At 59.7% G+C, this 57,671-nt stretch carries 37 protein-coding genes (2 of these 37 only partly in view); 14 read left to right on the forward strand and 23 right to left on the reverse strand.

Features of this window, described 5'->3' with window-relative positions; all coding sequences use genetic code 11:
* From ACW9HX_RS00435 to ACW9HX_RS00445, 3 genes are all read left to right on the forward strand, one after another.
* On the forward strand, positions 1-12,462 hold the 3' portion of the coding sequence (locus ACW9HX_RS00435) for an amino acid adenylation domain-containing protein (RefSeq protein ID WP_457379018.1). It extends 2,190 nt beyond the left edge of the window; the window shows 12,462 of its 14,652 coding nt (coding positions 2,191-14,652); the start codon falls outside the window, past its left edge; the stop codon is at positions 12,460-12,462.
* Positions 12,463-12,528: 66 nt separating this feature from the next.
* Positions 12,529-13,677, forward strand: a complete 1,149-nt coding sequence (macA, locus tag ACW9HX_RS00440; protein ID WP_457379019.1) for a macrolide transporter subunit MacA — start codon at positions 12,529-12,531, stop codon at positions 13,675-13,677.
* 2 nt (positions 13,678-13,679) lie between these two features.
* A complete protein-coding gene (locus tag ACW9HX_RS00445; RefSeq protein ID WP_457379020.1) occupies positions 13,680-15,638 on the forward strand; it encodes a MacB family efflux pump subunit in 1,959 nt (652 codons plus the stop codon).
* 63 nt (positions 15,639-15,701) lie between these two features.
* Here ACW9HX_RS00445 and ACW9HX_RS00450 read toward each other — a convergent pair whose 3' ends face one another.
* The 10 genes from ACW9HX_RS00450 to ACW9HX_RS00495 all read right to left on the reverse strand — a co-directional run bounded on the left by ACW9HX_RS00450 (position 15,702) and on the right by ACW9HX_RS00495 (position 27,892).
* On the reverse strand, positions 15,702-16,475 hold the full coding sequence (locus ACW9HX_RS00450; protein ID WP_457379021.1) for a helix-turn-helix transcriptional regulator: 774 nt from the start codon (positions 16,473-16,475) through the stop codon (positions 15,702-15,704).
* Between the two features lie 924 nt (positions 16,476-17,399).
* On the reverse strand, positions 17,400-18,632 hold the full coding sequence (glcF, locus tag ACW9HX_RS00455) for a glycolate oxidase subunit GlcF (RefSeq protein WP_457379022.1): 1,233 nt from the start codon (positions 18,630-18,632) through the stop codon (positions 17,400-17,402).
* A 3-nt stretch (positions 18,633-18,635) separates the two neighbouring features.
* Positions 18,636-19,700: a glycolate oxidase subunit GlcE gene (gene glcE, locus ACW9HX_RS00460; RefSeq protein ID WP_457379023.1), complete on the reverse strand. Its 1,065-nt coding sequence runs from the start codon at positions 19,698-19,700 to the stop codon at positions 18,636-18,638.
* Positions 19,700-21,199 carry a glycolate oxidase subunit GlcD gene (glcD, locus tag ACW9HX_RS00465; RefSeq protein ID WP_457379024.1) on the reverse strand — a complete coding sequence of 500 codons (1,500 nt, stop codon included), beginning with the start codon at positions 21,197-21,199 and terminating at the stop codon, positions 19,700-19,702. The genes glcE and glcD overlap by 1 nt, the downstream gene beginning before the upstream one ends.
* Positions 21,200-21,252: 53 nt before the next feature.
* A complete protein-coding gene (yghU, locus tag ACW9HX_RS00470) occupies positions 21,253-22,092 on the reverse strand; it encodes a glutathione-dependent disulfide-bond oxidoreductase (protein ID WP_457379025.1) in 840 nt (279 codons plus the stop codon).
* Between the two features lie 128 nt (positions 22,093-22,220).
* Positions 22,221-23,720: a glycine betaine/L-proline transporter ProP gene (proP, locus tag ACW9HX_RS00475; protein ID WP_457379026.1), complete on the reverse strand. Its 1,500-nt coding sequence runs from the start codon at positions 23,718-23,720 to the stop codon at positions 22,221-22,223.
* Between the two features lie 180 nt (positions 23,721-23,900).
* Entirely contained in the window at positions 23,901-25,283 is a 1,383-nt protein-coding gene (locus ACW9HX_RS00480; RefSeq protein ID WP_457379027.1) for an LLM class flavin-dependent oxidoreductase, read from the reverse strand.
* 35 nt (positions 25,284-25,318) lie between these two features.
* Positions 25,319-26,164 (reverse strand): amino acid ABC transporter permease, encoded by an 846-nt coding sequence (locus tag ACW9HX_RS00485; protein ID WP_457379028.1) that lies wholly within the window; start codon positions 26,162-26,164, stop codon positions 25,319-25,321.
* Positions 26,161-26,982: an ABC transporter substrate-binding protein gene (locus ACW9HX_RS00490; protein ID WP_457379029.1), complete on the reverse strand. Its 822-nt coding sequence runs from the start codon at positions 26,980-26,982 to the stop codon at positions 26,161-26,163. Before ACW9HX_RS00490 ends, ACW9HX_RS00485 begins: the two co-directional genes overlap by 4 nt.
* 109 nt (positions 26,983-27,091) lie before the next feature.
* Positions 27,092-27,892 (reverse strand): helix-turn-helix transcriptional regulator, encoded by an 801-nt coding sequence (locus tag ACW9HX_RS00495; protein WP_457379030.1) that lies wholly within the window; start codon positions 27,890-27,892, stop codon positions 27,092-27,094.
* Positions 27,893-27,987: 95 nt separating this feature from the next.
* Here ACW9HX_RS00495 and ACW9HX_RS00500 point away from each other — a divergent pair, with 95 nt between their 5' ends.
* Together ACW9HX_RS00500 and ACW9HX_RS00505 are read left to right on the forward strand one after the other, a co-directional pair.
* Positions 27,988-28,944 carry a threonine dehydratase gene (locus tag ACW9HX_RS00500; RefSeq protein WP_457379031.1) on the forward strand — a complete coding sequence of 319 codons (957 nt, stop codon included), beginning with the start codon at positions 27,988-27,990 and terminating at the stop codon, positions 28,942-28,944.
* A gap of 103 nt (positions 28,945-29,047) precedes the next feature.
* Positions 29,048-30,592: a class I SAM-dependent methyltransferase gene (locus ACW9HX_RS00505; protein WP_457379032.1), complete on the forward strand. Its 1,545-nt coding sequence runs from the start codon at positions 29,048-29,050 to the stop codon at positions 30,590-30,592.
* Positions 30,593-30,642: 50 nt separating this feature from the next.
* Here the strand turns inward: ACW9HX_RS00505 and ACW9HX_RS00510 are convergent, their stop codons facing one another.
* Together ACW9HX_RS00510 and ACW9HX_RS00515 are read right to left on the reverse strand one after the other, a co-directional pair.
* Positions 30,643-31,764: an alkene reductase gene (locus ACW9HX_RS00510; protein WP_457379033.1), complete on the reverse strand. Its 1,122-nt coding sequence runs from the start codon at positions 31,762-31,764 to the stop codon at positions 30,643-30,645.
* A gap of 106 nt (positions 31,765-31,870) precedes the next feature.
* Positions 31,871-32,548, reverse strand: a complete 678-nt coding sequence (locus ACW9HX_RS00515) for a type 1 glutamine amidotransferase domain-containing protein (protein ID WP_457379034.1) — start codon at positions 32,546-32,548, stop codon at positions 31,871-31,873.
* Between the two features lie 211 nt (positions 32,549-32,759).
* Here ACW9HX_RS00515 and ACW9HX_RS00520 point away from each other — a divergent pair, with 211 nt between their 5' ends.
* On the forward strand, positions 32,760-33,344 hold the full coding sequence (locus ACW9HX_RS00520) for a TetR/AcrR family transcriptional regulator (protein WP_457379035.1): 585 nt from the start codon (positions 32,760-32,762) through the stop codon (positions 33,342-33,344).
* 127 nt (positions 33,345-33,471) lie between these two features.
* Here the strand turns inward: ACW9HX_RS00520 and ACW9HX_RS00525 are convergent, their stop codons facing one another.
* The gene (locus ACW9HX_RS00525; protein WP_457379036.1) at positions 33,472-34,410 is read right to left on the reverse strand and encodes an AraC family transcriptional regulator N-terminal domain-containing protein; all 939 of its coding nucleotides are present in this window, start codon (positions 34,408-34,410) and stop codon (positions 33,472-33,474) included.
* 21 nt (positions 34,411-34,431) lie between these two features.
* On the reverse strand, positions 34,432-35,265 hold the full coding sequence (locus ACW9HX_RS00530; protein WP_457379037.1) for an oxidoreductase: 834 nt from the start codon (positions 35,263-35,265) through the stop codon (positions 34,432-34,434).
* Between the two features lie 188 nt (positions 35,266-35,453).
* On the opposite strand from ACW9HX_RS00530, the gene tspO reads away from it, so the two are divergent.
* From tspO to ACW9HX_RS00545, 3 genes are all read left to right on the forward strand, one after another.
* Complete coding sequence (gene tspO / locus ACW9HX_RS00535; protein ID WP_457379038.1) at positions 35,454-35,897, forward strand: tryptophan-rich sensory protein TspO; 444 nt, start codon at positions 35,454-35,456, stop codon at positions 35,895-35,897.
* A gap of 10 nt (positions 35,898-35,907) precedes the next feature.
* Positions 35,908-36,891, forward strand: coding sequence for an alpha/beta hydrolase (locus ACW9HX_RS00540; RefSeq protein ID WP_457379039.1), 984 nt, complete (start codon positions 35,908-35,910; stop codon positions 36,889-36,891).
* Positions 36,892-37,126: 235 nt separating this feature from the next.
* Positions 37,127-37,702, forward strand: a complete 576-nt coding sequence (locus tag ACW9HX_RS00545; RefSeq protein ID WP_457379040.1) for a hypothetical protein — start codon at positions 37,127-37,129, stop codon at positions 37,700-37,702.
* Positions 37,703-38,095: 393 nt separating this feature from the next.
* On the opposite strand, the gene ACW9HX_RS00550 is transcribed toward ACW9HX_RS00545, so the two are convergent.
* On the reverse strand, positions 38,096-38,638 hold the full coding sequence (locus tag ACW9HX_RS00550; RefSeq protein WP_457379041.1) for an SLATT domain-containing protein: 543 nt from the start codon (positions 38,636-38,638) through the stop codon (positions 38,096-38,098).
* Between the two features lie 350 nt (positions 38,639-38,988).
* Here ACW9HX_RS00550 and ACW9HX_RS00555 point away from each other — a divergent pair, with 350 nt between their 5' ends.
* Entirely contained in the window at positions 38,989-39,744 is a 756-nt protein-coding gene (locus tag ACW9HX_RS00555; protein WP_457379042.1) for a hypothetical protein, read from the forward strand.
* Between the two features lie 123 nt (positions 39,745-39,867).
* Here the strand turns inward: ACW9HX_RS00555 and ACW9HX_RS00560 are convergent, their stop codons facing one another.
* The 4 genes from ACW9HX_RS00560 to ACW9HX_RS00575 all read right to left on the reverse strand — a co-directional run bounded on the left by ACW9HX_RS00560 (position 39,868) and on the right by ACW9HX_RS00575 (position 43,165).
* The gene (locus ACW9HX_RS00560) at positions 39,868-40,887 is read right to left on the reverse strand and encodes a hypothetical protein (protein WP_457379043.1); all 1,020 of its coding nucleotides are present in this window, start codon (positions 40,885-40,887) and stop codon (positions 39,868-39,870) included.
* 310 nt (positions 40,888-41,197) lie between these two features.
* The gene (locus ACW9HX_RS00565; RefSeq protein WP_457379044.1) at positions 41,198-41,848 is read right to left on the reverse strand and encodes a hypothetical protein; all 651 of its coding nucleotides are present in this window, start codon (positions 41,846-41,848) and stop codon (positions 41,198-41,200) included.
* A 97-nt stretch (positions 41,849-41,945) separates the two neighbouring features.
* A complete protein-coding gene (locus tag ACW9HX_RS00570) occupies positions 41,946-42,350 on the reverse strand; it encodes a hypothetical protein (protein WP_457379045.1) in 405 nt (134 codons plus the stop codon).
* Positions 42,351-42,514: 164 nt separating this feature from the next.
* Positions 42,515-43,165 (reverse strand): hypothetical protein, encoded by a 651-nt coding sequence (locus tag ACW9HX_RS00575; RefSeq protein ID WP_457379046.1) that lies wholly within the window; start codon positions 43,163-43,165, stop codon positions 42,515-42,517.
* A 477-nt stretch (positions 43,166-43,642) separates the two neighbouring features.
* On the opposite strand from ACW9HX_RS00575, the gene ACW9HX_RS00580 reads away from it, so the two are divergent.
* The gene (locus ACW9HX_RS00580) at positions 43,643-44,005 is read left to right on the forward strand and encodes a DUF6124 family protein (RefSeq protein ID WP_065260569.1); all 363 of its coding nucleotides are present in this window, start codon (positions 43,643-43,645) and stop codon (positions 44,003-44,005) included.
* Between the two features lie 199 nt (positions 44,006-44,204).
* Here ACW9HX_RS00580 and ACW9HX_RS00585 read toward each other — a convergent pair whose 3' ends face one another.
* The 4 genes from ACW9HX_RS00585 to ACW9HX_RS00600 form a co-directional block, all read right to left on the reverse strand.
* Complete coding sequence (locus ACW9HX_RS00585; protein WP_457379047.1) at positions 44,205-45,317, reverse strand: alkene reductase; 1,113 nt, start codon at positions 45,315-45,317, stop codon at positions 44,205-44,207.
* Positions 45,318-45,465: 148 nt separating this feature from the next.
* Positions 45,466-47,703 (reverse strand): molybdopterin cofactor-binding domain-containing protein, encoded by a 2,238-nt coding sequence (locus ACW9HX_RS00590; protein ID WP_457379048.1) that lies wholly within the window; start codon positions 47,701-47,703, stop codon positions 45,466-45,468.
* A complete protein-coding gene (locus tag ACW9HX_RS00595; protein ID WP_457379049.1) occupies positions 47,700-48,173 on the reverse strand; it encodes a (2Fe-2S)-binding protein in 474 nt (157 codons plus the stop codon). The genes ACW9HX_RS00590 and ACW9HX_RS00595 overlap by 4 nt, the downstream gene beginning before the upstream one ends.
* Positions 48,170-49,435, reverse strand: coding sequence for a c-type cytochrome (locus ACW9HX_RS00600; RefSeq protein WP_457379050.1), 1,266 nt, complete (start codon positions 49,433-49,435; stop codon positions 48,170-48,172). The genes ACW9HX_RS00595 and ACW9HX_RS00600 overlap by 4 nt, the downstream gene beginning before the upstream one ends.
* Before the next feature lie 311 nt (positions 49,436-49,746).
* On the opposite strand from ACW9HX_RS00600, the gene ACW9HX_RS00605 reads away from it, so the two are divergent.
* From ACW9HX_RS00605 to ACW9HX_RS00615, 3 genes are all read left to right on the forward strand, one after another.
* Positions 49,747-50,946, forward strand: a complete 1,200-nt coding sequence (locus tag ACW9HX_RS00605; RefSeq protein WP_457379051.1) for an MFS transporter — start codon at positions 49,747-49,749, stop codon at positions 50,944-50,946.
* Between the two features lie 100 nt (positions 50,947-51,046).
* Positions 51,047-51,952, forward strand: a complete 906-nt coding sequence (locus ACW9HX_RS00610; RefSeq protein ID WP_457379052.1) for a LysR family transcriptional regulator — start codon at positions 51,047-51,049, stop codon at positions 51,950-51,952.
* A gap of 570 nt (positions 51,953-52,522) precedes the next feature.
* Positions 52,523-57,671 carry the 5' portion of an amino acid adenylation domain-containing protein gene (locus ACW9HX_RS00615; protein ID WP_457379053.1) on the forward strand. The gene runs 3,860 nt beyond the window's last position, so 5,149 of the gene's 9,009 nt are visible here — the first part of the coding sequence; the start codon lies at positions 52,523-52,525; its stop codon lies off the right edge, out of view.

Raw genomic sequence — 57,671 nt, forward strand, 5'->3', positions numbered from 1 at the left:
AACCTCGTCGACTGGCACTGTGGTGCGTTCGATCTGTGCGCCGGTCGCCACACGTCAAGCCTTGCCGGGTTCGGCTTCGACGCCATGGCCTGGGAAGTCTGGCCGGCCCTGTGTGCCGGCGCGACCTTGCACCTGGCCCCGGCCCGTGACGGCAACGAAGACATCGACGCCTTGCTCGACTGGTGGCGCGCGCAACCGCTGGATGTGAGCTTCTTGCCAACGCCGGTGGCCGAATACGCCTTTGGCCAGAACCTCGAACACCCGACCTTGCGCACGCTGCTGATCGGTGGCGATCGCTTGCGGCAGTTCAGCCGTCACCAGCATTTTGATGTGATCAACAACTACGGTCCGACCGAAGCCACAGTGGTGGCGACCTCGGGCAAGATCGACGCAGGACAGACGCTGCACATCGGTCGGCCAGTGAGCAATGCCACGATCTATCTGCTGGATGAGCAGCAACGTCCTGTGCCCATCGGGGTGGCGGGGGAGTTGTATGTCGGTGGCGCCGGGGTTGCCCGGGGTTATCTGAATCGTCCGGAGCTGACGGCCGAACGCTTTCTCGACGATCCGTTCAACAGTGGGCGCATGTACCGCACCGGTGACCTGGCGCGCTGGCAGGACGACGGCACCCTCGAATACCTGGGACGCAACGACGATCAGGTGAAAATCCGGGGTGTGCGCATCGAGCTGGGCGAGATTGAAACCCGTCTCAACCAGCTCCCCGGTATCCAGGAAGCGGTATTGCTGGCCCGTGAAGACGAACCCGGCCAGCCGCGCCTCGTCGCCTATTACACCGAGCAGGCTCAGGTCGAACCGCAACCGGTGGCTGAGCTGCGCGCCTGTCTGCTGGCGCAGTTGCCCGAGTACATGGTGCCAGCGGCCTTCGTGCGGCTGGACGCGTTGCCACTGACCGCCAACGGCAAGGTCGACCGCAAGGCCTTGCCGGCACCGGATCGCGCGGCGTTGTTCACCCGCGAGTACGAAGCACCGCAAGGCGAACTGGAAACCGCGTTGGCGCGGATCTGGGGGGAGGTGCTGCAAGTCGAGCGGGTCGGGCGACATGACCACTTTTTCGAACTGGGTGGCCACTCGCTGCTGGCGATGCGCATGGTGTCTCAGGTTCGCCAACGCCTGGGGGTCGAGTTGGTCCTGAGCGAGCTGTTTGCCAATGCCGAGCTGTCAGCGGTCGCAGAAGTGCTGGCCCAGGCCGGACGCAGCTCGCAACCGGCGATTGTCCCAGTGCCTCGTGACGGCGCGCTGCCGCTGTCGTTTGCCCAGCAACGGCTGTGGTTTCTGGCGCGGATGGAGGGGGTCAACACGGCCTACAACATCCCGCTGGGTCTGCGCCTGCGCGGTCATCTCGATGAGGCGGCGTTGCAACGGGCGTTGGCACGGATCATTGATCGTCACGAAACCCTGCGCAGTCGTTTTGTCCCGCGCGACGATGACGTGCAGGTGATGATTGCCCCGGTCGACAGCGACGCGTTGCTGCGGGTCGAAGATCTGCGTCAGCAGCCACGCGCCGCCGAAGCCTTGCAGGCTTTGCTCCGTGAACAGGCCTCAACCCCATTCGATTTGCAGCACGATCCGTTGATTCGCGGGCGTTTGGTCTGGCTGGCCGACGATCACCATGTGCTGCTGTTGACCTTGCACCACATCATCTCCGACGGCTGGTCGATGGGCGTGCTGACCCGTGAATTGATGGCGCTGTATCAGGCGTTCAGCCAGGGTGAGGCCGACCCGCTGCCGCCACTGGCGCTGCAATACGCTGACTACGCGATCTGGCAGCGCCGCTGGTTGAGTGGTGAAGTGCTGCAACGTCAGAGCGATTACTGGCAGCAAAATCTGGCCGGGGCCCCGAGCTTGCTGGTGCTGCCGACCGACCGCCCGCGTCCGGCGCAACAGGATTACACCGGCAGCAGCGTCGAGTTCCGGCTCGACGAATCGCTGAGCGCCGGGCTCAAGGCGCTGAGCCAGCGGCACGGCGTGACGATGTACATGACGATGGTGAGCGCCTGGGCGCTGCTGCTCAGCCGCTTGTCCGGCCAGTCGGACGTGGTGATCGGCTCGCCGATTGCCAACCGTGGCCGGGCGGAAATCGAAGGGCTGATCGGGTTGTTCATCAATACCCTGGCCCTGCGCATCGACACATCCGGCGGGCTCAGCGTCGAAGCGCTGCTGGGTCGGGTCAAAATGCTTACATTGCAGGCTCAGGCTCATCAGGATTTGCCGTTCGAGCAAGTGGTGGAAGTCACCCGGCCGGCGCGCAGCCTGTCACACAGTCCGTTGTTCCAGACCACGTTGAGCTGGGAAAACAGCGTTGGGCCGGCGCTGGAACTGGGTGAGCTGGCACTGGAAAGCGTGGCCGGTCCGACCCGTTTCGCCAAGTTCGACCTGTCACTGACCCTCGGCGAAACCCGCGAGGGAATTCGCGGAGCGCTGGAGTACGCCACGGCGTTGTTCGATGAGTCGACGATCCAGCGTTATGCCGGTTACTTCGAGCAACTGCTGCACGCGATGGTTGCCAACGATCAGGCGTCTCTGGAACAGCTCGAGATGGTTCAGGCCCACGAGCGTGAACAGTTGCTGGTTGCGTTCAACGACACGCACGCGGATTTTGTGTCGGGGCTGACCATTGCGCAGCGATTCGAAGCACAAGTGATCGAACGGCCCGAGGCGGTTGCGGCAATTTGTCAGGGACAGGTGTTGACCTTTGCCGAGCTGAACCGACAGGCCAATACGTTGGCTCATCACCTGATCGGGCTGGGCGTTCGCCCTGACGATCGCGTGGCCATCGTCGCCCGGCGCGGGCTCGACACACTGGTCGGGCTGATGGCCATTCTCAAGGCCGGGGCCGGTTATGTGCCGGTGGATCCGGCGCACCCGGCGGAGCGTTTGCACTATCTGCTGAGCGACAGTGCGCCCGTAGCGGTGCTGTGCCTGAGTGATTTGCGTGAACGCTTGCCGGCGCTCGATGTGCCGGTGATCGATCTTGATTTGCGTACCTGGCCGGACACCGAAACCGGCAATCCACAAGTGCCAGGTCTGACCTGCGAACACCTGGCCTACGTCATCTACACCTCGGGCTCCACCGGTTTGCCCAAGGGTGTGATGGTCGAACACCACACCTTGAGCAACCTCGTCGACTGGCATTGCAAGGCGTTCGATCTGTGCGCCGGGCGCCACACCTCGAGCCTCGCCGGATTCGGCTTCGACGCCATGGCCTGGGAGGTCTGGCCGGCCCTGTGCGCCGGCGCGACCCTGCACCTGGCGCCGGTCCGCGATGGCAGCGAAGACGTGGACGCGCTGCTCGACTGGTGGCGTGCGCAGCCGCTGGACGTGAGCTTCCTGCCGACACCGGTGGCCGAATACGCCTTCAGCCAGAATCTCGAACACCCGACCCTGCGAACACTGCTGATCGGCGGCGACCGTCTGCGTCAGTTCAACCGTCAGCAGTCGTTCGATGTGGTCAACAACTACGGCCCGACCGAGGCGACGGTGGTTGCCACCTCGGGCATTGTCGAGGCAGGGCAGGCGCTGCACATCGGCAAACCGATCGCCAACGCGACGGTGTACCTGCTCGACGGACAGCAGCGCCCGGTGCCGATTGGCGTGGCCGGGGAACTGTATGTGGGTGGCGCCGGTGTGGCCCGGGGTTACCTGAATCGTGCGGATCTGACTGAAGAGCGCTTCCTGCGCGACCCGTTCAACCACGGCCGGATGTACCGCACGGGTGACCTGGCGCGCTGGCGCGCCGACGGTTCCATCGAGTACCTGGGGCGCAACGACGATCAGGTGAAAATCCGTGGCGTGCGCGTCGAGTTGGGGGAAATCGAAACCCGCTTGAACCAGTTGCCCGGCATCCAGGAAGCGGTGCTGGTAGCCCGTGAAGACGAACCCGGGCAGGTGCGACTGGTAGCGTATTTCACTGAACAGACGCAGGGCGAAGCGCTGGCTGTGTCCGACCTGAGGGCGCATCTGCTTAGTCAACTGCCGGAATACATGGTGCCGGTGGCCTTCGTCAGGCTCGACGCGCTGCCGCTGACCGCCAACGGCAAGGTCGACCGCAAGGCCTTGCCAGCGCCGGATCGCAGCGCCTTGTTCACCCGCGACTATCAAGCACCACAAGGTGAACTGGAAACCACCCTGGCGCAGATCTGGGCCGAAGTGCTGCAGGTCGAACAGGTTGGACGTCATGATCACTTTTTTGAGCTGGGCGGCCACTCGCTGCTGGCCATGCGCATGCTGTCTCAGGTGCGCCAGCGGTTGGGGGTGGAACTGACGCTCGCCGAGCTGTTCGCCAATGCCGAACTGGCAGCGGTCGCCGAGGTGCTGGCCCAGGCCGGGCGCTGTACGCAACCGGCGATCATGCCGGTGCCGCGTGATGGCGCGCTGCCGTTGTCGTTCGCCCAGCAACGGTTGTGGTTCATGGCGCAGCTGGAAGGTGCGAACACCGCCTACAACATTCCCCTCGGCCTGCGCCTGCGCGGTCGCCTCGACGAAGCGGCCCTGCAACGGGCATTGGCGCGGATCGTCGAGCGTCACGAAACCCTGCGCAGCCGCTTCGCCCAGTTCAACGATGAAGCCCAGGTGCTGATCGCGCCGCTCGACAGCGGTGTGCTGCTGCGGGTCGAGGACTTGCGCCAGCACCCGCAGGCCGACGAAGCCTTGCTCGCGCTGGTTCAGGGTGAAGCCTCGGGGCCGTTCGATTTGCAGGACGATCCGTTGATTCGCGGACGTCTGGTGCGACTGGCCGATGATCATCATGTGCTGCTGCTGACCCTGCACCACATCATCTCCGATGGCTGGTCGATGGGCGTGCTGACCCGCGAACTGATGGCGCTGTACCAGGCGTTCAGCCATGGTGAGGCCGATCCGCTGCCGCCACTGGCATTGCAGTACACCGATTACGCCATGTGGCAGCGCCGCTGGCTGAGCGGCGAAGTCTTGCAGCGTCAGAGCGAATACTGGCAGCAGACCCTGGCCGGTGCGCCGGCCTTGCTGATGCTGCCGACCGATCGTCCACGCCCGGCCCAGCAGGACTACGCCGGCAGCAGTGTCGACATTCGGCTGGATGAGCGTTTGAGCGCAGGGCTCAAGGCGCTGTGTCAGCGGCATGGTGTGACGCCTTACATGGCGGTGATGAGTGCGTGGGCAATGTTGCTCGGTCGCTTGTCCGGGCAGTCGGACGTGGTGATCGGCTCGCCGGTCGCCAATCGCAACCGGGCGGAAATCGAAGGGTTGATCGGGCTGTTCGTCAATACGCTTGCAGTACGCATCGACACTTCGGGCGCGCTCAGCGTCGAAGCGTTGCTGGCGCGGGTCAAGGCGTCCACGCTGGAGGCTCAGGCCCATCAGGATCTGCCGTTCGAACAGGTGGTGGAAATCACCCGGCCGGTGCGCAGCCTGTCCCACAGCCCGTTGTTCCAGACGCTGCTGAGCTGGGACAGCGGCAGTGGTGCGACGCTGGCCCTCGGTGATCTGACGCTGGAAGGCGTGGCCGAGCCGAGCCACTTCGCCAAGTTCGATCTGTCGCTGACATTGGGCGAGGCGCAAGGCGTGATCCGGGGTTCGCTGGAATACGCCACGGCGCTGTTCGATGAATCGACGATCCAGCGTTATGCCGGTTACTTGCAGCAGTTGTTGCAGGCCATGGTCAGCAACGATCAGGTACTGCTGGAGCAGGTTGATGTGCTGGCGGAGGATGAACGTCGGCATTTGCTGCGTGGCTTCAATGCCACTGACGTTGACTACGACCTTCAGCAGAGCATTCACGGTCTGTTCGAGGCGCAGGTCTTGCGGTCGCCGCAGGCTGTGGCAGTACTCTCCGGTGAACAGCAACTGAGTTATTTCGAACTGAACCGGCAGGCCAATCGCTTGGCGCATCACTTGCGCGACCTGGGCGTCGGCCCGGATGCGCGGGTGGCGATCTGCGTCGAGCGGGGGCTGGAGATGGTGGTCGGGCTGCTGGCGATTCTGAAAGCTGGCGGCGGTTATGTGCCGCTGGATCCGGCGTATCCGCTGGAGCGTCTGGCTTACATGCTGGAAGACAGCGCGCCGTCGGCGGTGCTGGTACAGGGTTCGACTCGCGGGTTGTTGGGCGAGGTGGTGGTGCCGGTGGTCGATCTGGATCACGACACCTGGCAAGCGTTGTCGGCGGATAACCCTTCGGTCGATGGACTGACTCCGCAACACACGGCTTACGTGATTTACACCTCCGGCTCCACCGGTCAGCCGAAAGGCGTGATCAACGAGCATTCCGGGGTGGTCAACCGTCTGCTGTGGATGCAGGACGCCTATCGCCTGAGCGCGGAAGATTCAGTGCTGCAAAAGACGCCATTCAGTTTTGACGTGTCAGTCTGGGAATTCTTCTGGCCACTGATGACCGGTGCGCGACTGGTGATGGCCCGTCCTGGAGGTCATAAAGATCCGCTGTACCTGAGCGAAGTGATCGAGCGCGAACGCATCACCACGCTGCACTTCGTGCCGTCGATGCTCGACGTGTTCCTCGCCCATGGTGACACCGCCCGTTGCAACGGTTTGAGTCAGGTGATGTGCAGCGGTGAAGCATTGCCGGGCAGTCTGGTGCGGCGCTTCAAGCAGCAGTTGCCGGGTAGCGGATTGCACAATTTGTACGGCCCGACCGAAGCGGCAGTGGACGTTACGGCCTGGGATTGCGCCGGGCCGCTGGAGCAAACGCCGGACAACACCCCGATCGGCAAACCGATCGCCAACACCCGGATTTACATCCTCGATGTCCAGCAACAACCGGTGCCGCAAGGCGTGGTCGGCGAGCTGTATATCGGCGGCGTGCAAGTGGCGCGCGGTTATCTGAACCGTCCAGAGCTCAGCGCCGAGCGGTTCCTCGACGATCCATTCCAGCCCAACGGCCGGATGTACCGCACCGGCGACGTCGCCCGTTACCTGGCCGACGGCAACATCGAATACCTGGGCCGCAACGACGATCAGGTGAAGATTCGTGGCCTGCGCATCGAACTGGGTGAAATCCAGTCACGCCTGACCGACATCGGAGGCGTGCAGGAGGCGGCGGTGCTGGCCCGCGAAGACGTGCCGGGAGACAAACGACTGGTGGCTTATTACACCGGCGCCCGGTTGGAAATCGACGTGCTGCGCGGCCATCTGCTGGAGCACCTGCCGGATTACATGGTGCCTGCGGTGTTCGTGCATCTGGAGGCGCTGCCGCTGAGCCCGAACGGCAAGCTCGACCGCAAGGCCTTGCCGGCACCGGATCAAGCCTCGGTGATCACTCGCGAGTACGAAGCACCGGTCGGCGAGGTGGAAATTCTCTTGGCCGGACTGTGGGCCGAACTGCTCAAGGTGGAGCGGGTAGGGCGACACGACAACTTCTTCGAACTGGGCGGGCATTCGCTGATGGCGGTCAATCTGGTGGCGCGGATGCGCCATGTCGGGCTGACGGCTGATGTGCGCGTCCTGTTCAACCAGCCGACGCTCGCCGCACTGGCCGCTGCGGTCGGCGATGAGACGGAGAGCGAAATCCCGGCCAACCGGATTGCGCCGGATTGCAAGCACATCACCCCGGACATGCTGCCACTGGTTGCACTGGATCAGCCCGCCATCGATCGCATCGTCGCCAGCATTCCCGGCGGCGCGGCCAATGTGCAGGACATTTATCCGTTGGCACCGTTGCAGGCGGGCATTCTGTTTCATCACTTGTCGGCGCCTCAGGGCGATCCGTATGTGCTGCAGGCGCAATTCGCGTTTGCCGATGAGTCACGCCTGCGGGTGTTTGCCGAAGCCTTGCAGGTCGTGATCGAACGCCACGACATTCTGCGTACGTCGCTGTTCTGGGACGGTCTCGAAGAGCCGGTGCAAGTGGTCTGGCGTCAGGCGTCGCTGGTCTGTGAAACGGTGGAGCTGGATGCTGGCGCAACTGATGCACTTGATCAGTTGCGCAGTCGATTCGATGCCCGGCAATACCGCATGGCCGTCACACAGGCGCCATTGATGCGGGTGGTGCACGGCTGGGACGCGGTCAATCGGCGCGTGGTGGCGCTGCTGCTGTTCCATCACCTGGTGATGGACCACATTGCGCTGGAGGTGCTGCGCCACGAGATGCAGGCGGTCTTGCTCGGCCAGGTGCGGCAACTGGCCGAACCGGTGCCTTATCGCACTTACGTCGCCCGCACTCGGTCGGGGTTGAGCGAGGAGGAACATGAGACGTTCTTCCGTGACATGCTCGGCGATATCGACGAGCCGACCCTGCCGTATGGCCAGGGCTCTGTTGCGGACAGCGGCAACGGGCATGCGCAGCGGCTGCTGGACACCGCGCTGAGCCAGCGGGTAAGGGCCAAGGCCAGGCGTCTGGGTATTAGCGCCGCCAGCCTGATGCACCTGGCCTGGGCCAGTGTGCTGGGGCAGCTGTCCGGGCGTGAAAACGTGGTGTTCGGCACGGTGATGCTCGGCCGGTTGCACGGTGGTGAAGGTGCCGAGCGGGCGCTGGGTGTGTTCATCAACACGCTGCCGCTGCGCATCGATCTGGACGGGCAATCGGTGAAAGAAGCCGCGCTGGCAACCCATCAGCGCTTGAACCGCTTGCTGCATCACGAACACGCGCCCCTGGCGCTGGTGCAACGATGCAGCGCCATGGCCCCGGGCTCGCCGCTGTTCAATGCGTTGTTCAATTACCGCCACAGTGGCGGCGGTGGCACGCCGTCCGACGAAGTCGTGGCGGCATGGCAGGGCATGCAGTTGCTCAATGCCGAAGAACGCAGCAACTACCGTCTGAGCCTGAGCGTCGATGACCTGGGCGAAGATTTCAGCCTGACCGCGTTGACCACGGCCGGGATCGACGCCGGGCGGATCTGCGACTACATGGATCTTGCGGTCGGCAGCTTGTTGCAGGCATTGGAGCAGACGCCGCAACTGGACATCGATCAGTTGTCGATCCTGCCGCGGGATGAGCGGCGGCAATTGTTGGTCGAGTTCAACGCCACTCAGCGGGATTACCCGGCGACGTTGACGGTTCATCGATTGTTCGAACAGCAGGTGACGAGGCATCCGCAAGCCATGGCAGCGGTGCATGGCAACACCGCGTTGACCTATGAGGAACTGAATCAACGGGCCAACCGACTGGCTCATTACCTGATCGGGCAGGGTGTGCAATCGGGCGACCACGTGGCGATCTTGCTGCCGCGTTCGCTGGATCTGCTGATCGCGCAACTGGCCATCGGCAAATGTGCGGCGGCGTATGTGCCGCTGGACATCAACGCCCCGGCCGAGCGTCAGGCGTTCATGGTTGAAGATTGCGGGGCGAAAGCGCTGTTGACCTTGAGCACTGAAACGGTTGATTACACCGTGCGCCGGATCGATCTGGATGCGCTGAAGCTTGATGCGCAACCGCCGCACAATCCGGACCTGCCGCAGTCTTCGGAATCCGTGGCCTACATCATGTACACCTCCGGTTCCACCGGCACGCCGAAAGGGGTGATGGTGCCGCACCGGGCCATCGGGCGACTGGTGATCAACAACGGCTACGCCGATTTCAATCCGCAGGATCGTGTGGCGTTCGCCTCCAACCCGGCATTTGACGCCAGCACCATGGACGTCTGGGGACCGCTGCTCAACGGTGGGCGCGTGGTGATCATCGATCACGCGACCTTGCTTGATCCTCACGCATTCGGACAGGAATTGGCGGTCTCGGGCGCGACGATCCTGTTCGTCACCACCGCGCTGTTCAATCAGTATGTGCAGCTGATTCCCGAAGCCCTCAAAGGCCTGCGCATTGTGTTGTGCGGTGGTGAACGCGCCGACCCGGCCGCTTTCCGCCGTTTGCTCGCCGAGGCGCCAAACCTGCGCATCGTCCACTGCTACGGCCCGACCGAAACCACCACCTACGCCACGACGTTTGAAGTGCGCGAAGTGGCGGACGATGCCGACAGCGTGCCGATTGGCGGGCCGATCTCCAACACTCAAGTCTATGTACTCGATGCTCGTCAGCAACCGGTGCCGATGGGCGTGACCGGCGAGTTGTACATCGGCGGCCAGGGGGTGGCGCTGGGCTATCTGAATCGCCCGGACCTGACCGCCGAAAAATTCCTGCAAGACCTGTTCGGCGATCAACCGGGCGCGCTCCTGTACCGCACCGGCGATCTCGCACGCTGGCTCGCGCCGGGGCAACTGGAATGCATCGGTCGTAACGACGATCAGGTGAAGATCCGGGGCTTCCGTATCGAACTCGGGGAAATCGAAAATCGCCTGCTGAACTGCGACGGTGTGAAGGAAGCCATCGTGCTGGCCCGTCAGGACGGCCAGGAACCGCTGCGTCTGGTGGCGTATTTCATCGCCGAAGAGGGCGTCGACAGCGCCAGCCTGCGCAGCCAGTTGCAGGCGCGTCTGCCGGAATACATGGTGCCCTCGGCCTGGGTGCAGCTCGACGCGCTGCCGCTGAACAACAACGGCAAGGTCGACCGCAAAGCCCTGCCGGCCCCGGCGCAGGACGCGTTGCTCAGCCGTGACTATGAAGCCCCGGCCAATCCGCTGGAGGAAACCGTCGCTCAATTGTGGGCCGAGGTGTTGCAGGTCGAACAGGTCGGCCGTCATGACAACTTCTTCGAACTGGGCGGGCACTCGCTACTGGCGATTCGTCTGGTCAACCTGATGCAGCAGAACGGGCTGGAAGTGACGCTGGCCGAGTTGTTCCAGCATGCCAGCATCGAGTCGCTCGGCACGCTGCTCAACCAGCGCACGGGCGCCGAGCAACAGAATGACGAGCTGGTCGTGGTGCGTGCCGGAGGCGCAGACGCGCCGTTGTTCCTGATGCATGAGTTCAGTGGGATGGACGCCTACTTCCCGGCGCTGGGCTTGCACATCGAGGGTGATTTCCCGATCTACGGACTGCCGGGCATCCCGTTCGGGAAAATGCCGCTGCGCACCATGGAATGCCTGGCGGCGCGCATGGTGGAGATCATCCGCTCGGTGCAGCCGCAGGGGCCTTATCGTCTGGCTGGCTGGTCGTTCGGCGGGGTACTGGCCTATGAAGTGGCGATGCAGTTGCTCGGCATGGATGAGACGGTGGCGTTCGTCGGTCTGATCGACAGTTTCGTGCCGCGCCTGACCGATCAGGGCAAGGCGCGCTGGAGCGACGAGCATGCGCACAAGCGCCAGTTGCTGCAGCACTGCACGATGTACCGGGCTTCTCTTGGAGACGCAGGGCAAGCCGCACTGGCGCATCTGGCGGTGCTGCAGACCGAACTGGAACAGATCGACTTCCAGCCGCTGTTGCAGCGTTGCCGGGAAGAACAGTTGCTGCATCCGGAGATGGCAGCCGCTGCGCCGCAGGATCTGTGGCATTACCTCGACCGCGAGGTTGCCCACGGGCATGCGCTGGCGCATTACCGGATCAATCCATTGGGCATCCCGTTGCATCTGTTCCGGGCTCAGGAGCATCCGACGGACTTGTCTCGTCGTCACCCGACCCTGGGCTGGTCGGACGAAGTGCCGGCCACGCTCCTGCGCTGCATCGATGTGCCAGGCGATCACCAGAGCATGATGCAGGCGCCGCATGTGCACGTGCTCGGTCAGGCGCTCAGTCAGGCATTGCAGGCCTCGGCAGTGATTGAATCCCGGGCGTATCAGCCGTTGTTGACGATCCAGACCGGTCACGCCGGGCATGCGCCGATTTTCTGTGTGCCGGGGGCGGGGGACAGTGTCACCGGGTTCATCCACCTGACCGAGGCACTGGGGCCGGAGTGGCCGATTTACGGGTTGCAACCCCGAGGCCTCGACGGCGCGACTGTGCCGCACAGCCGGGTCGAAAGCGCCGCCACGTTTTACCTGCGGGCGCTTGAGCAGTTGTACCCGCAAGGACCGGTGCATCTGATCGGGCACTCGTTCGGTGGCTGGGTGGCCTACGCCATGGCGGCGCAGTTGCAGGCTGCGGGGCGCGAGGTGGCGTCCCTGACCCTGATCGACAGTGAATCGCCGGGCGGCAACAGCGTGGTGGGCAAGCCTTACACCACGACGGCGGCGTTGTTGCGACTGATCGAGTCGCTGCAACTGTCCAGCGGCAAGTCCCTGGGCATCGATGCGCTGGCCTTCGCTGAAGCCGATGACGCTATGCAAATGCGCCTGCTGCATGACGGGATGGTCCATGCGGGTGTGCTGTCCGAGCGCGCGTCAGTCGATGCGATGCAGGGCCCGGTACGCACCTTCGCCACCGCGCTGCGCACGGTTTATCGACCGGCGCTGGCCTACACCGGGCCGGTGCGTCTGGCGCTGGTGGACGACCCGACGCTGGACGCATCGGGCAATCAACGCGAACAGGCGGCGATGCTCGAAGGCTGGCAGCGCGAGGCCAGGGATCTGGCGGTGTGGTACGGCCCCGGCAACCACTTCACGATTCTCAAGGCGCCCAACGTCTTCAGTCTTGCGGCGTGGTGGCATGACGGGCTGACGGTGGCGGCGGGTCAAGTGTTGTCCTGATTGAAGTTTTTATCCTGGAACCCGGCCGCTGGCCGGGCTCAACCCTGAACGGAATTGTGGTCATTTATGGAACAGTCGAAGTTGCGCAAAGTCGGTCTGGGAGTCGCGTTGACGCTGGTGGCCGGGTTGGTGTTCTACACGGTGCAGGCGCCGGCCGAAGCACCGCAATACCTGACCGCCACGGTCGAACGTGGCGACATTGAAAACGCGGTGCTCGCCACCGGTTTGTTGGAGGGCATCAAGCAGGTGGACGTCGGTGCCCAGGTCTCGGGGCAGTTGAAGTCGCTCAAGGTCAAGGTCGGCGACAAGGTGAAGAAGGGCCAGTGGCTGGCGGAAATCGACCCGCTGGTGCTGCAGAACACGCTGCGCCAGGCTCAGGTCGATGAAGAAAACCTGCAAGCCCAGCGTCGGGCGACTCAGGCTCAGTTACGCCAGACCAAGGCGATTTACGAGCGCTATCAGAATCTGCAGGAGGACGCCTCGATCTCGCGGCAGGATTTCGAAACCGCGCAATCGAACTATGAAGTGCAGCAGGCCAACCTGATGTCGCTGGATGCACAGATCAAGAGTGCGCACATCCAGATCGACACGGCCAAGGTCAATCTGGCCTACACGCGGATCGTCGCGCCCATCGATGGCGACGTGGTGGGTATCGTCACCCAGGAAGGCCAGACCGTGATCGCCAGCCAACTGGCGCCGGTTCTGCTGAAACTGGCGGATCTGGACACCATGACCGTCAAGGCTCAGGTGTCGGAGGCCGACGTCATTCATATCGCACCGGGGCAAGAGGTGTATTTCACCATTCTGGGCGAGGACAAGCGTTATTACGGCAAGCTGCGCGGCACCGACCCTGCGCCGCAGAACTTCCTTGAAGCGCCGCCGGCCGGGACGCCGAAGCAGAACACGGCGGTGTTCTACAACGCGCTGTTCGACGTGCCCAATCCTGATCACCGCTTGCGCATCTCCATGACGGCCCAGGTGCGGGTGGTGCTCGACACCGCCAAATCGGTGCTGACGATACCGGTGGCCGCGCTGGGCCCGCGCAATAATGACGGCAGTTTTCCGGTGCGGGTGCTGGACGCCAAGGGCCAGGCGCAGTCGCGCAATGTGCAGACCGGGATCAACAACAACGTCAAGGTGCAGGTCAACGGCGGTCTGGCCGAAGGCGACCGGGTGGTGATCGGTGATCCGGTGGCGAAAGTGGCAGGGGCATGAGCATGACCGAACCTCTGCTGCAACTGACCGGCATCAGCCGCAGTTTCACCGCTGGCGACCGTGAATTTCTGGCGCTGAAGAATATCGACCTGACGATCAACCCCGGGGAGATGGTGGCGATCATCGGTGCTTCGGGCTCCGGAAAATCGACCCTGATGAACCTCCTCGGCTGTCTCGACTACGCCACGGCCGGCAGCTACAAGATCAACGGCCGGGAAACCCGCGACCTGGACAATCAGGCACTGGCTGAACTGCGCCGTGACTATTTCGGCTTCATCTTCCAGCGCTACCACCTGCTGCCGCACCTGAGCGCGATGCACAATGTCGAAATGCCGGCGATCTACGCTGGCACACCGGAGCTGCAGCGTCATGCCCGGGCCCGTGAACTGTTGGCACGGCTGGGGCTGGAAGGGCATCTGACGCATCGCCCGAGTCAACTTTCGGGCGGTCAGCAACAACGGGTGAGTATCGCCCGGGCCTTGATGAACGGCGGCGAAGTGATCCTCGCCGATGAACCGACCGGCGCCCTCGACACCACCAGTGGCAAGGAGGTGATGCGTATTCTGCTGGAGCTGCACGCGGCCGGGCACACAGTGATTCTGGTGACCCACGACCCCAAGGTCGCGGCCAACGCCGAGCGGATCATTGAAGTCAGCGACGGCGAAATACTCAGCGACCGCCGCAATGAGCGCGACACCACGGCGTTGACCAATGAGGACGCCGTGACGCCCAAGTCCACGGCGGCGCGGCGTCTGGTGGCCAGCCTCGGGTTGTTCAAGGAAGCCTTCAACATGGCCTGGGTTGCGCTGATCTCCCACCGGATGCGCACCTTGCTGACCATGCTCGGGATCGTCATCGGTATCACCTCGGTGGTGTCGATTTCGGCCATCGGCGAAGGGGCCAAACGTTATGTCTTGAAAGACATCCAGGCCATCGGCAGCAACACCATCGATATCTATTCCGGCACCAGTTTCGGCGACAGCCGTTCAGCGGCCATCGAAACTCTAGTGCCCGCCGACGTGACGGCACTCAATCAGCTCTACTACGTCGACAGCGCCACGCCGGTGGTTGGACGCAATCTGTTGCTGCGTTACCGCAACATCGACCTCGATGCACAGGTCAACGGCGTCAGTGATCTGTACTTCCAGGTGCGCGGAATCAAGATGGAGTCGGGCATCCCGTTCAGCGAAAGCGATGCACGGCGCCAGGCGCAAGTGGTGGTGATCGATCACAACACCCGCCATCGGTTGTTCGGCGAAGGGGTCGATCCGCTGGGCCAGGTGATCCTGATCGGCAACCTGCCGTGCACCGTGATCGGTGTGGCGGCGGAAAACAAAAACATCTTCTCGTCGAGCAAGTCGCTCAATGTCTGGGTGCCCTACGAAACCGCAGCCGGTCGACTGTTGGGCCAGCGTTATCTGGACAGCATCAGCGTGCGAATCAAGGACGGCCAGCCGAGCAAGGTGGTAGAGGACAACGTCAACAAACTGATGCTGCAGCGCCACGGCACCAAGGATTTCTTCACCAACAACCTCGACAGCGTGATGCAGACGGTACAGAAAACCAGCCGCTCGCTGGCCTTGCTGCTCTCGCTGATCGCAGTGATTTCCCTGGTCGTGGGCGGTATCGGTGTGATGAACATCATGCTGGTGTCGGTCACCGAGCGTACCCGTGAAATCGGCATCCGCATGGCGGTGGGGGCACGGCAGTCGGACATTCGTCAGCAGTTTCTGGTGGAGGCGGTGATGGTCTGTCTGCTCGGTGGCGCCATCGGTATCTCGTTGAGTTACGCCATTGGCCACCTGTTCTCGCTGTTCATCAAGGAGTGGGAAATGGTGTTCTCGCTGACTTCAGTGCTCACTGCCGTGCTCTGCTCGACCCTGATCGGCATCGTGTTTGGCTTCGTACCGGCGCGCAATGCGTCGCGACTCGATCCGATCGAGGCGCTGGCCCGGGACTGATGGGGGCACAAAAAAACCGCCGTCCTTTGCAGGAGGGCGGTTTCGTCAGAGGTGTGTGAGTCGTCAGGCCGCGTTCGACGGACCGCAGGCTGCCGGGCAGTCCTTCGGCGAATACATCCAGCGCATCAGAGAGTGACGGCCACTGATACCCAGTTTGATCGCGGCACGCTTGAGGTAGCTCTCCACGGTGTTGACCTTCAGTTGCAACTGCTCGGCCAGTTCAGGCGCGGTGCGCCCGGCGAGCAGGCCGACACACACTTCCATTTCGCGGTTCGACAGGCTCAGTCCCAGTTGCTCCACGCGCTCGCAAAAGCGCAGGCGCAGGGTTTCCAGGCCCAGCAGGGTTGAATCGGACTGTTCCTGGGTTTGCCCCAGTGCGTCATTGTTCGCCGGTTGCAGGGCGTTGATGTGCTTCTCCACCATCGGCAGCAGCACAGGAGAAATATCCTGCAACAAACTGCGTTCGTGAGCGGAAAAGCGTTTTGCCGGACCGCAACGGTAGACCGAGATCACATAGCGATACCCGTCCTTGCGCCGGGTCAGATGCAATTGCGAGGCGTCGGTGACCGTCGAGGGTTCGGGAGTGGGCAATTCATTGGCGCTCGGCAGAGTGCTCAATTCGGAATACACCGTTTCAGCCAGCAAGGATGCTTCCTTGATGCATTCGGGCTCACTGCGCGGTTGCGCGCGTCCGACCGGTTCCACGCGCATCTGCCTGATGTGTGTGGCGTCCACCGCCAGTTGGGTCAGGATCAGGTCATGCAGCATCCGTGGGAAATGTCGACTGCCAGTGCTGGCGATGACCTTGCCAATGTGAGGAAACAGCTGTGAGTTCATGTTGTTCATCCATGATTTGCAGTGTGGTACTCGTGTTCCTGAACCACCGGAAAACAGCTCCATGCCCGGCGACAGCGAATCAGGAAATTGGATCCTATCCTAATACAACGTTTCAGCGACGGTTTAATGAAGGGGCTATTAGCTCATAACTGACGGTAAGGAGGATGTCGGGATGACAGGTGCGAGCGAAATGCCTTACAGCTGAGTAGGAATGATTTGATAAAAATACGATAAATGACAGTATTTAATGGCAAAAAAAGCCCGTTTCAGCCGAAGCCAAAACGGGCTTTTTCCCGCATCGACAACCGTTACTTCAGGTTGTCAAAATGGTCTCGCAGGAACTCGTAAAAGCGAAAAGCTTGAAACGATCTCCATACGAGGCTCAGCGTACGCAGCAAAAGCTTCATACGTTTTGGCCTCCAGGTCGGGGGCCAAACCTCCAGCGCACTTACCGGATCATGTGTGCCTTCGGACATGCACGTCAATGTTGTCCATGAGGCGGCCGGTTGTGATCCCTCCGAGCCATCATTCCGGCACGGGTGCAAAACCGTGTCGAAGGGCATGAAACCGTTATGGTTCCAGCCAAACCTCATGGACGCACTGGCGAGTGAGCGACGGCATATTAACCTGTCTTGTGGCGTGATTTTGGGGATCCCGGATAAAGACTTGATGAGTTTTGTAATTCGTTATTTCTGTCAGCATGTTTTTGTAGGTTAAAGACTTGCCAGGGTTGACCTTGTCTTCGCATAACGTCATTCAACACTCAAAAAATCACGTTGCAACGAGTACCAAAGATTAATAGTATTCCCGCACGTCAGTGTTGTCCGTGAGACACCAGGCCCCAGCCGCAAACTGAGGCCTACCGAAAAACCGCCCCGCAAAGGCGGTTTTTTTTCGCCCATCGTTTGACTGCCACCAGCAATCCTACGCCTCGCTCACCGAGGGCAACCCGGCATCCACCAGTTCGATCCAGTGTCTGACCGGCGTGCGCCCCGCGCCGTCGAGGTGGGCCTGGCAGCCGATATTGGCGGTGGCGATGATGTCCGGATGGCCGCTTTCCAGTGCATTGAGCTTTTGGTCGCGCAATTGTCGGGCCAGCACCGGTTGTGTTATCGAATAGGTGCCCGCCGAGCCACAGCACAGATGGGCGTCCGGCACCGTCGTGAGGTTGAAACCCAGCCGGGTCAGCACCGACTCCACCGCGCCGCCGAGTTTCTGTGCATGTTGCAAGCTGCAGGGGCAGTGGAAAGCCAGGCGCTGATCGGCATGAATACCAAGGGACTCGAGCGGCTCCTCACGCAGCACTTCCACCAGATCTTTCGCCAGCGCACTCACGGTTTTCGCCTTCTCGGCATAGGCCGGGTCGGTGCACAGCAGGTGTCCGTAATCCTTGATGAACGCACCGCAACCGCTGGCGGTCTGCACGATCGCTTCGGCGCCTTGTTCGATGGCCGGCCACCACGCATCGATGTTCTGACGGGCACGCTCAAGTCCGGTGGCCTGGGCGTCCAGGTGATAGTCCACGGCGCCGCAGCAGCCGACGTTTCGGGCCGGGGTGATGCTGATCCCCAATCGATCCAGCACCCGTGCAGCTGCCGCGTTGGTATTGGGTGACAACCCCGGTTGCACACAGCCTTCGAGCATCAGCACTTGACGGGCATGCCTTGTGACGGGGCGTGGCGTAATTGCGAGGGCGCTGCGCGGTAATTTGGCTTGCAGGGCATCGGGCAATAACGCACGAAAAATCTGGCCGGTACTGACCAGTCCCTCGAACAGTCCGGGATTGGGTACCACGCCACGCAAACTTCCCCGTAACAAACGTTGGCCGATGGGGCGTGGCACGGCGGCATCGACCACCGCGCGGCCGATGTCGAGCAGGTTGTGATAGTCCACGCCCGAGGGGCAGGTGGTTTCGCAATTGCGGCAGGACAGGCAACGATCCAGATGCAGTTGGGTTTTGCGGGTGACTTCGTTGCCTTCCAGCACCTGTTTGATCAGGTAGATGCGACCCCGAGGGCCATCGAGTTCATCGCCGAGCAACTGATAGGTCGGGCAAGTTGCGTTGCAGAAGCCGCAGTGCACGCAGGTGCGCAAGATGCTTTCGGCTTCTTGGGCGCGGGGCAGTTGCCGGGCCTCTTCGCTGAGAGTGGTTTGCATGGCTCAAAGCTCCGCGTACAGCCGACCGGGGTTGAAAATGCCCCGCGGATCGAGTTGCTGCTTGAGTCGACGGTGATAGTGCAGGAGGGCGGGCGGCAGTGGATGGAAAGGCGCGTCGATCAGGCCATGGCTGTAGCAGGTCGCATGCCCGCCAACAGTCGAAACCACCTTGCGAATCAGTGCCGCTTCGGCCCCTGATTTGAGCCAGCGTTGAGCACCACCCCAGTCGAGCATTTGCGCGCCGTGCAAGCTCAGCGACGGTGTGTTGTTCGGCACCGAGAGACGCCACAGGGGCTGGTCTTCATCAAAAAAATCCAGGCGCTGTTCATTCAGATCGGCCCAATAGGCGCCATCGAGCATTTCGCCACCGAGGCGATCACGGGCTGCGGCCACCGAGCCTTCACCTCCCTCCAGACGCAGATGCAGGCGCTGACCATCGTGGCAAGCGGCGCTGATCGGCAAGGGCTGCTGGCCCCACTCCGCCAGGCGCTGCAAGGCTCGCTCGCTGTCCATTTCCAGGCTGATGCTCAGGCACTGACGAGGTTTGGGCAGAACCTTGAGCGAGACTTCGGTAATCACCCCCAGCGAGCCGTAACTGCCGGCCATCAGCCGCGACAGGTCATAGCCGGCGACGTTTTTCATGACTTCACCGCCAAAACGCAGATGCTTGCCATGACCGGTGATGATTCGGGTGCCAAGCACGAAATCCCGAACCGACCCGGACCACGGCCGGCGCGGGCCAGACAGTCCGCTGGCGATCATCCCGCCCACCGTCGCGTCTTCGGCGAAGGCTGGTGGTTCGCATGGCAACATTTGTTGTGAAGCGTCCAGCACCGCAAGCAGTTCGGCCAGCGGAGTGCCGCAACGCGCGGTGATCACCAGTTCGGTCGGGTCGTAGCTGACGATGCCGCGATGGGTGCGGGTGTCGAGGATTTCCCCGGCGACGATGCGCCCCAGAAACGCCTTGCTGTTCGCGCCTTGAATCCGCAGAGGCGTGGCGTCCTGCAACGCCTGATTGACCTGATCGAGCAGTGCGGCGCTGTCGTCGACATCCTTTTCTCGGACCATCAGAAACGCTCCAGCTCGGGGAAGGGCAGTTGTCCGGCATGAATATGCATGGCGCCGAATTCGGCGCAGCGATGCAACGTCGGAATGTTCTTGCCCGGATTCAGCATGCCGCCAGGATCGAACGCAGTTTTGACGGCATGGAACAGGGTCAGCTCATCGTTATTGAATTGCGCGCACATCTGATTGATTTTCTCCCGACCCACGCCGTGCTCGCCGGTAATGCTGCCGCCGACCTTCACGCACAACTCGAGGATTTTGCCCCCCAGGGTTTCGGCGCGTTCCAGCTCGCCGGGTTGATTGGCGTCGAACAGAATCAACGGGTGCATGTTGCCGTCGCCGGCATGGAACACGTTGGCCACCCGCAAGCCGTATTCGGCGGACAACTGCGCAATGGCTTGCAGCACGCCAGGCAGTTCGCGGCGCGGGATGGTGCCGTCCATGCAGTAATAGTCCGGCGACAAACGACCCACGGCCGGGAAGGCATTCTTGCGTCCGGCCCAGAAGCGCACGCGCTCGGCCTCGTCCCTGGCCTGGCGCACTTCGGTCGCGCCGGCGTTCTCCAGCACCTGGCGGACGCGGATGCAGTCATCGTGGACGTCGGCTTCGACGCCATCGAGTTCACAGAGCAAAATGGCTTCAGCGTCCACCGGGTAACCGGCGTGGATGAAGTCTTCGGCGGCGCGGATGGCCAGGTTGTCCATCATTTCCAGGCCTCCGGGGATGATGCCGGCGGCAATGATGTCGGCCACGGCGTGGCCTGCGTTTTCCACGGAATCGAAGGCGGCCAGCAAGACTTTGGCTGTCTGAGGTTTGGGCAGCAGTTTGACCGTGACTTCGGTGATCACGCCCAGCAGACCTTCGGAACCGGTGAACAGCGCCAGCAGATCGAAACCGGGGGAATCGAGCGCATCGCAGCCGAGCGTGAGGTGTTCGCCCTCGACGGTCAGGATCTCGACCTTGAGCAGGTTGTGCACGGTCAGGCCGTATTTCAGGCAATGCACGCCGCCAGCATTTTCCGCCACATTGCCACCGATGGAGCAGGCGATCTGTGAGGAAGGATCCGGCGCGTAATACAGGCCGAACGGGGCGGCGGCCTGGGAAATCGCCAGATTGCGCACGCCGGGCTGAACCCGCGCAGTGCGGGCGGCCGGGTCGATGTGCAGGATATTGTTGAAGCGTGCCATCACCAGCAGCACACCTTTCTCCAGAGGCAACGCACCGCCGGACAACCCGGTGCCGGCACCCCGGGCCACCACCGGCACGTTTCTCTCATGACAGATTCGCAAAACGCCCTGCACCTCATCCAGATGCCGGGGCAGGACCACCAGCATCGGTGCAGTGCGGTAGGCCGACAAACCGTCGCATTCGTACGGGATGAGATCCTCGCGTTGATGCAGGATTTCCAGCTTCGGCCACTGGTTGTGCAGCGCCTGCAACAGCGCAGCTTTGTCGACGTCCGGCAGAACGCCGTCGATCTGTTCGTCGTAGAGAATGTTCATGCTCGCGCGCGGCCCCCTGGTTTTTGTTATCGGGTGCGGGTGGTGTCAGGGATTTAATCCAGATCAGCCGCCTCATGCCGCTCCGGCACCTGGCTCGCTTCGTCACCCCAGGTGCGGTTGACGCGCTGCCCACGAATCACCGCAGGCCGATTGGCGATGTCCTCGGCCCAGCGCTGGACATGGGTGTATTCGTGCGCCGAGAGAAATTCGGCCGCGCCGTACACGTTGTTGCGCACCAGTTGCCCGTACCACGGCCAGACTGCGATGTCGGCAATGCTGTAGCTGTCTCCGGCAAGGTAAGGACTCTCGGCAAGACGTCGATCAAGCACATCCAGCTGACGCTTGGCCTCCATGGTGAACCGGTCGATCGGGTATTCGAATTTCTCCGGCGCATAGGCATAAAAATGCCCGAAACCGCCGCCCAGGTAGGGGGCCGCGCCCATTTGCCAGAAGAGCCAGTTCAGGGTTTCGGTGCGGCCGGCGAGGTCGGTGGGCAGGAAGGCGCCGAACCTCTCGGCGAGGTAAAGCAGGATCGAGCCTGACTCGAAAACCCGGATCGCCGGCTCCGCACCGCGATCCAGCAGCGCCGGGATCTTGGAATTCGGATTGATCTCGACGAAGCCGCTGGAGAACTGATCGCCTTCGCCGATGCGGATCAGCCAGGCATCGTACTCGGCCCCGGTGTGCCCGAGCGCCAGCAACTCTTCGAGCAAGATGGTGACCTTGACGCCATTGGGCGTGGCCAGCGAATACAGCTGCAACGGGTGTTTGCCGACGGGCAGTGCCTTGTCGTGGGTCGGCCCGGCGACCGGGCGGTTGATGTTGGCGAACTGGCCGCCGGACGGTGCGCTGTGTGTCCAGACCTTGGGTGGTACGTAAGGCGTATTGCTCATGAAACGAACCTCATCGTCAGCTGCTGAATAGGCGTGAGCCGGCAGAACAACGACCGGCTCCTGACGAACAGAACACCACAGAAGGGCGTTTGAATTCCACCCTGTTGCTCGATCAACGCTTTATATCGTTATTCGATTCGCGGATGTTGCTGTGCCAGATGATCGCGTTTGGCTTGCAGCTCGGCGATCTCGGCGTCGATGTCCTCGATCTTCTGTTCGATGTTGTCGTGGTGCTCCTGCAGCAGCTCACGCGCTTCCTCTATGTCCGAAGCCGCCGGTGCTGCGCCTCGCAGGGGCTTGTTGGCGGTTTCTTTCATGGTCACACCGGTGATCAGTCCGATCACGGCAGTCACCATCAGATAGTAGGCGGGCATGTACAGATTTTGCGTACCTTCCACCAGCCAGGCCACGACGGTCGGGGTCAGGCCGGCGATCAGCACCGAAACGTTGAAAGCGCCGGCCAGCGCGCTGTAGCGAATGTGGGTAGGGAACATCGCCGGCAGCGTCGAGGCCATGACGCCAATGAAGAAATTGAGCAGCACGGCCAGTATCAGCAAGCCTGAAAAGATCAGGCCGATCTTGCCGCTGTTGATCAGCATGAACGCTGGAATGGCGAGGATGAACAGGCCGACGCTGCCGCAGATGATGAAGGGGCGACGGCCGATCTTGTCGCTGATGAAGCCGATTGCGGGCTGGACGAACAGCATGCCGACCATGATCGCGATGATGATCAGCACTCCGCGATTCTCGCTGTAGTGCAGGTTGTGCGACAGGTAGCTCGGCATGTAGGTGAGCAGCATGTAATAGGTGACGTTGGTCGCAGCCACCACGCCGATGCAGGTGATCAGGCTGCGCCAGTGCTTGGTGGCGACTTCCTTGAACGACACTTTCGGGCCGCCGGCCAGACCTTCGCGGTCACCTTGTTCCAGTTTCTCGACATGCTGCTGGAACGCCGGCGTCTCTTCGAGCGCGTGGCGCAGATAGAGCCCGATCATGCCCAGCGGCAGGGCTAGAAAGAAGGGCAGGCGCCAGCCCCATTCCTGGAACTTCTCTTCGCCGATGATCGTGGATATCAACACCACCACACCCGCGCCGAGGACAAAACCGGCGATGGAGCCGAAGTCCAGCCAGCTGCCGAGAAAGCCGCGTTTGCGATCCGGTGCATATTCGGCAACGAAGATCGAGGCGCCGGTGTATTCGCCGCCTACCGAAAATCCTTGGGCCATTTTTGCCAGCAGCAGAAGGATCGGCGCCCAGATGCCGATCGAGGCATAGGACGGGATCAACCCGATGGCAAAGGTGCTGAGCGACATGATCACGATGGTCGCCGCCAGTACTTTCTGCCGTCCGTACTTGTCGCCCAGCGCACCGAAGAACAGGCCGCCCAGCGGCCGGATCAGGAACGGCACCGAGAAGGTCGCCAGCGCGGCGATCATCTGCACACCGGGATCGGCACCGGGGAAAAACACCTTGCCGAGCACGTAGGCAACAAAGCCATAGACGCCGAAGTCGAACCACTCCATTGCGTTGCCCAGCGCGGCGGCCGTAATGGCTTTACGCATCTTGGCGTCGTCGACAATGGTGATGTCCTTCAATCCGATCGGATTGACACTTGCCTTTGATTCCATGGGATTCACTCTGTATCTGATCTGTCTTTGTGCAAACCGAAAGGCCCGAAGAGGCCAGGGCCAGAGCGGTTCACCTTGGTCGATGCCATCTCTTTGATGGCACGGCTTCTTCCAGATCAGATACAAGTGGACACGAAAAAATTCACCACTGATTTCGTTTTTTGCCGATGGCGAAAGTGGTTACTGCGTTCGGTCGAAACGAAACGATGCCCCATATGCCGAGGCCGGCAAGTGACTCGACCCATCGTCGCGCAGCCTTGAGCGAAACGTTCCGCGCTGAGGTTCGGTGCGATACAAACCGCGCTTCTGCAACTCGGGAATGATCAGTTCGACGAAGTCTTCAAGGCTGCCAGGGCTGATCAGCGGATTGAGCATATAGCCGCTGGTGCCGGAAATTCGCGCGTGTTCTTCGATGCGATCAGCGACCTGCTGCGGTGTTCCGACCAGGATCAGGTCACTGCCGCGAGTGACGCTGGCGAAGCGCTGTTTGACGTCGCCCGCGGTCAGCGGCTTGCCGCTGCCATCGGGGCGCATCACGTAAGAGGTCAGGCCTTCGGTGTGTGTCGAGAGCGCGTCGCCGTCGGCGTAGCGGCTGATATCGATGCCGGTGTCACCGGCGTAGCTGACCAGTTGTGCCTGCAAGTGATAGTTGCTTTGCAACTCGTCGTATTTGCGTTGGGCCTCGATTTCGGTTTTGGCGGTGACGATGCGCAACACCGTCAGTGACTTCACATCTTCACGCTGACGGCCGCGTGCCTGAGCCTTGGCCCAAATGTCTTCCAGACCCTGGCGGATTTCCTGCGGGTTGGATTTTGCAATGAAGATCAGCTCGGCATGCTTGGCCGCAAACTCGCGACCCCGCCCCGACCAGCCCGCCTGGATCAGCAACGGCGTGCGTTGTGGCGAGGGAGAGGTCAAGTGCGGGCCGGCCACCCGATAATGCGTGCCTTCGTGATTGATCGGGCGCACCCGGTCGCCTCTGGCATAGAGCTGGCGGGCCTTGTCGGCGACCACGGCGTCGTCGGCCCAACTGCCTTCCCAGAGCTTGTAGGCCACATCGAGAAACTCTTCGGCGCGCTCGTAGCGATCATCATGTTTGATCATTTGTTCCAGCCCGAAATTGCGCGCGGCACTGGACAGGTAAGACGTGACGATATTCCAGCCGACCCGGCCATTGGTCAGGTGATCCAGCGTGCTGAAGCGCCGGGCGTGGGTAAACGGATGTTCATAGCTGGTGGTCACAGTGACGCCAAACGCGAGGTTTTCCGTCACGGCAGCCAGCGCCGGAATGATCATCAGCGGATCGTTGTCCGGGGCTTCCACGGCCCATTTCATGGCCGCATCAGCATTGCCGCCGAACACATCGTAGAAGCCCAGCACATCACCAAAGAACAGCATGTCGAGGTGCGCCTGATCGGCAATCCGGGCCAAGTTCGACCAATAGCCCAGCGAGTTGATCGCCAGTCGTTCGTCAGCCGGGTGCGTCCAGAGGCTCGGCGCACCGCCGCACCCGACACTGGCTTGTTCATAGAGCGCAAACAGCAGAGGTTTTGGATCGGACATCTTGGTTCCTGCAAGAAATCATTGAACGGAGTGGCTCATCGCTGATGCTTGAAGCCTCTGCCGTAATGGCGTTCGAGGCGATGCTGGATCAGTTCGAGACCGATGGACAACAGCCAATAGATGACCGCTGCGGTGGTGAGCATTTCGATGTAGCGGTAAGACGAGCGCCCGTACGACTGCGCCAGGAACATCACTTCCCAGACGCCCATGACCGAGATCAACGATGAATCCTTGAGCATCGAAATGAACTGGCTGGTGGTCGGTGGAATGATCGTGCGCATGGCTTGCGGCAAAATGATGTGCACGAATGTCGCTGCCGGTCTCAGGCCCAGTGCGGCTGCCGCTTCACGCTGCCCGGGCGCAACTGCGAGGATGCCGGCGCGAAAGATTTCGCTGAGATACGCACCGTAATTGAGCGAGAGGGCAATGATCCCGGCACTGATAGCGCCCGGCACGATCCCCAGTTGCGGCAGGCCCAGGTAGATCAACAGGATCTGAATCAGCAACGGTGTACCGCGAAAGAACGAGGCGTAGAAACTCGCGATACCGAACGCCACAGCGCTGCGCGACAGGCGCGCAAGTGCCGTGACGAAACCCAGCAGCAACGAAAACCCGATCGAGCACAAACACAGGAAAATCGTCAGTGCGGCGCCCTGCAAAAAGCCGTTCGGGCCCAGATGCAGGCCGACGAGGTTCGGCCACTTTTCCAGAATGATCGAAAATTTCAGATCGAAGCGCATGAAAAACAGCACGCACAAGCCGAACAGCGCCGCCCACGTCAGATACAGGCGAGTGCGAAAACCGAACACCTGACGCATCAGTTGTGGCTGTTTTTCCGGAGTGACAGCAGCTTTGGCCGGATGAGGATTGAGAGCTGTCATTGGCTGATATCGGAACCGATCCACTTCCTGGATATTTTGCTCAACGTGCCGTCAGTCTTGAGTTGCGCGATGACCTCGGTGACTTTCGCATTCCATTGCGGATCGCCTTTTTCGACCGCTACCACGTTCGGCTCGGCATACAGGGAATCTCCGGCAATCTTGAAGCGCGGATCCTGGGCGATGCGTTCACGGGCGGTGATGAGGTTGGTGACCATGGCATCCAGGCGCACGCCGGTGCCCAGTGCCAGATCCTGGAAGGCGACGGTTTCGTTGTCGTACGGCGCGATCTGGACACTGTCGAACGGATAGCTCAACGGCTTGTCCTCGGCGCCTTCAATGACCAGATTCTTGTTCAGATAGGCCTCATAAGTCGACGCACTGATCACGCCGACTTTTTTGCCAGACAAGTCCTTGCCCGTGACGATGTCCTTGTCCTTTGCATTGACCACGATCACTGCCGGTGACTGGTAATACTCCACAGGGAAGTCGAACACTTCGGCCCGCGCCTTGCTCGGTGTCATCGAGCACACGCAGATGTCGTATCGACCGTTCCAGTGCCCGGCGGCAATCACGTCCCAGGACGGCGTTTCGAGTTTCAGCTTGACTCCAAGACGCTCGGCGACAGCCTTGGCGACATCCACATCGAAGCCGTCGAGTTGGTTCTGGTCATTGAGAAAAGAGAAGGGAGGGTAGCTTTCCATCAGGACGCCGGTCAGCTCACCCTTTTGCGTGACGCGATCAAGAATGGGCCCCGCGAAAGCGGCAGAACAACTGGCGGCCAGCGCCAGGCCGAGGGTCAAAAGTGCCGGGGTCTTCACGTGCGGTGCTCCAGTCAGAAAAAATCTGAATAGATTAAAACGCACTATAAAAATTGTTTGTACTTCGTTTTTGGAATATCGATCTTGCTTGAAGCTATATCGATGTCCGCTATCTGCGCAATTGCGCCGGACTCACGCCCAGTCGCTGTTTGAACGCGCTGGTCATGTGCGCCTGAGAGTTGAAACCGCAGGCGAGGGCAATCTCTGACAAGCTGTCCGTCGAGTCGCGCATCAGCGCCCGGGCCCGGGCCAGGCGTCGGTCGATCAGGTAGCTATGGGGGCTTTTGCCGGTGGCCTGCTTGAAGGCACGAATGAAATAGCCTTCGGACAACTCCAGCAGTTGCGCCATGGTTTGAAGGCCGAGCGGGCCGTCGAGGCCGGCGTCGATGAACTCGTCGAGCAGGCGCATTCGGCTGCCGGTCATCGAGCCTTGGGGCGACGGCGTGTCTTTGCCTTCGGCGCGCTCGGCCAGGGCGAGCGCCCAGGTTTCCCAGTCATCGTCCACTGAGGCCTTCAAAAAGGCGCGGCGCATTCGCGAGGCGAGGTGAATGGCCTGCGGGTCGATGCGATTGTTGAACGCCTGCTCGCCCGACAGCGTGGTGCCGTCGGTACGGATGACCCGCAGGTATTCACCGCCCATGGGTGACTCGGACATCACGTCGCAGCCGACGGGTACGAACGCCAGACCATTGGGCATGGCATCGAAGGGGCGCACCCGGTCGCTGCCGATGGCATGTACGCCGCGTTGGCTGTCGAAGGCAAAACCGATTGCCGACTGCGCCGCCACATAGCGTGTCGCGTAGGCGGCGCCGGGCAGTAATTCGATCGCCCACGGGCCGGCCTCGATACGACGCACCGGTTCTGGAACGACGGCAGGTTGTTGGCGATTTCGATGGCTCATGAGCGCCATAGTAGTGAAGTGCGGACGCAAAAGTCAGGTCAGTTTTTTGAAAGCCGACGTGATGTGTCTGTGCCTAGACTGGGGCCACGCACAAGGAGATTCCCATGCATTCACTCACTCGCGAAGACATCGAACACGCTGCCCGCCAGGTTTACCAGGTGATGCCGGCCACCGCTCAATATCGCTGGCCGTTGCTGGCCGAACGGCTGGGCTGCACGGTGTGGGTCAAGCACGAAAACCACACACCGACCGGCGCGTTCAAAGTGCGCGGCGGCATCACCTTCATGCAATGGCTGCGTCGTGAACATCCCAACGTCAAAGGCATTGTCTCGGCGACTCGCGGCAATCACGGGCAAAGCCTGGCGCTGGCCGCGCAAACCGTCGGGCTGAAGGCGTTGATTGTGGTGCCGCAGGGCAATTCGCTGGAAAAGAACAACGCCATGCGCGGCTTTGGCGGCGAAGTGGTCGAGTACGGGCGTGATTTCGATGAGGCCCGTGAAGAGGCGGCGCGTCTGGCGCTGGAGCACGGACTCTATCTGGTGCCGCCGTTTCACACCGAACTGGTCAAGGGTGTGGCGACCTATGCGCTGGAACTGTTCAGCGCGGCGCCGGACCTGCACACGGTCTACGTACCGATTGGTTGCGGTTCCGGTATTTGTGGTGTGATCGCCGCTCGTGATGCGCTGGGCCTGGATACCCAAGTGGTAGGTGTGGTGTCCACGGAGGCGGCGGCTGCCAAGCTGTCCTTCGAAGCCCGATCGATCTGCGAGACCGCCTCGGCCAATACCTTTGCCGATGGCCTGGCGGTGCGCAAGCCGATTGCCGAGGCGTTCGATATCTACGGCGCGGGCGCGGCGCGGATAGTCGCGGTCAGCGAGGACGAAATCGCCGAGGCCATGCGCGTGTATTACACCGACACCCACAACCTCGCCGAAGGTGCCGGCGCCGCCGCGCTGGCTGCGCTCATTCAGGAACGGGAAAGCATGCAGGGCAAAAAGGTCGGGGTGATTCTGTCGGGCGGGAACATCGACCGGTCGGTGTATGCGCGGGTGATTGGCTGATAGACGACGGCTGGCTGCGGAGCGCCGCTTTTCTGCTTGTGATTGGTCCTGACTACCCCTTATAAGATCGACTTTCACTTTCGATATGAAAAGGGTGTCACGCATGAGCAATGCCTGGAACGAAGGTTATTTCACGGACGAGGGCTACACGTACGGGTATAGCCGGGAGATCAATCCGGTTTTCCAGCGCTATTGCTTGTTGTTGCGTGGTTTTGCCACGCTGGAGAGCACCAACGGCTACCACTGTGAATTGGGTTTTGGCCAGGGCGTGTCGATCAATATCCACGCGGCGGGCAATCTGGGCACCTACGTCGGCACGGATTTCCATCCGGGCCAGGCAGCGCATGCCATCGGCCTGGCGAGCGACTGGGGCAGCGATGCGCGGCTGTATGACGACAGCTTCGAGCAATTGCTGGCGCGCACTGATCTGCCGCAGTTCGACAGCATCAGCCTGCACGGTATCTGGACCTGGGTCAGTCGTGACAATCACAAGTTGATCGTCGAGTTTGTCCGTCGTCAGCTCAAGCCGGGCGGTCATGTGTACATCAGCTACAACTGCTTCCCGGGCTGGTCGCCACAGGCGCCGTTGCGACAGCTGTTCAGCCTGCATGATCGCTTCGCCACGCAAACTTCTGCACGGCCGGATCAGCGGATCGACGCCGCGCTGCAGTTTTCCGAAGCCCTGCTGGCTGCCAATCCGAACTACGCCAATTCGGCGCCTCATCTGGATGCCAAGCTACAAAGCATCAAGGGCCAGAATCGCCAGTACGTCGCCCACGAATACTTCAACCGCGACTGGAATTGCATGTACTTCACCGACGTGGTCGATGCCCTGGCGCCCGCCAAACTCGACTACGCCACGACGGCCGTGCCGCTGGACTCGGTGGACCCGCTCAACCTGAGCGCCGAAGGCATGGACTTTCTGGAAGGCATCGAGCATCCGATCATGCGCGAGCAGGCGCGTGATTACTTCGTTAATCAGAACTTCCGTCGAGACCTCTACATTCGCGGTGCAAACAAACTGTCCGCCAGCGAGCACCGAGAGCGCATGCTCAGCACCCGTTTTGTCCTGTTGCAACTGGCAGACAGTGTCGCGGGCAGCGTCACGGGCCCGGCAGGCTCGGCTACGTTGCAGGCGGATATTTACGGCCCGGTGCTCGATGCGCTGGCGTACGAGGCCTATGTACCGAAAACCCTGCGTTATTTGCTGGAAGCGTCGCCTTCGCTGACGTACGGCGATGTCGAGCAGGCCATCAACGTTCTGATCGGTATGGGTGCCGTGGCGCCGTGCCAGAGCGAAGCAGCCGAGAATCTGGCGCAGGCACGCTGCAACACCCTCAACCTGCAGCTGTGCAGACGCTCGTTGTTCGACCACAAGATCCAGGTGCTGGCCAGCCCGGTCACCGGGGGCGGTGTGACGGTCAGCCGCTTTCAGCAGTTGTTCCTGATCTCGATTAAGCAGGGCAAAACCCGTCCGGCCGAATGGGCTTTGCTGGCGTGGGGCATTATCGGCGGTCAGGGTGAAGGCTTGCTCAAGGACGGCAAGGCACTGACCACCGCCGAAGAAAACATTGCCGAACTGACCGAGCAGGCCGAGGCGTTTGCCGAGCGTTCGCTGGTCGTTCTCAAGGCGTTGAAAATCGTCTAGTCCTGACGGGGCGGGGCAGGTATCAGGCAACCTGCCGCCGTCCGGTGTGGTCACTCGTAGACCGGGTAATCCACATAACCTTCGGCATTGCCGCCATACACCGTGCTCGGGTTCAGCGAATTGAGCGGCCAGTCATTGGCGAGCCGTGCGGGCAAGTCCGGGTTGGCCATGAACGGGCGGCCGAAAGCCACAAGGTCCGCCAGCCCGGAGTCGAGCAACTTCGCTCCCGACTCTGCGTTGTAACGACCGGCATAGATGATTGCGCCGCTGAAGGTTTCGCGCACGGCACGACGGAACGTTTCCGGCATGGCGGGTGCATCGTCCCAGTCGGCTTCGGCGATGGACAAATAGGCAATGCCCACGTCCTGCAGCACCTTGATCGCTTCGATGTAGGTGGTGTGCGGGTCATCTTCGACCATGCCCAGGTAAGTCCGCGCCTCTTCGGTCGTGGTGAACAGCGGGGCGAAGCGCACGCCGACTTTTTCCTTGCCGATGCACTCGGCGACACCGCTGACCACTTCACGCAGAAAACGCAGACGGTTATGCAGCGAACCGCCGTATTGATCGGTACGCAGGTTGCTGTGGGCAGAGATGAACTGGTTGATCAGGTAGCCATTGGCGCAGTGCAGTTCGATGCCGTCGAAGCCGGCGTCCATCGCATTGCGCGCAGCCTGGATGTACAGCTGAACCAGTTCTTGCACCTCATCCGAGGTCAGTGCGCGAGGTGTGGACGGAGGCACCAGAGCACCGCTACCAGGTGCAGTCTCGATGAAGACGCTGACTCGATCGGTAGCAACGGCGGAAGCGGATACCGGCGCCGCACCGTCAGGTTGCAAGGCCGTGTGGGAGACGCGTCCCACGTGCCAGAGCTGAGCGAAGATCACACCGTCCCTGGCGTGGACAGCTTCGGTGACTTTACGCCATCCGGCGATTTGCTCGGGGGTATGGATGCCGGGTGTCCACGCATAACCCTGGCCTCGAGGCTCGATCTGGGTGCCTTCGGTCACCAGTAAACCGGCGCCGGCACGTTGCTGGTAATACTCGGCCATCAGTTCGTTGGCAATGTTGCCCGGCTGGGTACTGCGCTGACGGGTGAGGGGCGGCAGGACAATCCGGTTTTTCAGGGTGTGGCGGCCCAGCGTGGCTGGCTGGAAGAAGCTGCTGTTTTTCATGGGTGTACCTTTTTCCAGATCTAATTAGACCGGTCGACTATTAATTGAGCGAAAAAAACACCGCGTCATACGGACGCGGTGTCCGGTTGCAGTTGGATCGAATGCTTTAACCGAGCAGTTGCAGCAGTTTCTCGGCGACTGCAGCAGAACTGGCAGGATTCTGACCAGTCACCAGTTGTCCATCGACCACGACATGAACTTGCCAGTCAGCCACTTTGGAGTACCGCGCGCCGAGACGCTGGAACTCGTCCTCGATCAAAAACGGCACCACATCCGTCAGGCCGACCGCCGCTTCTTCGGCGTTGGTGAAGCCGGTCACTTCGCGATGCTGGATCAACGGTTTGCCGTCAGCGGCCACAACGTGACGCAGAACCCCCGGTGCATGGCAAACGAAACCATGGGGCTTGTTGCTGCTGGCGAAGGCTTCGATCAAGGCAATCGAATGCTTGTCTTCGGCCAGATCCCAGAGCGGGCCGTGGCCACCTGGATAAAACACCGCATCGAAATCCTCGGCGCTGACATCGGCCAGACGCCCCGTATTCGCCAGTGCCTGCTGGGCGACCGGATCCTGGCGGAATCGGTCGGTTTCGGCGGTCTGGGCGTCGGGTTCGTCGCTTTTCGGATCAAGCGGTGGTTGGCCGCCGGCGGGCGAAACCAGCGTGATATCGGCACCGGCGTCCTTGAAGGCGTAGTACGGGGCGGCGAATTCTTCGAGCCAGAAGCCGGTTTTCTTGCCGGTGTTGCCGAGTTGATCGTGGGAAGTCAGAACCATCAAGATTTTCATAGAGCACCTTGGGTGGGTCGGGTGTCGTGGCGGTGCGAGGGATTCGAACGCAATCGACACCGGGAGTAGGTTGGTCGGGGCGCAGCATAGTTTCCAATTAGACCAGTCGTCTAGTAATTTTTTCATCCGTATGTTTTTCATGGGCCGGTGTGGCAAACTCCCGTTCCTTCGAGTTAAACGACTGGTCTATTGCCTGGTAATCTGCGCCCCGATGAAACCGACCTACGACGACACCCGCCAACACTTGCTCGACACCGGCCACCGGATGATGGCCGAGAAAGGCTTCACCAGTGTCGGCCTGAACGAGATCCTGCAAACCGCCGGTGTGCCCAAGGGCTCGTTCTATCACTACTTCAAATCCAAGGAGCTTTACGGCCAGGCGCTGCTCGAGGATTACTTTGTCGGTTACCTCGCCGACATGGAACGACGCCTGACGCTGCCCGGCCTGAATGCCCGCGAGCGACTGATGGATTACTGGCAGGGCTGGCAGGATCGCTGCACGCTGGAAGGGCACGGCGACGAATGTCTGGTGGTGAAGCTCAGTGCCGAGGTGGCCGATCTGTCCGAAGCCATGCGCCTGACCTTGCGCGATGGCGCCGAGCAAGTGGTGGCACGCATCACCACTTGCATCGAGCAGGGCCAGGCCAATCAGTGCCTGCCTGACGGCGATGCCCGACAACTGGCGGAAACCCTGTATCAGCTTTGGCTGGGGGCGAGTCTGTTGAATAAGCTGCAACGGACGGGACAATCGTTGGACACGGCGATGGCGACCACCCGGCGATTGCTGGGCGTCTGAACGTTTTGCGTCGTGCCCCTTGCCGTGTCGAGCCGGCTGACCCATTTGCGGTTGCGAGCTGGAATCTGGAACGCTTGCGAAAGTATGCCGGCGCAAGGCTGGCGAGCGTGGAAAACCTGCCTGCCAGTTAATGCGACGAAACATACTCCGAGGGCGTAGTCGGCGCAGGCAAGGTGTACGTTGCCTTCATCCACTCGATCTCCGCCTGCGGCGTTCTGCCAAAAAAGCGTTTGAACTCGCGACTGAATTGCGAGGCGCTTTCATAACCCACGTTGAACGCCGCTGCCGAAGCGGTCATGGCATTGCGCAGCATCAACAGTCGCGCCTGATGCAAACGTGTCGACTTCAGATATTGCATCGGAGAGGTATCTGTCACGCCGCGAAAGTGCAGGTGAAAGTTGGGCACGCTCATACTGGCTTCGTGGGCGAGTTGCTCGACGTCCAGGCGCTCCTGATAACAGCTGTGGATCTTGCGGATCGCCCGGGTCACCTTGCCGAAATGCCCCTGTCGATTGAGCGCGGCACGCATCGATCCGCCTTGCTCGCCGGTCAGAATGCGGTAGTAGATTTCCCGCAGCAGCGATGGCCCCAGTATCTGCGCTTCGCCCGGAATACTCATCGCTTCGAGAAAACGCAACGTCGAAGCGCGGAGCTTGTCGTCCATCGGTGAGGCGTACATGCCTTTGGGCTGCGCGTCGCTGGGGCCATGAACTTCATCCACTTGCTGCATCAACTCGCTGGCCAACTGGAAGTCGAGGTGCATGTAGATCGCGAGCATTGACTCGGCCTCGGTGGCATCGGTTTCCATGGTGAAGGGGATGGGCACGGACACCACCAGATAATGCTGGGCGTCGTAAACGTAGACGTCATCACCCAGATAACCGCGTTTCTGTCCCTGACAGAGGATCACGATGCCCGGGTCGTACAGCACGGGCGTGCGGGTCAGCGGCCGGTTCGAGCGCAGGAAACGCACGCCTTCAAGCGCACTGAGGTTATAGCCCTCGACCGGTGCGAGGGTTTCCATGAGCTGCACCATGTGCGAGGTGCCTGCGTCGGCCTGCTTCATTGCGTTCTCTCGGTTGGCCATTCAATGGTCGGTGGAGCGAGTCAACGCTTCCCACTGATCGATCTCGCTGGCGGCGTGTTTGAGCTTTTCACGCACCAGGCACAGCGCGTCACTGCCCAGGAGCACGTGTGCCGGTGGTGTCGGGCTGGCGATGATCTGCAACATCGCCTGGGCCGCTTTTTGCGGATCGCCGAGCTGCTTGCCGCTCTTTTCTTCGCGCGCCTTGCGCACCGGATCGAAACTGGCGTCGTAGTCGGCAATGCTGCGCGGCGTGCGCTGCATCGAACGACCGGCCCAATCGGTACGAAATGAACCCGGCGCGACGGCGGTCACGAAGATATTGAAGGGCGCCAGCTCCTTGCTCAGCGTATCGGAGATGCCTTCGAGCGCAAACTTGCTCCCGCAGTAGTAGGCGATGCCCGGCATCGTGATCGAGCCGCCCATCGAGGTGATATTGATGATGTGGCCCGCACGCCGCTTGCGAAAGAAGGGCAGGAACGCCTTGATCACGGCAACGGCGCCGAACACGTTCACGTCGAACTGACGGCGCATTTCTTCCAGCGGTGACTCTTCGAAGATGCCTTCGTGACCGTAACCGGCGTTGTTGATCAATACATCGACCGGGCCGTGAGTCGCTTCAACCTGCGCGATAGCTTCATCAATTCGGCCGAAGTCCGTGACATCCAGAATCACCCCGTAAGCGTTATCCACGGAGAGTGATTGAAAGGCGTGCAAGTCGGCTTCCTTGCGCACGGTCCCGATGACACGGTGGCCGGCCGCGAGTGCTTCTTTGGCCAGCGCATGGCCGAATCCGCTGCTGACGCCGGTAATGAAAAGGGTCTTGGTAGTGGTCATGTCGGGCTCCGGTGAATGTGGTTCAGGTCATGGTATCCATCGCAGAAACGCTCACCTATGTCGGTTTGTCTTTGAGCATTGCCTATTCCTATCAGCGACGTGAGATAACGGTCGATGAACTTTTTGTATGGCTCCAGGCATCCAATCAGGAACAGACCCAAAGCGCTGATATCAGCCAAGGACAGACGATGACCTTTCTAATTTTCTTGTTGGCCTGCGGTGCGGCAGCGAGCACCGGGATGATTTTTCAACCGGGCCCATGGTACGAATCGCTGGTCAAACCGCGCTTCACACCGCCCAACTGGGTATTTCCCGTTGCCTGGACAACGATCTACCTGTTGCTCGCTTGGGTCGGCTATCGTCTGACCCTGACGCCCGGCAGCGAAACGGTACTCGCCTTGTGGGCGGCGCAGATTGCATTGAACACCCTTTGGACGCCGGTGTTCTTCGGCGCACATCGACTCTTCGCCGGCATGCTGATCATCACGCTGCTGTGGCTGGTGGTCGCCGCGATGGTGGTGTTGACCTTGCGCCTGGACGTGATTACCGGATTGATCCTGTTCCCTTATCTGGCATGGCTGTGTGTCGCGGCGGCGCTGAATTTTTCCATTCTGCGCAACAACCGCGAATAAAAAGGACGAAATGAAGACATCAATGGACTGGCCCGCCGACGAAAACGAGCTGGCGCAATTGCGCGCTTTCAACAAGAAACTCGCCCGGCTGCCGCGGTTTCGCATCCGCAATCGCATCACGCCGCGATTGATTCAGTTGCTGTTGCGCCTCAGCCAAATGGGCGGCGCGAGAAAGCTGCTCAAACACGGGCTCGAGGCCGAACGCAAAGTGGTGGGCGTCGACGGCAATTCCGTCCCGGTGCGGATCATCCGGCCAAAGACAAAGGCCAAAGGCGTGGTGCTGGATTTTCATGGCGGCGGTTGGGTCATCGGCAATGCGCAAATGAACGACTACCTCAACATCGGCATGGTGAACACCTGCGACGTGGCAGTGGTCTCCGTCGATTATCGGCTTGTGGTCTCGACGCCGATCGAAGGCGTCATGCAAGACTGCCTCACGGCGGCGCGCTGGCTGCTGAGCGATGACTGTCACGAGTTTGCGAACCTGCCCGTCATCGTCGTGGGCGAATCCGCCGGCGGCCACCTCGCCGCCGCGACCCTGCTGCAACTCAAACAATGGCCGGACTTGCTCGAACGGGTGAGCGGGGCGCTGCTGTACTACGGCGTCTACGACCTGACCGGAACCCCCAGCGTACGCAACGCCGGGCCCGATACCTTGCTGCTGGATGGGCCGGGGATGGTCGAGGCGCTGCAAATGCTCACCCCGGGATTGGGCGATGAAGAACGCCGGCAGGCGCCGTTGTCTCCGTTGTATGGCGACTTCACCGGGTTTCCACCGGCGTTGATGTTTGCGGCGGAGCTGGATCCGCTCAGGGATGACACGCTTGAGTTGGCTGAGCGTTGGGGCAGGGCGGCTGAGGTTGAAGTGCATTTGTTGCCGGAGACGGCGCATGGGGTGATTCATTTTCCGCTGGGGTTGGCGGGGAGGGTGGTTGGGTATGGTCGGGAGTGGGTTGGGGGACGGGTTGGTGAGGGGGGAGTGTTAGGGAAATGAATTGCTGCTGATTGGTGGGTTTTATGGAATGCTGTTTCGGCCGTAAGGAGACCATGGACACGCAGCGATTTCGCCACTAGTGTAACTGACTCATGTTGTATCTCTCTGCCGAAGGTCGCATTTTTCGCGCGAGAATCAAAAAATAAGGAGTTACACATGGGCAAGGAACGTAACCAGACATAATTAGCTAAATCATTACGTCAGATGTGTCGTCTACTACAGTTAGGTTGCAGATATGTCCCAATTTTTAGAGGCCTTCTGGCCAAATTTGGCTGCCACACTCGTCGGTATTGTACTCGGTGTTCCTATCGCTTTAGCTTTAAACGAGCTTGTTCTTCGACGACAAAGAAGATTGCAGACAGTAGACCAACATCGACAAGTGAGGGGGGCCATAGAAGTATTGGTTGCGGCGTGTCGTTACAATATCGGAGTTCTTGATACTATTCGGTCGGCGGCAGAAAGAGGAAAAGCTATGCATAGTCCTGACTTGCGACTCACTGCATGGGATGTGGTTTCACCTGTACTTTGTACAAATGTCTCGGATTCAGAAATTCTTCAAATGCTCTCCCATCATTGGCTTAGACTTAAGCGTGTCCAGGCACTATGTGACGAGATATTCGCTAGAGAAGTAGCAAAATCACTACCTCCTATAGAAGATGAACAAGTGGCTATGGAGTTCTGGAAAATCCTCCACGAAAATACCGGTAACCTTTCTGCGCACGCTTCACAGGCCATCTCAATGCTAGAACATATAAAAACAAATATTGGTACTGATAGTGCTAGCCGAGCTTTTCCACCAAAATGGCATTAGTGCTCAAATCAAAGCATCAGAAAATAGGGGTGTTTCTGAGAAACCCCCGCTTCTCTTGCAAAAAATCAAGAAATTGGAAGTGAAGAGACCTACATAGGTCGGCAGCTTGTATTGCACCACACAAAACAAGATGCCGATCCCATGCAGGTCATTAGATTCTTACACCGCGCGCTCATCCAAGCACTTCCCTCCGTCCATTCTCGTCGACTGAAAGCGTTGATGTGTTATGTCAGCGCATCACTTCGAGGGCGTCGGCTCACTCTGACATAAGCGCATGTAACTGAAATACGCTGCTGGCTGAGTGAGAAATTTCTTGGAGAACAGCATTTTGCATACTCCCCGAGCTCGCACCAAACTGCCGAATAAACTCATATGTCAATACGTAATGGCTACCTATTTAAGCAGGTAAGCGACCAGAAGAGGCAACCCATAGAGCGCGAGCGTTACAAAAAACCGAAAAACCAGCCATATATAAACGTAGACAACTTCTCCAGGGTTAGGCCTTCGATTTTCTAATGTGGCTGAATTTCTCACGCGAAATAAAAGATCATCTATATCACGATGATTTTCAGATTGAGCCAACAAGTCATGATAACTAGTTACTTGCTGCGGCGTTGCACCGCTATCTTTATCAATTTCAGCGTGAAGACGCTGTAAGCCTCGATAATTTACTCGCATTGCCAATGCTCTCCCTCGAAAGTCACGATTGGCTAGCGACAAAGAAACAGCAAGTAACGCGACAGACAAAACAGTAGCAAGTATATCGGTATTCGCCCCTAATGCTTGGGGGTACCGGATTGTGATAATCGACAGAACAGCACCCAAAGTGGCATACCATACAAGCAATAGTTGAGAATGAAGATCTAGCCATTCAAGGCGAGTGTGAGCTTGAATTCGAGCTTTGAAGGTAAACCATATGTTTTCTTTCACAGACATTGATCCGAAATATTAATTGAGAGCCATCAATAGCTGGTTGCGCAGCAGCCAAAACGGTTGTTGCAATACATTGAAGTTTCAGAATGGAAATTCCATTTCAAACACAAACTACCAGCTGGTTAGACAAAATCATTACACATAGTCACCACTCAATGATAGAATGAAACGATAACCTTCGCCAACATTTGAACACCACATTGCGTTTTTTTTTGCAGAAAAACCCATCTCGTCCATGCTTTCGGAACTTGACAAGCGTCCACGGCAGGCAAATATGGCGTTATCAAGGATTGAGCGATAAACATTGTGAACATGCCATCGTTAAAATCTCAAAGAAGTTAAGGATCGACTGAATGTCAGGCACCATATTTTTTACGTCTTACTGCCCAAGGTGTAGCTATCATGGAATTTTCAAGGTTTTGGCTAGTAGCGCAGAAAACCAGCCAGCAGTAATTGAAAAAGTACACCACGGTCAATGGCGAACATTCGACTTTGGGCTGTTCTCAATATCATCATTTTGTGAGGGCTGTAAGAACTATGTATGCGCAACGGTATCCGTAAAAAACGATGAAATTAAAAACTCAACAGCAAGTCTCAACGATTTTGCAGATAGTAGTCTGCAACTAAAAGCCAATCAAAATCTATTCATTGAGTTTGACGTCCCCGTTCTCATCCCTCCTCAAAACTTTTCGTCCCCGCCAGTGGTCAATATATTAGATCTCTTCGAACAGGCTAAGAAATGTTACAGCCTCGGGGCATGGGACTCAGTTGGGGTGATCTGTAGAAAAATTATCGATATCGAATCTATTAAAATGTGGGAGCTGCGTCATCCTAAGAAAAAGCCAGCAAGGACACTGGCGGCCCGTTTAGAAAAGTTACTAATAAAAAATATCTCAAGAAATAAAAGCATCGACATTAGAGATCAACTTGACTATGAAAAAATCGAGCATCGACTTTTTTATGATATGCACAATATAAGACTAACCGGCAATGATGCCGCGCATAGTCTGATGCTTTATCACGATGATGAAGCAGAATCTGCCTTAACTTATACAGAAAGCTTCCTTAAGCTATCAGAGCAGTGGGCGGACTCTTTCTGCAAGAGTTGACAACTAATCTCATTCGGCTACTTCTTCCTCACCAATTTTAGCGTCGTAAGTCTGAAACGTTCATTTACGACGCTACTCTTTACGCAATTGCCGTATCAACAAGGGTAGCGAGCCATCAAATTATTAATCAGTCTCACACTCAGGGCACGCCTCAGGTCTCGCACCCTTAGGGAACGACTTGAGAGCGCCGCAACCAGTACAATTGAGAACTTCCTGGAACTCTTTACAATACCCACATTTCCCTAGGTGAAATTCATTGGCGTCATGATTCAAAGCATCAAAATAGACTCCCTTTTCTTCATTGCAGCTAGAGCACTTTGCGAAGCTTACCACTTCAGAATGAACCGAAATTCCGCAGCAGTAACAATAATAAATATCCCAGCCGCCCGAAAATCCGAGTGACTCAGTGCTGCAATTAAAACATTTTAGGATCTCATCGACATCATAACTATCGCAGGCAAAATCAACGGCTTCAGCTTTAAATGCCTCACTCGCAACAAGATTTTCATAGTTCTTCTTGGTTAAAAACCGACTATGATCACTCATTTCGCCATTTGTCCAAATGTCTTTGCTAGCAAACAAAAAAAGAGCTCGAACCAACAAAGCAAAACACTCTGAAAATTTGTAGTCACTCGATACGTCTACATTAAAGTGAACGAGCTTGTTTCGTAACTGCTGCACGCCCCTGATTATTTCCAAATCATAATCCGAAAAATTTTCAACCATCTCTAAATTTTTGATCAATTTTGAGAATGGAATTGTTTGAAAGTCCCCACTCTGGAGCTTCACGCTATCAACATTTCCCACCAAAATAGCTCCAATTCCAAGCTCATCTACCAAACGATATTTAGCAAGAAGCTCTACCGAGGTTTGAATTGCCACTATCGAAAGCTTCCAACTTCTGGCGGATTGATTTTGTGCAAATAGAAGCCGTAACCCCTCATTAAGAAAATCTTTCGCATTTTGAAAAAGACTACTTGCTCCCCAATAAGTCATGAGATCGTACTCAGTAGGAGCGCCCTCAAGTTGCGCTAAGCCCTTCCAAGGTTTAATACTCATCTCCATCCTCCACTCAATAATGGCTTTAGCAGTACTGCCAAGCATCGACCAGTTATCATTACATAAAACAACCGCTGTAGCCATCTTGCGTCCTCAAGTACGTCGCCTGATGTATTCACTACATGTCGAGCATTGACCGACTCTAAAATAAATATGTTATTTAGAGATTCGGAGGTCAGCCGCAGGCGTCGCGTAGGAAAGGGGACTACAGACAAGTAGAAAAGGGGACTGATTTATTTTTCGGAAAATAAATCAGTCCCCTTTTCTCTTCAAAAGCAGTCAAAGTTACCAGCTAACGAGTAAAAATAACTAAGCTTACGTTGGTCGCGCGGAAAAAATTGGGACGGATTTATTTTTAAAAATGCCCGCTCTCAGTCAGAAACGGGCGGGCGCCCTAGGCAAGCAAATCTATCTGCTCCTGCATTTCGACCAAGATTGATAGCTTTTCCATTTCTACATTGTCGATTGGTAGTATGGTGCCATTAGTGACCTCGAAGAAGCGATCCAGCGATGATTGCGTATCTAAGCAATGGTTTAAGTAGCTGGTCATGCGCTTGAGAAGCTCACAGCTTCTAATGAACTTCCTAAAGTCGGATTCGTTAAATTCTGATACTTTTATCGTGCTGCCTCTTTTAGATATTTTTTTGCTGAATGCTCTTACGGCGAGTTCTTCGTCGCTTAGTAATTGCGGCGACCATGAGTTGTGAATTAACTTATTGCGCTCGGATATTATTTTTTTTAACTCTGTCTGAAGTTTGCTTAAGACCGCTAGTGGATCGATGGGGGTTATTTCAATTTTAAGGCCCGAATTGTTCATTTTGGCAATGTGCGATTCAAGTTCGGTTGAGATGAATACAGAGTACTTAATAAACAAGGGGGTGGCAGTGGTTTCGCCGATTATAATATCTCTGAATTCTGAGTTCTCAACTCCCTTCAATCCTCTTCTTTCCAATGACCATTCGATACCGACTTTCAATTCATCGCAAAGCTCTTCAAATATCCATGTGCTGATGCCGGAATAAAGGAAGTATTGACTTGTTTTCATGATTTGCTCTCTATAGCTTAAGTGTTGGTTTTGGATAAATAAGGTTTTGGCAAGTCTATCGGGGTGTTAGGAGGAGAAAAGGGGCGCGTTTATTTTGTCAGAGCGTTGTATATTGAGCTCTTTGAAGGAAATCCTTTAGAGCAGCCTGATAAATAGTTAATGGTGGGTTGTCGGCCTCGACCATGGCAAATGGAATCAATATTATATGTGAAAATGATGTGGAGCTTATTGAATAGGCTTTTTGTCTGCAGAAGCCATGATCGTTATTCAGTGTGAAACTAAATTTTAACAGGTTTGGCCTTGTACACCAGCTAGGAATCAAACCAAGACTCAAGCCAGTCAAGTATTCTTGTCCGCAAGCACCGCCAAACGGAAACTCTGATATTTTGATTTCTAATGAAGGGAGGGGCGAATCTGTAAGCCTGGAGCTAAGGTCTTTCGCATTTGGAATGGCTTTTTGTGTCGCAGCGTATGCGTCCTTACCAAAGCGACTGGTTTTCAATAGGGAGTCAATTTCGTAACTGTAGCTAGAGATGGTTTCTGTTGTTCCGGTCTCAACGTGTTCGCTGACTGCCGGCGTGGACGCATATGAAGTCCATTAGCTATTAAGCGGTGCATGCTCAGTTTTCATCCCAGTTATTAATTGGCCAGCCCGAACAAAGGGAACTACTCCCGACCAACCCGTTTGAGCCAACTCCAGAATGGATCGCTCGATTCCAGCGCATCCATACTTTCGGTATCGTGAACAACCTCCGACGCTCTCGCCGGAATGCTCAACCCAAGTGTCCGCTCCACATGGGCCCGCAACAGAAGCGGCGGTGGCGGGTAATCGTCATCGCCGTATTCCTTCTCACGCACTTCTTCAGGCGTCAGCTGGAACTGCTCTGGCCAGCAGAGTTCGTCGTACCCGATCGCCAGCAGGCGCAATAGATCCTGCACGTTGTCGGTCAACACACAGAGCATGTCGGATCCTGACCCCGAACCCAGATGGACAATTCGTTGCTGCCCATTGTCGTCCAACCACAGTCCGGCCCATGAACCGTCGCCACCGGTCCTCAGGAATATCGTCAGTCGGTGATTCACTTCGGGATCGTCACTTCGGGTCCATAGCGCGGTGAAGGCAGGATCTGGGACGTAGAAAGTTGTCGTGGCGATATCGCTGTTTTCAGGTTCCGGATGCAGGGTCATGTAGCGCACGCCATCGCGGTGTGTCCGGACACAGCCGTGTTCTTCCAATAGCTGAAGGGCTTGCTCCAGTAGTGATGGCATCGGATTGCTGATGGGGAAGGCCGCGCTGATTTCCTCGGTGAACTTCATTTCTTTCTTGATCCAGGTGTGTGTTGACGAAGGGTAATGGGGATGACGATAAACAGACCATCCCTCCCATGAGATCTTTAAAAAAACAAAGGGCGAGGGCCGCTCTTGATCCGCCCGTTTAACCACCCCAAAAAACCTGTTTAAAAGACACCAACCGTTACGCCATCAAGGCTACATCACCTTGCGTCATTGCCTACGACTACGCCAGAATCCGCCGGCTTGTGCGTCTAGGGTGGGGGTTTTATCGTTTCCGGGTCACTGAAAAACAGTGATCGGGTTTGGTAGCCCGGTTTACCTGTCGCATCGCAACACCAGTTTGCAGGGGCTCTTTCGTCCTCTGTTTTATGGTGGTCATGCGTAGGGCGTCTTCGGACGCGCCGGGTATCCAGGTGACCGGTCTACCAACCTCCGTATGGCCACCACCCTCGTTTGGTAGCGAGGTTGATGGCTCCACTTTCTCACCCTGGAGTTACATCTATGATCAAGCCAACACCCAACCCACCAGAAACCGATCCAGTCTCACCCTACCAATTCCCCGATTCCCGCACCCTCAACGAAGCCGCCGAGCGCGCCCTCGACCACTACCTCACCCCGCAACAACGCATCATGGGCAGCCACACCACGCACGATCCCATGTTCCTGGCCAACCCGGCCTACAACAGCGAATCCCTCCTGGCCAACGCCAGCGAATCCCTCGACTCCGCCAGCGAAATGCTCAGCAACTTCGCCGCGATCCTGGAGCCTGCGCACCGCAAAACCGCACTGGGCATCGCGCAAGTGGTGATGGTTGCGGGGCTGGCGGTGAATCAGGCGTTGGATCATGTCGAGGTGAAGACGTAAGCGGCTGAACGCTGTAGCCCAGTAGCCGGAAAGAAAATGGCCGAGGTTGTCAGGTGACACTGACGACCTCGGCCATTTTCCTTTTCTCCTGCACATCTCAACGTTCTCCGCTGTCTGGCCCTGAAACGGGTTCACAACTGTTTCAGGGCCAGACACCCTTTATCGCTTTTTCGGTCCCCCCACAGGTTGGCCTGGAAAATCAGGAGTGAACCGGGTAATCCACATAGCCACGCTGGTCGCCGCCAAAGAACGTGCTCGGGTCGGGGATATTGAGAGACAACCCGTCGCGAATTCGCCTTGGCAGATCGGGGTTGGCCAGAAACGGTCGGCCGAACGCGATGATGTCCGCGCGGCCATCAATCAGGGCCTGTTCCGCCGTCTCGGGGTCGTAGCCTCCGGCGATCATCAGCACGCCGTCCCAGGCCGCACGCAACTGACTGATGATGGCATCCCAGCGCGGATCGTAGTTTTCATCTTTGACGGTGCCTACGACGGCGGGCTCGACCAGATGCAGATAGGCCAGTTTCCAGCGATTCAACGAACGCACGATATAGCCGAACGTCGCTTCAGGCGTCTCATCGCCCATGCCCATGAAGCGCCCCATTGGCGTCAGACGAACGCTCACGCGCTCTTCACCGATTTCGTCGACCACGGCGGCGACCACTTCCAGCAACAGGCGTGCGCGATTTTCCAGGTTGCCACCGTACGAATCTTCGCGCTGGTTACTGTTGCTGTTGATGAATTGATCGAGCAGATAACCATTGCCTGCGTGAATTTCCACGCCATCCATCCCGGCGTTGAGCGCATTGCGCGCGGCCCGGCGGTAGTCGCTGATGATGTCGGCTATTTCCGACGTCTGCAGTGCGCGCGGTACCGGCACATCTCCCCAGATCCCGTTGCCATCCGCGTCGACGATGAAGGTCTTGCCTGGTACGGGCAATGCACTCGGGGCCACCGGCAATGCGTTGTCGGGTTGAAAACTGGGGTGCGATACGCGACCCACATGCCAAAGCTGCATGAAGATCAACCCGCCGGCCTCGTGTATCTGGCGGCTGACTTCGCGCCAGGCTTGCACCTGTTCATCGCTGTAGATTCCAGGCGTCCAGGCATAGCCCTGGCCCTGGCGGGAAATCTGCGTTGCTTCGGTGATGATCAACGCGGCACTTGCGCGTTGGCGGTAGTACTCGGCGTTCATGGCCGTCGGGATGTCGCCGGGTTGTCCGGCGCGCGAGCGTGTCAACGGCGCCATCGCCACCCGATGGGGGAGTGTGTAGGGGCCCAGGGCGATAGGGCGGAACAGGTGCTGCGTCATGAGTGTTCTCCAGTCTTTGAAAAGCGTCGGCAGAGGGTGTCGGACGCTGGGTCTGGCACCGGATGGCCTTACGTTAAGCGGCTGCGCAGCGCTTGATAATCCATGCGTGTCGCTACGCTGCATTGCGTGAAGTGCAACGCTGCGACGTTCAGGACGGTTGATCCGAGCGGGTCAGAGGAAGGTTCAACCAGCGCCGGCCCGTGGCGTTCGCCAAGGCATTGCCGATGGCCGCCGCCATGGGGCCCTGGACGATTTCGGCAGCCCCCAGAAACGGCTGTCCGGGCTGGTCGAGCAGATGAACGTCGACCTTTTTCGGTACCTGCGTAAAGCGCAGGATCGGGTAGCCACTCCAGTCGTAGCTGCGTATGCCGCCGGCGTCATAGGCGACTTTTTCATACAGCGTCCAACTTGTGGACTGGACAATCCCGCCTTCGACCTGATTGCGCAGCCCATCGGGATTGACGATCTGTCCCACGTCCACTGCCGTGACGACATGATCGATCTGCACTTCGCCGGTCTGCGGATGCACCCGAAGACGCACGGCGATGGCGCAATAGCCCATGATGTTTTTGTAGCGAGCGAATGCGAAGCCGAGGCCCGTGCCAGGCTCGCTGCTTTTTTGCGGCCAGTCGACAGCGTCGCGAACCTGCTCCACCACGGCCCGTGCCCGGGGATCCGTCAGGTGCGCAAGGCGCAAGGCAACCGGATCGACCCCGGCCCTGGCGGCCAACTCGTCCAGGCACGCTTCAATCGCGAAGATGTTGATGTGCGCGCCGAGTGAGCGCATGGCCGAGGTGCGAAACGGCATCTCGGTGACGAAATTCATGTTGATGCGCTTGGAGGCCAACGTGTACAGCGGCACCGCATTGCGATCGCCGTCGCCTTCAGGTTGTGCGATGGGCACTGACGGCGCGGAGACGAAGGGGCGAGCCAGAAGTCGCGCCGGAAGCAATCGTCCGGCATTGACGATGCGTTCGTTGTGCGGTGTTGTCCACAGTTCATAATTCCAGTCCTGCAGTCTTCCGTGTGCATCAAGGTTGGCTTGCACTTCGGTGACCATTGCTGAGCTGTAGGGCTCCCAGAGGTTCTCCTGTTCGCGCATCCATTGCACTCGCACCGGCGTGCCCGGCAGTTGCATCGCAATTAGCGCGGCGTCGGCCGCTGCATCGTCTGCGCCGTTGTGGCCGTAACAGCCAGAGCCTTCGGTATGGATACAACGAACACGCTCTGGCGGTAATCGCAGCATTTCGGCGATCCCGGCACGCAGGGGATACACGCCCTGAGTGTGGGTCCAGACGGTGAGGGTGCCGTCCTTGAACCAGGCCACGGCGCATGACGGGCCGATGGAGCCGTGCATCAGATACTGCTTGGTCACGCGTGCGCGATAGCTGTTGTCGGTCGTGCCCCGCGGCGTGCCCTCCAGGCTGATGGGGTAGCGGCGTGAGGGGAGGCTCTCCAGCAACCCATGGATGTCCTGCGCCTCGGGTATCGCCTGTCCGCCAGTCCAGCGCGCCGATTCGTATCCGCTGCGCATGGCTTTGATGGCTTGCCACTCGTCACGCGCCACCACGGCCAGATAGTTGCCGTCGCGAATCACCTGCACCACACCGGACAGCGTTTTGATCGACTGCGCGTCGAAGGCTTCCAGCGTGCAGCCCGGCCGAGGCGGGCGAATGACCCGGGCGTGCAACATGCCCGGCAGCCGTATGTCCTGAACAAACGCGGCGCCGCCGCTGACTTTGGCCGGAATATCCAGCCGTTGCAGCGAATGGCCGATCACCTTGAATAACGTCGCGGACACGCTCGGCGATTCGGCTTTGGCGTAGAGGTGCAGATCGACGTTTCTGACCGCATCGGCGTAGGACATTGTTTGTCCGGTGGGGCCGTGAATGATGCCTTCCCGAGTCGTCAGCCGGGCAGGTGCTAGCTCCCAGCTTCGCCCGGCCGACTCCAGCAGCAGCTCTCGCACCTGTGCCGCCGCGTTGAACAGCGCGGTTCCGCTGTCGAAAATGCTGTGGCTGCCGGCGGTATAGCCCTCGTTTGGCGTCAGTGCGGTGTCGGCGGTCAGCAGGTTGATCGCTGTCGGGGACACCTCCAGACGTTCAGCGGCAATTTGCAGCAAGGCTGTTTTGACGCCGGTGCCCAGTTCAACCTTGCCGGTGTAGACGGTGATGCCTTCAGGGCCGACGCGGATCCAGGCATCAAGCCAGGGGTTGGTGCGCAGGCTGCCGGGGAGGTCAGGCGCCAGCACCACGGTGCCAAGCGTATCGACTTCGGTGTCCGCCCAGGCACGCCGCGTTGCGGGCAGCAGGGTAAACGCTACCAGCAAGGCGCCTCCACGCAAGAACGCGCGGCGGCCGTGGTCGACCTCTTTGACCCCTGTCATGGTGCGCTCCCGTTTTGCCCGGCCACCAGGCTGATCGCTTCGATAATTCGCAAGTGAGTGCCGCAGCGACACAGGTTGCCTGCCATGTGCTCGCGAATGGTCTCTTCGTCCGGGTGTGGGTTGCTTTCCAGCAATGCCTGCGCGCGCATCAACATGCCGGCAATGCAGTAACCGCACTGGGCCGCCTGTTTGTCGATAAAGGCTTGCTGCAAAGGGCCGGGATGTTCGGCGGTGCCGAGGCTTTCGACCGTTCTGATTTTTTTGCCATCAAGGCCCGCGCAGGGTGTCAGGCAGGCAAAAACAGGCTGGTCATCGACGATGACGGTGCAAGCGCCGCATTGCCCCAGACCGCACCCGTATTTGGCGCCGTTCAATCCCAGATGATTGCGCAGTGCGTAGAGCAGCGGCATGTCAGGTTCCAGCTCCAGAGTCTGGACGGCGCCGTTGACGTTGAGCGTGAGATGGGTCATTTCGTCTCCTGACGTAGCGCTTCGAGGGTGGCAGAAAGGTCGGTCCAGGGCTGGTCGGGTCTGGCTTGTCGCCGCAGGTATGTCGCCAGGGCGGTGAGTTGATCGTTGTCGAGGCTGGCGGCAAACGGCGGCATCACCGGTCCGGGCAAGCCCGGTGTTGCCGGGATGCCTTCAAACACGGTTTTCAGGAAATTGCGCGGGTGTAAGGCTTGCAGCGCTGAGGTGCGATCCAGTGACGGACGCCCGTCGATTTCGCGCATAGGCGCTGCGGCGGCATGGCAGCCGGCGCAGGCGCTGGCGAACAGCAGGGCGCCCGTGGACTGATCGGAGGGGCCTGCGTTCGCCGTTGCATCTTGAGTTTCGGTGACCGCGCTTTTTGCCGGCAGGCTCAGCAGATACTCGGCAATCGCCTGTGCATCACCGACCGGCAAGCCAGCCAGACCGAGGCTGACCGGGCGCATCGGCCCGGCCGCCGTGCCGTGTCCGTCCACCACTTCTGCCCGCAGGTAGCTCACCAACTGATCGTTGCTCCACGCGTTTGCACGGTGAGCCATGCCGAGCAGCGACGGTGCTTCCCAGCCGTCCACGACACCGCCCGACAGGCTTTCGCCGGACTTCTCGGCACCGATCAGGTTCAACGGTGAATGACAGCCTGCGCAATGGCCGGGCCCTTCGACGAGGTAACGCCCGCGATTCCATGCATCTGACTGCTGCGCCATCGGCGTCAGTGGTTTCGCATGCAGGAACAGCAGATTCCAGAACGACACCAGCGGGCGGATGTTCATCGGGAAATTCATGCGGTTTTCCCGGGCCGGCGAGTTCACGGCCGGGCCGCTCATCAAATAGGCATACGCATCGGCGATGTCCTCTGCGGTCATGCGCCGGTAGTGAACGTACGGAAAGGCCGGGTATAGGAAGTGGCCGTCGCGGGAGATTCCTTCACGCATCGCCCGCTCGAACGCCGGCAGCGACCATTGCCCGATGCCGGTCTGCGGATCGGGTGTGATGTTGGTGCTGTAAAGCGTGCCGAACGGCGTCACCAGGGGCAGTCCCCCAGCCAGGTATTGGCCGCCGGGACGTGTATGGCACACCGCACAGTCACCGGCCTCGACCACTCGCGCACCGCGCTGCAGTTGCTCGGAACTGAATGTTCGCGGGCGTTCGACGGGCGCGATCGCCGGGTGCCACATCAGTACGACGGCTCCGATTGCACCGAGCGAAGCGAGGACTGCTGCGCTGATCCACAGAGGCCTGGATCTCAAGAACTGACCTTTCATGAGAACGTGACATGCGAGAGACGCGGGGCGGGCATCGATGACGGATTCGGGACCATGAAGAGCTCCTTGGGCGACCGGGAAGGGGCGCCGATGGGGAGCCCTGTGCCAAGTACCCAAGAGTAGAGAGGGTGTCGGCGTTCGAGTATTGCCGGAGCGCGCAACAGAGTATTGCGTCAACAGCAACGGGCAGTTCGTTGCGGATGACGCATCACTCAATTGCCCGAAGGATGGATTCTCGGTGTCGACCGCAGCCCTTAGCCTTGCCATCACTTTCGCGAATCATATGAGGTGTCACCATGCTCACGGGTAACCCGGCCGCCGCGGCCAAGGCCGAACAAACCGCTTCTCTCTCCGGCCTGATGGTCGCCTTCCTTGCGTTTTGCTGCGGCGCGGTCGTGGCCAATCTCTATTACGCGCAACCCATTGTCGAACTGATCGCGCCGCAGATCGGCCTGTCCAGCGCCAATGCCAGCCTGATTGTTTCGCTCACGCAGTTGGGTTATGCGTTGGGACTGCTGTTGCTGGTGCCACTGGCCGATCTCATGGAAAACCGACGTCTGGTGGTGGGATTCACTCTCGCGGCGAGCGCGACCCTGATGGGGGCCGGCCTCACGCATTCGCCATCGATGTTCCTCGTTCTGTCGTTGTTGATCGGTCTGACTTCGGTAGCGGTGCAGATTCTGGTGCCACTGGCTGCGCATCTGGCGCCTGAAGCAACCCGTGGCCGCGTGGTGGGTAACATCATGAGCGGCTTGTTGCTGGGCATTCTGCTGTCGCGCCCGCTGTCGAGCCTGTTGGTGGAAGTATTTGGCTGGCGCGGGGTGTTTTTCAGCGCGGCGGCACTGATGGCTTTCATCGCCCTGATCACTGCGATTGTGCTGCCGCGGCGTGTTCCGTCACATCAGGCGACTTACGTGGCGTTGATCGGCTCGGTGTTTGCGCTGGCTCGTCGTTATCCGGTTCTGCGCCAGCGTTCCTTGTATCAGGGATTGTTGTTTGCCAGTTTCAGTCTGTTCTGGACCCTCGCGCCCATCGAGCTGATGCGTCACCACGGTTTCAGCCAGGTGCAGGTTGCGATTTTTGCTTTGGTCGGCGCCGTCGGTGCGATCGCAGCGCCAATTGCCGGACGCTTGGCCGACGCCGGGCATACCCGGCGCGGGACACTCGTTGCACTGCTGCTGGCACCGGTCTCCTTGCTGATTGCTGCATTGCCCGGCAGCAGTTACATCTGGCTGGTCGTCTGTGCGGTACTGCTGGACTTCGCCGTGCAACTGAACATGGTGCTGGGCCAGCGCGAGGTGTACGCCATCGATCCGCACAGCCGTGCGCGCCTCAATGCCGTGTACATGACCAGCATTTTCGTGGGCGGGGCGTTGGGATCGCTGGTGGCGAGCCCTCTCTACGAGCATTTCGGCTGGCAGCTGTCTGCCGTCAGCGTGGCATTGCTGCCGGCGCTGGCCCTGGCGATGTTCCTGGGGCGCAAGGCAAATGCCTGAGGAGCTGGAATCGCGGGGGCCGATGGGGCACGGTCATACAAGACGCCTGGCGTTTGGTGATGCACAATCAGCCCCGTTCCTTTTCGACCGGGTCGCGCTTATGGACAAGTTACTGGCACTGAAGATGTTTGTTGAAACCGTGCGTTGCGGCGGGTACTCCTCTGCGGCGCGCAAACTCGGTATTTCGACTTCATCGGTGACTCGCCAGGTGGCGGGGCTGGAACACGAGCTGGGTGCCAGCCTCCTCAACCGCACGACACGCAACACCAGCGTGACCGTCGCCGGGCAAAACTATTTCGAGAAGGCTGTGGCCATTCTTGATGCCATCGACGAGGCAGACGCGATCGTCGCGGACCGTGGAAGCGAGGCGCAAGGGTGTTTGCGCATCAGCGTTCCGGTGGAATTTGGTCGAAGGATCATCGCCCCCCATCTGGGCCGGTTGCTCGAACGACATCCGGGACTGGAATTAAGCATTGCGTTGAGCGATCAGGTCAGCGACCTGCTGAGCGAACAGATCGATGTGTCGGTGCGTCTAGGGTCGTCAGTGGTCAGTGAAGACATCGTCAGCAAGCGGGTCGGCGCTTTCGAACGCTGGGTGGTGGCCAGTCCGGATTACCTGAGTCGTCACTCGGTGCCATGTCATCCCCGTGACTTGCTCGAACACGCCTGCCTGCGCTTCGATTACGCGGGTTCTCACCAGAACTGGACGTTCCAGGGCGATGAGGAAACCATCCAGCTTAATGTGCACGGTCGCCTGCAAAGCAACAATGCCGACATCCTGCGAGAAGCGGCGGTGGCGGGCGGCGGGGTGACATTGCTGGCCGACTGGCTGGTACGCGACGATGTCGCCGCAGGCCGGCTGACACGGTTGCTGGCACGTTATGAAGTCAACCCCGGCAGTGCGAGCAGTTGCATCAATGTCTTGTATTTGCCCAATCACCGGGGCTCGAGCCGGATCAATGTATTCATTGATTTTCTTGAGGAGATTCTTGCGCCAGGTTCATAGACCTCACGCACACACAGCATCTCTGCCCCCTTGCCATCGTCACAATTGCGTAGGAAATACCCGATATTTATTTCGCAGAATTCCTACATTTTGTTTGCCTCTCCAGCAAAAAACGTGGTTATTATCCGCCGGCGCTTCGGGTCACAAACCCGGCGCCAGAAGATTGCCGTGTGTCTACAGACCCGGCAGTCGCAGCCGATCGGGACCACCCTGGCGCTGTCATCCCCGCGCAGGTTGTTCCTCGTCGTTGACCCTCAAATGGAAGTCGAGGTTTCAATTGATCACGCGGTTTGCAATTGTCGATGCAATGGACAGGGCGACGGACGTCGTCAACGATTCAGTCATCTCCCCGGCTGCTTGCGCGAACCGCGCCGCAGTGTTCTTCGCCAGCCTTTCTCCCCCAGGTTCCCCGTGTGTGCTTGCGTGCGACACAAGTCTGCACGCGCGCGCCGCGCCATCTTCCTGAATTCGAATGACCGAACCGGTACTTGATGCCGGAGCCTGACTGGCGGGGCGCGTGCTGTCTCTGCCTGATCACAAAAATAATGCAGTCATGGACGGTAGCCTCCGATGCTCGACAACACTTCCTTGCGTGGGACGAATTCCGCGCAGCCCGACGTTTCATCCTTGATTCCGTTCGACACCGATCTGTGTGTGCACGGTCTGTTTGAAGCGCAGGTGCTGCGCAACCCCGAGGCCATTGCCGTCCGCTGGCAGGAAGAGGCGCTCAGTTACCGCGATCTCAACGCCCGCGCCAACCGTTTGGCCCATCACCTGCGCAGCCTCGGCGTCGGGCCGGACGTGCGAGTCGGGATTTGCCTCGAGCGTTCGCTGGAAATGCTGGTGGGCGTGCTTGCGGTGCTCAAGGCCGGTGGCGCCTATGTGCCGCTGGATCCGGCGTATCCGCAGGCGCGACTGGCGCACATGCTGGCCGACAGCGCGCCGCCGGTAGTGTTGACCCACGGTCAGGCGCGGCATGTTTTGTTGGTTGCGCTTGAACAGTCGGCCAATGCACCGACGGTGCTCGATCTGGGCGATTCAACGCATTGGGCTTCACAGTCACCTGACAATCCTGATCCTTACGCGACAGGCCTGACACCCCGGCACCTGGCCTACGTGATCTACACCTCGGGTTCGACCGGCACCCCGAAAGGCGTGATGGTCGAGCATCGCGGGCTGATCGCCGTGAGCGTTGCCTGGGCACAACTCTATGCCTTGGGCGAGCCGATCAACCACCTGCAAATGGCCGGGTTTTCCTTCGACGTGTTCAGCGCCGACCTGATTCGTGCACTGGGTTTTGGCGGCACGCTGGTGCTGTGCCCTCGGGACACTTTGATGGACCCGCCGGCCCTGTATCGTTTGATGCGTGAAGCGCAGATCGGTTTTGCCGACTTCGTCCCGGCGCTGCTCAATCCCTTGCTGGCCTGGGTTGAAGAGACCGGCCATGACTTGTCATTCCTGCGCACCGTGGTCTGCGGCTCGGACATCTGGACCGCCCACAGCGCCCGGCAATTGCGCAAGCTGTGCGGTGATCGGGTGCAGATCGTTCAGGCCTATGGCGTGACTGAAGCGAGCATCGACAGCACCTGTTTCGAGTTCACCGAAAGCAGTCAGGCCGACGGCGTACTGCCCATCGGCCGGGCGCTGCCCAACACCCGGATTTACCTGCTCAACGAGCAAGGCTTGCCCGTCGCCGAGGGTGTCGCAGGCGAGTTGTACGTCGGTGGCGTCGGCGTGGCGCGGGGTTATCTGAATCTGCCTCAACTGACCGCCGAGCGTTTCATCGACAGCCCGTTCGTGGCGGGCGAACGCCTTTACCGCACTGGGGATATGGCGCGTTGCCGGGCCGACGGCCAACTGGAATTTCTCGGCCGCAACGATTCCCAGGCCAAGTTGCGCGGTCTGCGTCTGGAACTGGGAGAAATCGAAACCCGGCTGGCGGACATCCCGGGCGTGCGCGAAAGCGTGGTGTTGCTGCGCCAGGACAGTCCCGGTGAACCGCGTCTGGTCGCCTACTACTGCGAAAAACCAGACACAACGCTGAGTCCGCGCTCCCTGCGTGAACAACTGAAAGTCAGTCTGCCGGACTACATGGTGCCGACCGCATTCGTGCGTCTCGAAGTACTGCCGCTGACCGCCAACGGCAAGGTTGATCGGCCCGGTTTACCGGCGCCGGACACCGAGGCGTTCGATCAGCAGGAATACCAGGTACCCCAAGGCTCGCTGGAAACCGCGCTCGCTGCGATCTGGGCCGACGTGCTCGGCGTTGAGCGGGTCGGGCGTGAGGATCAGTTCTTTGCCCTCGGCGGGCACTCGTTGCTGGTGATGCGCGTGCTGGCGCAGGTTCGCCATACGCTGGGGCTGGAAGTCGCGCCGTCGACGCTGTTTGCCGCACCCGTTCTGAAGCTGTTCGCCGAACGGTTGCAAGCCAGTCAGGCTGCGGCTCGTCCAGCCATTACGGCCCTTGAACGGACGGGCGCGCAAACGTTGTCGTCTGCCCAGCAGCGCCTGTGGTTTCTGGCACAAATGGAGGGCGGTAACGCGGCGTATCACATGCCATTGAACCTGCGTTTGCGGGGTTCGCTGGACGTTCCGGCGCTCGAACGCAGCTTCAATCAACTGGTGGCGCGCCATGCTGCGCTGCGCACGACATTCATCGCCGTTGAAGGGGAAGGGCGGCAGCAGGTTTCGCCTCCCGCGCACAGCATTCGACTGACCGTCACCGATCTGCAAGGTCCCGTTGCTCAAGAGCGTCTCACCCGGTTGATCGACGAAGAGGGCGCCCGGCCGTTCGATCTGAGCAGTGGCCCGCTGATGCGCGTAAGTCTGGTGCGACTGGCGGCGGATGACCATGTGCTGATGCTGACCCAGCACCACATCATCTCCGATGGCTGGTCGATGGGCGTGCTCACCCGGGAACTGGGGCAACTGTATGAAGCGGCGTTGCAGGATCGCGATGATCCGCTGCCGCCATTGCCCGTGCAGTACGTGGATTACGCCGTGTGGCAGAAGCAATGGCTGACCGGCGACGTGCTGGAGCAGCAAAGCCGTTACTGGCGCGAAACCCTTACCGGCGCGCCGGTACTGCTGGAGTTGCCGACCGATCACAAGCGTCCGCCCGTGCAGGATTATCTCGGCGGTTTTGTCCCGCTGGTCTTCGACGAAGTCTTGACCGCACGCCTGAAGGCTCTGGGCATGCAGCAAGGCACCACGCTGTTCATGAATCTGCTGGCCGGTTTTTCGCTGTTGCTGTCGCGTCTGTCGGGGCAGGACGATGTGGTGATCGGCGTGCCATCGGCCAACCGTCCGCAGCAGGAACTGGAAGGGCTGATCGGTTTCTTCGTCAACACACTCGCGCTGCGCATGACCCGGTCCGGCACGCCGTCAGTGGCGCAATGGCTGCAGCAGGCGCGCCGGGTGGCGCTGGGCGCTCAGGAACATCAGGACCTGCCGTTCGAGCAAGTGGTGGAATTGCTCAATCCACCGCGCAGTCTGGCCCACAGTCCATTGTTCCAGGTGCTGTTTGCCTGGGAGCAGGATCAGGATTCCGATCTGCTGTTGACCGGGCTCGACGTCACCCCGGTCGAAAGCAGCCATCACGTGGCCAAGTTCGATCTGCAACTGGCACTCCATGAGCGTGACGGGCAAATCGTCGGCGGTCTGGAATACGCCTCGGGCCTGTTCGAACGCGGCACCGCCAAGCAGTTTGGCGAGTACCTGCGCCGGGTGCTGATGCAGATGGTCGAGGACAGCGAGCAGCCGCTGACGAGGATCAAGCTGCTGAGCGCCGAGCAACACCGGCAGATCATTCATGACTGGAACCGCACGGCACGGGATACGTTGTCAGTGCCCGGTTGTGTGGCGCGATTCGAAACACAGGCTCGGCAAACGCATGACGCCGTGGCGTTGCTCGCCGACCGTGAGCAACTGAGCTACGGCGACCTGAATCGCGCCGCCAACCGACTCGCGCATTACCTGATCGAACAAGGCGTCGGCCCCGAACATCGCGTCGGCCTGTGCCTGGAACGCTCGCCACAAATGGTTATCGGCCTGTTGGCGATCCTCAAGGCCGGCGCGGCGTACGTGCCGTTCGATCCGGCTTACCCGAGCGAGCGTCTGGCGTTCATGTTCAGCGATGCCGCGCCGACCTTGCTGTTGACGCAATCGAGCCTGATGGCCGGGCTGCCGGCCAACGAGGCGAAGATCTGCTGCCTGGACACTGACGCATCGCAATGGGCACAACACCCCACTGATGATCCACAGGTCACGGTGGCCCCGGAAAACCTCGGCTACGTGCTCTACACCTCCGGCTCCACCGGCCGCCCCAAAGGCGTCGCCCACAGCCGTCGCGCACTGGACAATCTGATTGCCTGGCAGCTCGACCAGACCACGGCACCACAGCGCGTTCTGCAATTCGCCTCGCTGAACTTCGACGTTTCTTTCCAGGAAGTCTGCAGCACGCTTTGCCAGGGCGGCAGCCTGTTGTTGATGACCGAAGACAGCCGCAAGGACCTTGCGGCGCTGCGCCCGACCCTGGTGGCCGAAGGCGTGCAACGGGCGTTCCTGCCATTCGCCGTGTTGCAGCAACTCGCCGGCCTGACCGAGGCCGATGCTCCGATGCCGGCCGGCGGTTGCGAAATCATCACCGCCGGCGAAGCCCTGCAAATCAATGATGAGCTGCGCGGGTTTGTCCGCGGGCTCGGCGGCGCGCAGTTGCACAACCAGTACGGACCGACCGAAACCCATGTGGTCAGCCAGTTCAGTCTCGACTGCAACGAGGCCGAATCCTGGCCGGACGCGCCGCCCATCGGCCGGCCCATCGCCAATGCGCGGCTGTACGTGCTGGATGAGCACTTGAATCCAGTCCCGGTCGGCGTGACGGGCGAGTTGTACATCGCCGGCGCCTGTCTGGCCCGGGGGTACCTGAACCGCCCGGACCTGACCGCCGAACGTTTCCTGCCGGACCCGTTCAGCGATGAGCCGGGTGCGCGGATGTACCGCAGCGGTGACCTCGCGAAGTTCCAGGCTGACGGCAACGTGCAATACCTGGGACGCATCGACCAACAGGTGAAGCTGCGCGGTTTCCGCATCGAACTCGGCGAGATCGACAGTCTGTTGCACCAGCAGCCCGGCGTGCAGGAAGCCGCCGTATTGCTGCGTGAAGACGTGGCCGGGGACAAGCGTCTGGTGGCCTATGTGGTCGGCTCGGCAACCAGCGAAGTGTTGCGCGCCGAATTGCAACGCCAGTTGCCCGAACACATGATCCCGAGTGCCTGGGTCCGGCTCTCGCAACTGCCGCTGACCCGCAACGGCAAGCTCGACCGACAGTCGCTGCCGGCGCCGGAACGCAGCGCCGGGGCGACTTACGAGGCGCCGCGCAACGACACCGAACGGCAGATGGCCGAAATCTGGGCCGAAGTGCTCAAGTGCGAGCGGGTCGGCATTCACGACAATTTCTTTGATCTTGGCGGCCACTCGCTGCTGGCTACACGGATGATCTACGCGATCAACCAGCGCATGGGCGCGCAACTGTCCCTGAGCAGTCTGTTCCAGACGCCGGTGTTGCTGGATCTGGCGGCGCAGGTCTCGCGTAATGAACAGAGTGAAGAACCGGCGTTCATCCAGATCGAGCCGGATCGCGGCAATCGACATGAACCGTTCCCCCTGACCGATATCCAGCAGGCCTACTGGTTCGGTCGAGAGGCCACGGTCAGCCTCG

It is taken from the genome of Pseudomonas sp. SDO52101_S400 (assembly GCF_054071635.1).

Bases quoted from the DNA above. Each gene is read 5' to 3' on its own strand.
- ACW9HX_RS00575 (WP_457379046.1), bottom strand. From the start codon at position 43,165: ATGAAGTTCACCGAGGAAATCAGCGCGGCCTTCCCCATCAGCAATCCG.
- ACW9HX_RS00500 (WP_457379031.1), top strand. From the start codon at position 27,988: ATGCATTCACTCACTCGCGAAGACATCGAACACGCTGCCCGCCAGGTT.
- ACW9HX_RS00505 (WP_457379032.1), top strand. From the start codon at position 29,048: ATGAGCAATGCCTGGAACGAAGGTTATTTCACGGACGAGGGCTACACG.
- ACW9HX_RS00585 (WP_457379047.1), bottom strand. From the start codon at position 45,317: ATGACGCAGCACCTGTTCCGCCCTATCGCCCTGGGCCCCTACACACTC.
- glcE (WP_457379023.1), bottom strand. From the start codon at position 19,700: ATGGTCCGAGAAAAGGATGTCGACGACAGCGCCGCACTGCTCGATCAG.
- ACW9HX_RS00510 (WP_457379033.1), bottom strand. From the start codon at position 31,764: ATGAAAAACAGCAGCTTCTTCCAGCCAGCCACGCTGGGCCGCCACACC.
- glcD (WP_457379024.1), bottom strand. From the start codon at position 21,199: ATGAACATTCTCTACGACGAACAGATCGACGGCGTTCTGCCGGACGTC.
- ACW9HX_RS00595 (WP_457379049.1), bottom strand. From the start codon at position 48,173: ATGACCCATCTCACGCTCAACGTCAACGGCGCCGTCCAGACTCTGGAG.
- yghU (WP_457379025.1), bottom strand. From the start codon at position 22,092: ATGAGCAATACGCCTTACGTACCACCCAAGGTCTGGACACACAGCGCA.
- ACW9HX_RS00550 (WP_457379041.1), bottom strand. From the start codon at position 38,638: ATGTCTGTGAAAGAAAACATATGGTTTACCTTCAAAGCTCGAATTCAA.
- ACW9HX_RS00545 (WP_457379040.1), top strand. From the start codon at position 37,127: ATGTCCCAATTTTTAGAGGCCTTCTGGCCAAATTTGGCTGCCACACTC.
- ACW9HX_RS00515 (WP_457379034.1), bottom strand. From the start codon at position 32,548: ATGAAAATCTTGATGGTTCTGACTTCCCACGATCAACTCGGCAACACC.
- ACW9HX_RS00495 (WP_457379030.1), bottom strand. From the start codon at position 27,892: ATGGCGCTCATGAGCCATCGAAATCGCCAACAACCTGCCGTCGTTCCA.
- ACW9HX_RS00555 (WP_457379042.1), top strand. From the start codon at position 38,989: ATGTCAGGCACCATATTTTTTACGTCTTACTGCCCAAGGTGTAGCTAT.
- ACW9HX_RS00450 (WP_457379021.1), bottom strand. From the start codon at position 16,475: ATGAACTCACAGCTGTTTCCTCACATTGGCAAGGTCATCGCCAGCACT.
- ACW9HX_RS00525 (WP_457379036.1), bottom strand. From the start codon at position 34,410: ATGAAGCAGGCCGACGCAGGCACCTCGCACATGGTGCAGCTCATGGAA.
- glcF (WP_457379022.1), bottom strand. From the start codon at position 18,632: ATGCAAACCACTCTCAGCGAAGAGGCCCGGCAACTGCCCCGCGCCCAA.
- ACW9HX_RS00565 (WP_457379044.1), bottom strand. From the start codon at position 41,848: ATGAAAACAAGTCAATACTTCCTTTATTCCGGCATCAGCACATGGATA.
- tspO (WP_457379038.1), top strand. From the start codon at position 35,454: ATGACCTTTCTAATTTTCTTGTTGGCCTGCGGTGCGGCAGCGAGCACC.
- ACW9HX_RS00540 (WP_457379039.1), top strand. From the start codon at position 35,908: ATGAAGACATCAATGGACTGGCCCGCCGACGAAAACGAGCTGGCGCAA.
- ACW9HX_RS00580 (WP_065260569.1), top strand. From the start codon at position 43,643: ATGATCAAGCCAACACCCAACCCACCAGAAACCGATCCAGTCTCACCC.
- ACW9HX_RS00445 (WP_457379020.1), top strand. From the start codon at position 13,680: ATGACCGAACCTCTGCTGCAACTGACCGGCATCAGCCGCAGTTTCACC.
- ACW9HX_RS00560 (WP_457379043.1), bottom strand. From the start codon at position 40,887: ATGGCTACAGCGGTTGTTTTATGTAATGATAACTGGTCGATGCTTGGC.
- ACW9HX_RS00590 (WP_457379048.1), bottom strand. From the start codon at position 47,703: ATGACAGGGGTCAAAGAGGTCGACCACGGCCGCCGCGCGTTCTTGCGT.
- ACW9HX_RS00530 (WP_457379037.1), bottom strand. From the start codon at position 35,265: ATGACCACTACCAAGACCCTTTTCATTACCGGCGTCAGCAGCGGATTC.
- ACW9HX_RS00610 (WP_457379052.1), top strand. From the start codon at position 51,047: ATGGACAAGTTACTGGCACTGAAGATGTTTGTTGAAACCGTGCGTTGC.
- ACW9HX_RS00485 (WP_457379028.1), bottom strand. From the start codon at position 26,164: ATGACAGCTCTCAATCCTCATCCGGCCAAAGCTGCTGTCACTCCGGAA.
- ACW9HX_RS00605 (WP_457379051.1), top strand. From the start codon at position 49,747: ATGCTCACGGGTAACCCGGCCGCCGCGGCCAAGGCCGAACAAACCGCT.
- ACW9HX_RS00520 (WP_457379035.1), top strand. From the start codon at position 32,760: ATGAAACCGACCTACGACGACACCCGCCAACACTTGCTCGACACCGGC.
- proP (WP_457379026.1), bottom strand. From the start codon at position 23,720: ATGGAATCAAAGGCAAGTGTCAATCCGATCGGATTGAAGGACATCACC.
- ACW9HX_RS00480 (WP_457379027.1), bottom strand. From the start codon at position 25,283: ATGTCCGATCCAAAACCTCTGCTGTTTGCGCTCTATGAACAAGCCAGT.
- macA (WP_457379019.1), top strand. From the start codon at position 12,529: ATGGAACAGTCGAAGTTGCGCAAAGTCGGTCTGGGAGTCGCGTTGACG.